60 protein-coding genes (2 of these 60 cut by a window edge) are annotated in these 55,815 nt (G+C 72.2%); 29 read left to right on the top strand and 31 right to left on the bottom strand.

Annotated features, from left to right (window positions below):
* From ABD091_RS01210 to ABD091_RS01185, 6 genes are all read left to right on the top strand, one after another.
* Positions 1-749: the 3' end of a hypothetical protein gene (locus ABD091_RS01210; RefSeq protein ID WP_343915289.1), read on the top strand. The gene continues 5,365 nt to the left of window position 1, outside the view; only the last 749 of its 6,114 coding nucleotides appear in the window; the start codon falls outside the window, past its left edge; its stop codon occupies positions 747-749.
* A 31-nt stretch (positions 750-780) separates the two neighbouring features.
* Positions 781-1,353 carry a DUF4352 domain-containing protein gene (locus ABD091_RS01205; protein ID WP_343915288.1) on the top strand — a complete coding sequence of 191 codons (573 nt, stop codon included), beginning with the start codon at positions 781-783 and terminating at the stop codon, positions 1,351-1,353.
* Between the two features lie 40 nt (positions 1,354-1,393).
* Positions 1,394-1,972, top strand: coding sequence for an HhH-GPD-type base excision DNA repair protein (locus ABD091_RS01200; RefSeq protein WP_343915287.1), 579 nt, complete (start codon positions 1,394-1,396; stop codon positions 1,970-1,972).
* A 123-nt stretch (positions 1,973-2,095) separates the two neighbouring features.
* Positions 2,096-3,604 carry an RNA polymerase sigma factor gene (locus ABD091_RS01195; protein ID WP_343915286.1) on the top strand — a complete coding sequence of 503 codons (1,509 nt, stop codon included), beginning with the start codon at positions 2,096-2,098 and terminating at the stop codon, positions 3,602-3,604.
* A gap of 135 nt (positions 3,605-3,739) precedes the next feature.
* Positions 3,740-3,901: a hypothetical protein gene (locus tag ABD091_RS01190; RefSeq protein WP_343915285.1), complete on the top strand. Its 162-nt coding sequence runs from the start codon at positions 3,740-3,742 to the stop codon at positions 3,899-3,901.
* A gap of 186 nt (positions 3,902-4,087) precedes the next feature.
* Complete coding sequence (locus tag ABD091_RS01185; RefSeq protein ID WP_343915284.1) at positions 4,088-5,065, top strand: M28 family metallopeptidase; 978 nt, start codon at positions 4,088-4,090, stop codon at positions 5,063-5,065.
* On the opposite strand, the gene ABD091_RS01180 is transcribed toward ABD091_RS01185, so the two are convergent.
* Positions 5,050-6,156 carry a CapA family protein gene (locus tag ABD091_RS01180; protein WP_343915283.1) on the bottom strand — a complete coding sequence of 369 codons (1,107 nt, stop codon included), beginning with the start codon at positions 6,154-6,156 and terminating at the stop codon, positions 5,050-5,052. The genes ABD091_RS01185 and ABD091_RS01180 overlap by 16 nt on opposite strands.
* Before the next feature lie 87 nt (positions 6,157-6,243).
* Here ABD091_RS01180 and ABD091_RS01175 point away from each other — a divergent pair, with 87 nt between their 5' ends.
* Complete coding sequence (locus ABD091_RS01175) at positions 6,244-6,804, top strand: hypothetical protein (protein WP_343915282.1); 561 nt, start codon at positions 6,244-6,246, stop codon at positions 6,802-6,804.
* 12 nt (positions 6,805-6,816) lie between these two features.
* Here the strand turns inward: ABD091_RS01175 and ABD091_RS01170 are convergent, their stop codons facing one another.
* The 4 genes from ABD091_RS01170 to ABD091_RS01155 form a co-directional block, all read right to left on the bottom strand.
* Positions 6,817-7,176 (bottom strand): lipopolysaccharide assembly protein LapA domain-containing protein, encoded by a 360-nt coding sequence (locus ABD091_RS01170; RefSeq protein ID WP_343915281.1) that lies wholly within the window; start codon positions 7,174-7,176, stop codon positions 6,817-6,819.
* A 24-nt stretch (positions 7,177-7,200) separates the two neighbouring features.
* Entirely contained in the window at positions 7,201-8,046 is an 846-nt protein-coding gene (locus tag ABD091_RS01165; RefSeq protein WP_343915280.1) for an EamA family transporter, read from the bottom strand.
* Complete coding sequence (locus tag ABD091_RS01160) at positions 8,043-8,519, bottom strand: DUF456 domain-containing protein (protein ID WP_343915279.1); 477 nt, start codon at positions 8,517-8,519, stop codon at positions 8,043-8,045. Before ABD091_RS01160 ends, ABD091_RS01165 begins: the two co-directional genes overlap by 4 nt.
* Before the next feature lie 79 nt (positions 8,520-8,598).
* A complete protein-coding gene (locus tag ABD091_RS01155) occupies positions 8,599-8,835 on the bottom strand; it encodes a DUF7455 domain-containing protein (RefSeq protein WP_343915278.1) in 237 nt (78 codons plus the stop codon).
* Between the two features lie 337 nt (positions 8,836-9,172).
* On the opposite strand from ABD091_RS01155, the gene ABD091_RS01150 reads away from it, so the two are divergent.
* Both ABD091_RS01150 and ABD091_RS01145 read left to right on the top strand, forming a co-directional pair.
* A complete protein-coding gene (locus ABD091_RS01150) occupies positions 9,173-11,341 on the top strand; it encodes a DNA gyrase/topoisomerase IV subunit B (protein WP_379189131.1) in 2,169 nt (722 codons plus the stop codon).
* Positions 11,342-11,388: 47 nt separating this feature from the next.
* A complete protein-coding gene (locus ABD091_RS01145) occupies positions 11,389-11,757 on the top strand; it encodes a hypothetical protein (protein WP_343915277.1) in 369 nt (122 codons plus the stop codon).
* A 6-nt stretch (positions 11,758-11,763) separates the two neighbouring features.
* Here ABD091_RS01145 and ABD091_RS01140 read toward each other — a convergent pair whose 3' ends face one another.
* Positions 11,764-12,318: a GNAT family N-acetyltransferase gene (locus ABD091_RS01140; protein ID WP_343915276.1), complete on the bottom strand. Its 555-nt coding sequence runs from the start codon at positions 12,316-12,318 to the stop codon at positions 11,764-11,766.
* 82 nt (positions 12,319-12,400) lie between these two features.
* On the opposite strand from ABD091_RS01140, the gene ABD091_RS01135 reads away from it, so the two are divergent.
* Positions 12,401-12,766 (top strand): hypothetical protein, encoded by a 366-nt coding sequence (locus tag ABD091_RS01135; RefSeq protein WP_343915275.1) that lies wholly within the window; start codon positions 12,401-12,403, stop codon positions 12,764-12,766.
* 174 nt (positions 12,767-12,940) lie between these two features.
* Positions 12,941-13,477, top strand: a complete 537-nt coding sequence (locus ABD091_RS01130; protein ID WP_343915274.1) for an AMIN-like domain-containing (lipo)protein — start codon at positions 12,941-12,943, stop codon at positions 13,475-13,477.
* Here ABD091_RS01130 and ABD091_RS01125 read toward each other — a convergent pair.
* The 6 genes from ABD091_RS01125 to ABD091_RS01100 are packed head-to-tail and all read right to left on the bottom strand — an operon-like array spanning position 13,452 to position 20,627.
* Positions 13,452-14,303, bottom strand: a complete 852-nt coding sequence (locus ABD091_RS01125; protein WP_343915273.1) for a carbohydrate kinase family protein — start codon at positions 14,301-14,303, stop codon at positions 13,452-13,454. The two genes, ABD091_RS01130 and ABD091_RS01125, sit on opposite strands and share 26 nt — an antisense overlap.
* Positions 14,300-15,217, bottom strand: a complete 918-nt coding sequence (locus ABD091_RS01120) for a pseudouridine-5'-phosphate glycosidase (protein WP_343915272.1) — start codon at positions 15,215-15,217, stop codon at positions 14,300-14,302. Before ABD091_RS01120 ends, ABD091_RS01125 begins: the two co-directional genes overlap by 4 nt.
* Before the next feature lie 20 nt (positions 15,218-15,237).
* Complete coding sequence (locus ABD091_RS01115; protein ID WP_343915271.1) at positions 15,238-15,732, bottom strand: beta-class carbonic anhydrase; 495 nt, start codon at positions 15,730-15,732, stop codon at positions 15,238-15,240.
* Entirely contained in the window at positions 15,711-17,459 is a 1,749-nt protein-coding gene (locus ABD091_RS01110; RefSeq protein ID WP_343915270.1) for an MFS transporter, read from the bottom strand. The genes ABD091_RS01115 and ABD091_RS01110 overlap by 22 nt, the downstream gene beginning before the upstream one ends.
* Entirely contained in the window at positions 17,456-18,145 is a 690-nt protein-coding gene (locus tag ABD091_RS01105; protein WP_343915269.1) for an LppX_LprAFG lipoprotein, read from the bottom strand. Before ABD091_RS01105 ends, ABD091_RS01110 begins: the two co-directional genes overlap by 4 nt.
* A 4-nt stretch (positions 18,146-18,149) precedes the next feature.
* Complete coding sequence (locus tag ABD091_RS01100) at positions 18,150-20,627, bottom strand: DNA gyrase/topoisomerase IV subunit A (protein WP_343915268.1); 2,478 nt, start codon at positions 20,625-20,627, stop codon at positions 18,150-18,152.
* A 174-nt stretch (positions 20,628-20,801) separates the two neighbouring features.
* Between ABD091_RS01100 and ABD091_RS01095 the strand changes: the two genes are divergently transcribed.
* The 4 genes from ABD091_RS01095 to ABD091_RS01080 all read left to right on the top strand — a co-directional run bounded on the left by ABD091_RS01095 (position 20,802) and on the right by ABD091_RS01080 (position 25,674).
* Positions 20,802-21,092 carry a GIY-YIG nuclease family protein gene (locus ABD091_RS01095; protein WP_343915267.1) on the top strand — a complete coding sequence of 97 codons (291 nt, stop codon included), beginning with the start codon at positions 20,802-20,804 and terminating at the stop codon, positions 21,090-21,092.
* Between the two features lie 90 nt (positions 21,093-21,182).
* On the top strand, positions 21,183-23,885 hold the full coding sequence (locus ABD091_RS01090) for a bifunctional acetate--CoA ligase family protein/GNAT family N-acetyltransferase (RefSeq protein WP_343915266.1): 2,703 nt from the start codon (positions 21,183-21,185) through the stop codon (positions 23,883-23,885).
* A 42-nt stretch (positions 23,886-23,927) separates the two neighbouring features.
* Positions 23,928-24,527, top strand: coding sequence for a DUF5998 family protein (locus ABD091_RS01085; RefSeq protein WP_343915265.1), 600 nt, complete (start codon positions 23,928-23,930; stop codon positions 24,525-24,527).
* Positions 24,528-24,534: 7 nt separating this feature from the next.
* The gene (locus ABD091_RS01080) at positions 24,535-25,674 is read left to right on the top strand and encodes an alkaline phosphatase family protein (RefSeq protein WP_343915264.1); all 1,140 of its coding nucleotides are present in this window, start codon (positions 24,535-24,537) and stop codon (positions 25,672-25,674) included.
* 13 nt (positions 25,675-25,687) lie between these two features.
* Here ABD091_RS01080 and ABD091_RS01075 read toward each other — a convergent pair whose 3' ends face one another.
* The 4 genes from ABD091_RS01075 to ABD091_RS01060 all read right to left on the bottom strand — a co-directional run bounded on the left by ABD091_RS01075 (position 25,688) and on the right by ABD091_RS01060 (position 29,640).
* A complete protein-coding gene (locus tag ABD091_RS01075; RefSeq protein WP_343915263.1) occupies positions 25,688-26,899 on the bottom strand; it encodes an SGNH/GDSL hydrolase family protein in 1,212 nt (403 codons plus the stop codon).
* Positions 26,900-26,970: 71 nt separating this feature from the next.
* A complete protein-coding gene (locus ABD091_RS01070; protein WP_343915261.1) occupies positions 26,971-28,404 on the bottom strand; it encodes a multicopper oxidase family protein in 1,434 nt (477 codons plus the stop codon).
* Between the two features lie 4 nt (positions 28,405-28,408).
* Complete coding sequence (locus tag ABD091_RS01065) at positions 28,409-28,882, bottom strand: hypothetical protein (protein WP_343915260.1); 474 nt, start codon at positions 28,880-28,882, stop codon at positions 28,409-28,411.
* 104 nt (positions 28,883-28,986) lie between these two features.
* Positions 28,987-29,640 (bottom strand): thymidine kinase, encoded by a 654-nt coding sequence (locus tag ABD091_RS01060; RefSeq protein WP_343915259.1) that lies wholly within the window; start codon positions 29,638-29,640, stop codon positions 28,987-28,989.
* Positions 29,641-29,656: 16 nt separating this feature from the next.
* Here ABD091_RS01060 and ABD091_RS01055 point away from each other — a divergent pair, with 16 nt between their 5' ends.
* The gene (locus ABD091_RS01055; protein ID WP_343915258.1) at positions 29,657-30,955 is read left to right on the top strand and encodes a GNAT family N-acetyltransferase; all 1,299 of its coding nucleotides are present in this window, start codon (positions 29,657-29,659) and stop codon (positions 30,953-30,955) included.
* 79 nt (positions 30,956-31,034) lie between these two features.
* Here the strand turns inward: ABD091_RS01055 and ABD091_RS01050 are convergent, their stop codons facing one another.
* Genes ABD091_RS01050 through sepH form a run of 4 tightly spaced genes read right to left on the bottom strand, consistent with a single transcriptional unit; the run spans position 31,035 to position 34,978 of the window.
* Positions 31,035-31,379: a DUF2200 domain-containing protein gene (locus ABD091_RS01050; RefSeq protein ID WP_343915257.1), complete on the bottom strand. Its 345-nt coding sequence runs from the start codon at positions 31,377-31,379 to the stop codon at positions 31,035-31,037.
* A gap of 10 nt (positions 31,380-31,389) precedes the next feature.
* Positions 31,390-32,010: a LysE family translocator gene (locus ABD091_RS01045; RefSeq protein WP_343915256.1), complete on the bottom strand. Its 621-nt coding sequence runs from the start codon at positions 32,008-32,010 to the stop codon at positions 31,390-31,392.
* A complete protein-coding gene (locus ABD091_RS01040; RefSeq protein WP_343915255.1) occupies positions 32,007-34,016 on the bottom strand; it encodes an SDR family oxidoreductase in 2,010 nt (669 codons plus the stop codon). The genes ABD091_RS01045 and ABD091_RS01040 overlap by 4 nt, the downstream gene beginning before the upstream one ends.
* Positions 34,017-34,072: 56 nt before the next feature.
* Positions 34,073-34,978, bottom strand: coding sequence for a septation protein SepH (sepH, locus tag ABD091_RS01035; protein WP_343915254.1), 906 nt, complete (start codon positions 34,976-34,978; stop codon positions 34,073-34,075).
* A gap of 129 nt (positions 34,979-35,107) precedes the next feature.
* On the opposite strand from sepH, the gene ABD091_RS01030 reads away from it, so the two are divergent.
* A complete protein-coding gene (locus tag ABD091_RS01030; RefSeq protein ID WP_343915253.1) occupies positions 35,108-35,728 on the top strand; it encodes a trimeric intracellular cation channel family protein in 621 nt (206 codons plus the stop codon).
* Position 35,729: 1 nt separating this feature from the next.
* Here the strand turns inward: ABD091_RS01030 and ABD091_RS01025 are convergent, their stop codons facing one another.
* From ABD091_RS01025 to ABD091_RS01010, 4 genes are read right to left on the bottom strand one after another with little or no spacing between them, the layout of a single operon-like run.
* Positions 35,730-36,797, bottom strand: a complete 1,068-nt coding sequence (locus ABD091_RS01025; RefSeq protein ID WP_343915252.1) for a hypothetical protein — start codon at positions 36,795-36,797, stop codon at positions 35,730-35,732.
* Positions 36,794-37,333 (bottom strand): SigE family RNA polymerase sigma factor, encoded by a 540-nt coding sequence (locus tag ABD091_RS01020; RefSeq protein ID WP_343915251.1) that lies wholly within the window; start codon positions 37,331-37,333, stop codon positions 36,794-36,796. The genes ABD091_RS01025 and ABD091_RS01020 overlap by 4 nt, the downstream gene beginning before the upstream one ends.
* Before the next feature lie 37 nt (positions 37,334-37,370).
* The gene (locus ABD091_RS01015; protein WP_343915249.1) at positions 37,371-38,669 is read right to left on the bottom strand and encodes a D-arabinono-1,4-lactone oxidase; all 1,299 of its coding nucleotides are present in this window, start codon (positions 38,667-38,669) and stop codon (positions 37,371-37,373) included.
* A 21-nt stretch (positions 38,670-38,690) separates the two neighbouring features.
* Positions 38,691-39,872, bottom strand: a complete 1,182-nt coding sequence (locus ABD091_RS01010; RefSeq protein WP_343915248.1) for an MFS transporter — start codon at positions 39,870-39,872, stop codon at positions 38,691-38,693.
* Positions 39,873-39,995: 123 nt separating this feature from the next.
* Here ABD091_RS01010 and ABD091_RS01005 point away from each other — a divergent pair, with 123 nt between their 5' ends.
* From ABD091_RS01005 to ABD091_RS00995, 3 genes are all read left to right on the top strand, one after another.
* Positions 39,996-41,084: a ferrochelatase gene (locus ABD091_RS01005; RefSeq protein WP_343915247.1), complete on the top strand. Its 1,089-nt coding sequence runs from the start codon at positions 39,996-39,998 to the stop codon at positions 41,082-41,084.
* A complete protein-coding gene (locus tag ABD091_RS01000) occupies positions 41,081-41,920 on the top strand; it encodes an inositol monophosphatase family protein (protein ID WP_343915246.1) in 840 nt (279 codons plus the stop codon). Before ABD091_RS01005 ends, ABD091_RS01000 begins: the two co-directional genes overlap by 4 nt.
* A 137-nt stretch (positions 41,921-42,057) precedes the next feature.
* Positions 42,058-42,348 carry a DUF4193 domain-containing protein gene (locus ABD091_RS00995; RefSeq protein ID WP_343915245.1) on the top strand — a complete coding sequence of 97 codons (291 nt, stop codon included), beginning with the start codon at positions 42,058-42,060 and terminating at the stop codon, positions 42,346-42,348.
* Between the two features lie 76 nt (positions 42,349-42,424).
* Here ABD091_RS00995 and ABD091_RS00990 read toward each other — a convergent pair whose 3' ends face one another.
* Positions 42,425-42,751, bottom strand: coding sequence for a DUF4235 domain-containing protein (locus ABD091_RS00990; RefSeq protein WP_343915244.1), 327 nt, complete (start codon positions 42,749-42,751; stop codon positions 42,425-42,427).
* A gap of 19 nt (positions 42,752-42,770) precedes the next feature.
* Positions 42,771-43,253: a DUF3093 domain-containing protein gene (locus ABD091_RS00985; RefSeq protein WP_343915243.1), complete on the bottom strand. Its 483-nt coding sequence runs from the start codon at positions 43,251-43,253 to the stop codon at positions 42,771-42,773.
* A gap of 44 nt (positions 43,254-43,297) precedes the next feature.
* Between ABD091_RS00985 and dut the strand changes: the two genes are divergently transcribed.
* The 4 genes from dut to ABD091_RS00965 are packed head-to-tail and all read left to right on the top strand — an operon-like array spanning position 43,298 to position 45,547.
* Positions 43,298-43,747 carry a dUTP diphosphatase gene (gene dut, locus ABD091_RS00980; protein ID WP_343915242.1) on the top strand — a complete coding sequence of 150 codons (450 nt, stop codon included), beginning with the start codon at positions 43,298-43,300 and terminating at the stop codon, positions 43,745-43,747.
* A gap of 19 nt (positions 43,748-43,766) precedes the next feature.
* Entirely contained in the window at positions 43,767-44,432 is a 666-nt protein-coding gene (locus ABD091_RS00975; RefSeq protein ID WP_343915241.1) for a DUF3710 domain-containing protein, read from the top strand.
* Between the two features lie 9 nt (positions 44,433-44,441).
* Positions 44,442-44,804, top strand: coding sequence for an OB-fold nucleic acid binding domain-containing protein (locus ABD091_RS00970; RefSeq protein ID WP_343915240.1), 363 nt, complete (start codon positions 44,442-44,444; stop codon positions 44,802-44,804).
* Between the two features lie 23 nt (positions 44,805-44,827).
* Positions 44,828-45,547, top strand: coding sequence for a DUF3159 domain-containing protein (locus ABD091_RS00965; protein ID WP_343915238.1), 720 nt, complete (start codon positions 44,828-44,830; stop codon positions 45,545-45,547).
* On the opposite strand, the gene ABD091_RS00960 is transcribed toward ABD091_RS00965, so the two are convergent.
* On the bottom strand, positions 45,530-46,201 hold the full coding sequence (locus ABD091_RS00960) for a potassium channel family protein (protein WP_343915237.1): 672 nt from the start codon (positions 46,199-46,201) through the stop codon (positions 45,530-45,532). The two genes, ABD091_RS00965 and ABD091_RS00960, sit on opposite strands and share 18 nt — an antisense overlap.
* 4 nt (positions 46,202-46,205) lie before the next feature.
* On the bottom strand, positions 46,206-46,853 hold the full coding sequence (locus ABD091_RS00955; protein ID WP_379189209.1) for a potassium channel family protein: 648 nt from the start codon (positions 46,851-46,853) through the stop codon (positions 46,206-46,208).
* 77 nt (positions 46,854-46,930) lie between these two features.
* Here ABD091_RS00955 and ABD091_RS00950 point away from each other — a divergent pair, with 77 nt between their 5' ends.
* Genes ABD091_RS00950 through ABD091_RS00935 form a run of 4 tightly spaced genes read left to right on the top strand, consistent with a single transcriptional unit; the run spans position 46,931 to position 52,016 of the window.
* A complete protein-coding gene (locus tag ABD091_RS00950; protein WP_343915235.1) occupies positions 46,931-48,979 on the top strand; it encodes an APC family permease in 2,049 nt (682 codons plus the stop codon).
* Complete coding sequence (locus ABD091_RS00945) at positions 48,976-50,106, top strand: class I SAM-dependent RNA methyltransferase (protein WP_343915234.1); 1,131 nt, start codon at positions 48,976-48,978, stop codon at positions 50,104-50,106. The genes ABD091_RS00950 and ABD091_RS00945 overlap by 4 nt, the downstream gene beginning before the upstream one ends.
* Positions 50,107-50,127: 21 nt before the next feature.
* Positions 50,128-51,627, top strand: coding sequence for an AAA family ATPase (locus tag ABD091_RS00940; protein WP_343915233.1), 1,500 nt, complete (start codon positions 50,128-50,130; stop codon positions 51,625-51,627).
* Between the two features lie 38 nt (positions 51,628-51,665).
* Positions 51,666-52,016, top strand: coding sequence for a hypothetical protein (locus ABD091_RS00935; protein ID WP_343915231.1), 351 nt, complete (start codon positions 51,666-51,668; stop codon positions 52,014-52,016).
* 7 nt (positions 52,017-52,023) lie between these two features.
* Here the strand turns inward: ABD091_RS00935 and ABD091_RS00930 are convergent, their stop codons facing one another.
* From ABD091_RS00930 to ABD091_RS00920, 3 genes are read right to left on the bottom strand one after another with little or no spacing between them, the layout of a single operon-like run.
* Positions 52,024-52,689 (bottom strand): hemerythrin domain-containing protein, encoded by a 666-nt coding sequence (locus ABD091_RS00930; RefSeq protein ID WP_343915230.1) that lies wholly within the window; start codon positions 52,687-52,689, stop codon positions 52,024-52,026.
* Positions 52,690-52,703: 14 nt separating this feature from the next.
* The gene (locus ABD091_RS00925; protein WP_343915229.1) at positions 52,704-53,336 is read right to left on the bottom strand and encodes a transcriptional regulator; all 633 of its coding nucleotides are present in this window, start codon (positions 53,334-53,336) and stop codon (positions 52,704-52,706) included.
* 4 nt (positions 53,337-53,340) lie between these two features.
* Entirely contained in the window at positions 53,341-53,889 is a 549-nt protein-coding gene (locus ABD091_RS00920; RefSeq protein WP_343915228.1) for a GNAT family N-acetyltransferase, read from the bottom strand.
* A gap of 176 nt (positions 53,890-54,065) precedes the next feature.
* On the opposite strand from ABD091_RS00920, the gene acnA reads away from it, so the two are divergent.
* Positions 54,066-55,815: the 5' portion of an aconitate hydratase AcnA gene (gene acnA, locus ABD091_RS00915; protein ID WP_343915227.1), read on the top strand. It continues 920 nt past the right edge of the window; only the first 1,750 of its 2,670 coding nucleotides appear in the window; it begins with the start codon at positions 54,066-54,068; the stop codon falls past the right edge of the window.

Here is a 55,815-nt window from a genome sequence, read left to right as displayed (position 1 = left end):
CGCCGGACGCCGGCAGCCGGCTGGCGGCGACGGTCACGTCCCCGGGCGGCCTGACCTACCGCGAGCAGGTGCTCGTGCTCCAGGACGACATCGGCATGCGGTTCAGCGGAGACTGCCCGGGCGTGCCCGCCGACATGCAGTGCGCGGTGCCGGCCATGCCCTCGGAGGGCAAGGGAGTCCCGGAGGACGCGGAGGACTCCGGCCAGAAGGCGATCAACTACCGGAGCGACCCGCTCTGGTACCGCCTCGGCGTGTCCCCGGACGTGCCGTTCGAGGAGCCGATCCTGCGCGACAACCCTGACGCGAGCCGTCTGCTGTCCAACAGCATGACCGGAGGCGACCCGTGGGTGCCGATCCTCGAGGCGCGGGCGGGTCAGCAGGTGAGGATCCACGTGGTCCAACCGGGCGGTCACGCCCGCGGCCACGTGATCGCGATCGACGGGCACTCCTGGCAGCGCTACCCGCGCGCACCCGCGACCACGGCGTCCTCGGACGACTCCGACCGGATCAGCTGGGCCTTCCACGACGACCCGATCGCCCAGGACCACGCCGCGCCGGGCCACCTTCCGCTCACGGACTGGATCGGGGCGCAGGAGGGCATGGGGCCTGCGATCAACCACTCCATGGTGCTCCCGCAGGCCGGTGGTCCGTTCGGGGTCGACGGCGACTACCTGATCTCCGACAGCGCCTCCTTCGGCCGCTACCAGGGTCTCTGGGCCCTGCTGAGGGTGTCGGGGGGAACCGGATGAGTCCGGCCGCGAGAGTCGGGAGACGGACGTGGTGACCGCACTGGGGATGCCGGCCGCCGAGCCGGGGCAGGCGTCGACCCGGGCGCGACGCGCGGCCGTGGGCGCGGTGGTGGCCGCCCTGCTGCTCGTCGTCGGGCTCGGCGTGTGGGGGCTGCTCGCTCCCCGCGGCCACGACGACCACCCGCAGGTGGGCGAGCTGGTGGCCTTCGGGTCCGGCACCTTCGAGGTGGATGCCGCCTACGACGTCGACCTGTCCGCACCGATGAGCGGACCGGCTATGACGATGGGGGCGAGCTCCGGGGTGCCGGACATCCCCGACGGCTACCGCTGGGTCACGGTCGACCTGACGATCGCGACCACCAGCGACGACGGCTACGTGCTCGACCCGTCCCGGTTCCGGGTCGACGAGGCCGGCGGAGGAGGCGCCGACCCACCGATCGACGTGGACGACGGTGCGGACACGTTGCCACCGGGGACGGAGATCTCGCGGTCCTTCACCTACCAGGTGCCCGAGGACGCGACCCTGCTCGAGCTGTGGGCCCCCGGCGCCGAGGAGCCGGTCATGCTGCCGCTGGGTGATGCGCCCGCACCGCACGGGCACTGAGATCGGTCATGAGTCCGGGCGCTGCGGCATGCTGGTGCCCATGGCCATCCACATCACCGGCGACGACCGCGCCGACGAGGTCCTGACCGAGAGCCCCTTCGCGCTGCTCGTGGGCATGATGCTCGACCAGCAGTACCCCATGGAGCACGCGTTCCGAGGTCCGGCCAAGGTGCTCGACCGCTTCGGGAGCATCGCGCCCGGCGACGTGGCGTCGGCCGAGCCCGAGTCGTTCGCAGCGCTCTGCGCGACCCCGCCGGCGATCCACCGGTTCCCGGGCTCGATGGCGTCGCGGCTCCAGGAGCTGGCGAGGATCGTCGTGGACGACTACGACGGCGACGCCTCGCGGATCTGGACCGAGGCCGCCGACGCGCGAGACCTGATGCGGCGGATGCAGGCGCTGCCCGGGTTCGGGAAGCAGAAGGCGCAGATCTTCGTCGCGCTGCTCGCCAAGCAGCTCGGCATACGGCCCGAGGGGTGGGAGAAGGCCGTCGGTGCCTATGCCGAGGACGGCTTCCGCTCCGTGGCTGACGTCGTCGACCCGGCGTCGCTCCAGAAGGTGCGCGACCACAAGAAGCAGATGAAGGCGGCGGCGAAGCAGAAGGCGGCCGATGCCGGCTGATTCGGTGGTCGCGGCGGCTCACACACGCGCCCCGGTTCGAGACGGCTTCGGTCGCGTGGCAGAATGACATCGCGGCTCTTGACATCACCGGGCCTCGCCGCGCCCTCCCACCCCTGACGAGAGGTGTTCGTGTCCTCGAACGCGCGCAAGCAGCTTCCCGCCGCGGTGCTGGCACACCCTGCCGTGCTGGCCCTGATCGAGCGGGGTCGGCCGACCGGCAGCATCACCCCCGACGAGGTGCGACAGGCCAGTGAGGACGCAGCGGTCGAGCCGCGCCACCTCAAGGGCCTGATGGCCCACCTGAGCAGCCTCGGCATCAGTGTCGCGATCCCCGTCGGCACCCGTGCCGTCGCGGCCTCGACGACGAAGGCCAAGAAGACGACGAGCGCGACGGCCAAGAAGGCACCCGCGAAGAAGGCGGCCGCCAAGAAGGCCGCCGACGCGGAGCCGGCTCCGGCCAAGAAGGCTGCCGCCAAGAAGGCTGCCCCGGCCAAGAAGGCAGCCGCCAAGAAGGCAGCCGCCGCGGCCGACGGCGCGGCGCCTGCCGTCGGCCCCGACGGCAAGAAGGTCCTCCCCGACATCCCGGACGACCAGTTCGAGAAGGACGTCGCCGCCGACCCGACCATCAAGGCCGACGAGGAGGAGGCCACCGCCACGTCGACCTTCGTCGTGTCGGCCGCCGACGAGACCGACGAGCCTGCCCAGCAGGTCATGGTCGCCGGCGCGACCGCCGACCCGGTCAAGGACTACCTCAAGCAGATCGGCAAGGTCCCGCTGCTCAACGCCGAGATGGAGGTCGAGCTCGCCAAGCGGATCGAGGCCGGCCTGTTCTCGGAGGAGAAGCTCGGCAAGGGCGGCAAGATCTCGGCCAAGCTCCTCGAGGAGCTCGAGTGGATCGCCGAGGACGGTCGCCGCGCCAAGAACCACCTGCTCGAGGCGAACCTGCGCCTCGTGGTCTCGCTGGCCAAGCGCTACACCGGCCGCGGCATGCTCTTCCTCGACCTGATCCAGGAGGGCAACCTCGGCCTGATCCGCGCGGTCGAGAAGTTCGACTACACCAAGGGCTACAAGTTCTCGACCTACGCGACCTGGTGGATCCGTCAGGCGATCACCCGCGCCATGGCCGACCAGGCCCGCACCATCCGGATCCCGGTCCACATGGTCGAGGTCATCAACAAGCTGGCCCGCGTCCAGCGCCAGATGCTGCAGGACCTCGGTCGCGAGCCCACGCCCGAGGAGCTCGCGCTCGAGCTCGACATGACTCCCGAGAAGGTCATCGAGGTGCAGAAGTACGGCCGCGAGCCGATCTCGCTGCACACGCCCCTCGGTGAGGACGGCGACTCCGAGTTCGGCGACCTGATCGAGGACTCCGAGGCGATCGTCCCGGCCGACGCCGTGTCGTTCACGCTCCTGCAGGAGCAGCTCCACGCCGTCCTCGACACGCTCTCCGAGCGTGAGGCGGGCGTGGTGTCGATGAGGTTTGGGCTCACCGACGGCCAGCCGAAGACCCTCGACGAGATCGGCAAGGTCTACGGCGTGACGCGCGAGCGCATCCGTCAGATCGAGTCGAAGACGATGTCGAAGCTGCGTCACCCGAGCCGTTCGCAGGTGCTGCGCGACTACCTCGACTGAGGTCGGCCCGAGCCTGGTGAGCGCCCTCGGCGGGGTGCTGCCGGCGGCCCACCAGCGGGTCTAGACCTGCTGGCGCGCGGCGCGGTTCCGGGCGCACCGTGGAGGGGTCCGCCTGCTCCGCCGGAGGTGATCCCCGTGACGTGGCTCCTGATCGCCGTCGCCCTCGTCGTGGTCGGGCTGGTGGCCGTCGTCTGGAGGCTCCAGAACCGTCATCCCGTCCCGCCCGGCAAGCCGCGCGACGAGGTCGAGAAGCACTTCAGGGGTTGGGGAAACACCCACAGCGGCGGGCTTCTCTGAGGTTCGCGCAGCGTCCCGGTTACCCAGCTCCGAACATGGCGAACGCCGCCGGCCTGGAAACGGGGGAGTTGGGGGCCGGCGGCGTCGCAGAAGCTCTCCGCCCGGGGGGATGGGGCAGCGAGCCGGGTCCACCTTCTCACGCGGAGGGCGGTTCGCGGGAGAAATCGCCGACGTACCCTCGCAAAGATGAGGACCGCCCGGATCGCGACGGCGCTGCTGGTGTGCCTCACGGCCGCCTGCTCGGAGCCGGCGGCTCCTGACCCGTCGGACCCCACGCCGACGAGCCCGACGGTCCCGTGGCCGTCGGCCACCGCCACGTCCGCCCCCGCACCGGACCGCGTGCCGCCGCTCCGCGCGCTGGACTTCGACGTACGCCGCGCCGAGGCCGTGGTCGCTCGTCTCGCCGGGGAGGTCGGGCCGCGCCACGGCACCAGTGCGGCCTTCTCACGAGCAGCGCGATGGACCGCGCGACGGTTCACGTCGATGGGCTACGAGGTGACGCGGCAGCGGTTCGGCGTCCCCGCCGGGGTGTCGTGGGGCGTTCCGGTCGCCGCGGGACGTTCGGAGAACGTGGTCGCCCGGCCCTGGGGCCTCGACCGCCACGAGCCGCACCTCGTCGTCGGCGCCCACCTCGACACCGTGCCGCAGGCGCCGGGGGCGGAGGACAACGGCTCCGGAGTGGCGGTGCTGCTCGCCGCGGCGGCGGTCGCCGACCGCCGGACCCGGCTGCCGGTCGTGTGGGTCGCCTTCGGCGCCGAGGAGCCGCGGGGTCCGACCGACGACGACCACCACTACGGCTCCCGTGCCTACGTCGCCTCGCTGCCGCCCGCGGCGCGGAGCGCCGTGCGCGGCATGGTGTCGCTCGACCGCGTCGGGGTGGGCGGCGTGGTCCCGGTCGGGTCCGCGGGAGCGTCCGACCCGGTGCAGCGCTCGCTCCTGGCTGCGGGCCGGCGCTCCGGCGTGCCGACGGTGGCCGATCCCGGCCAGCGCAGCAGCGACCACTGGTCGTTCGTGCGCGAGGGCCTCCCGGGCGCGCGGCTCGGCAGCACGCCCTACGCCGCCTACCACTCCGCCGACGACCGGGTGGACGTCGTCGACCCGAACCAGCTGCGGCGTACCGGCCGGCTGCTGCTGGCCTGGCTGGCGCCTCAGGGTGCCCGGTAGCGGCCCACGTGGTGGGCACGGACGTCGGCGAGGACGGCAGCCCCGGCGGCTCCGCGGAGTGGCCGGGGCGCGAAGTCGGCATCCATCCGGTAGGGATCGAGCGCGACGTCGACGAGCCGGTCGTCGCGGAACGTCGCGGTCAGCGTCACGCCCTCCATGGTCTGCTCCATGAAGTCCATGTCGAAGACGGCGTTGCCGAGCGAGTGGGCGATGACGGCGGCGCCGACCGACTCCAGGCCCTGCACCCAGTGGGGATGCCCGCCCACCACGAGGTCCGCCCCGGCGCCGACGAGCGCGCGGCCGACGGTGGACTGCACGGGCAGGGCCTCGTGGGTGTACTGGTCGCCCCAGTGGGGGAGCACCACGACGACGTCGACCCGCCGGTCGAGGCGGCGTACGACGCCCAGGACGTGGTCGAGGTCGGCGCGTACGATCTCCGGCGCCGTCCGGATCGGCATCCGCACCGAGAGCGCACCGGGCGACCGCGCTCCGGCCATGGGGGTCTCGCCGATCGCGTTGAACCCGAGGAACCCGAACCGGATCCCGTCGTGCTCGACGACTGCCGGTCTGCTGGCGGCAGCGCGGTCGGGCCCGGCACCGAATCCGGCGATGCGGCTGTCCCGGAGCTCCTCGACGGTGTCGAGGAGCATCGCCGGCCCGTAGTCGCCCGTGTGGTTGTTCGCCAAGGACATCGCGTCGAAGCCGACGCTTTCGAGGCCGCGCAGCGTGCCCGGGGGAGCGGCGAAGGAGTCGTCGCCCTGCTGCGGCGGACCGTCGTCGTCGAGGGTGCTCTCGAGGTTGCCGACCGCGATGTCGGCGCGCCGGATGCTCGGAGCCAGGTGGCGCAGCGGGCGGACGGGGCGACCCGGGTTGGCGGCGGCGACCCGACGTCCCAGCATCAGGTCACCCACCACCAGCAGCCGCGTGACGACGGGTGGGTCGGCGGTCGGCTCCGAGGGGCGTGGGGCGGAGGACTCGCTGGTGGTGGCCGCCGGCGTCCCTGGTCCGGGGGCGCGCGGGTCCGTGGTCCCGGTGCAGGCGGCGAGCAGGACCAGGGCGACTGGTATCAGGGTCGTGCCCGCCCGCCTCATCCAGCCAACCTAGATCCGGCCGCAACCTCCGACGCCCCGTGGGCGTCTGAGGGACGACAGACCACCGACTCGGGAGGGACCGAGACCATGAAGCTGACCCGCCGTACCCGCACCGCCGTCGCCCTGGCAGCCGCCGCGACCGCCGTCCTCACCAGCGTCGCGCCAGCCTCGGCGGAGACCTACAGCACCGACGACGGTGCCGACGCGACCGCGTCGCTCACCGACATGCGCAAGGTACGCATCACCCACGGGACCGAGAAGGTCAGCGTGCGCATCACCTACCCCAACCTGAAGAAGCGGGGCCAGGCCATCCAGACGGTCTACCTCGACAAGAACCCCGACCGCCGTGGTCCCGAGTTCGCGCTCACCACCCCGCTGTTCAGCGGCAGCGACTATGCGCTGGTGCGGATGAGGAAGTGGAAGATCAGCTCCGACGGCCCGATCGACTGCGCCTACTCCGTCGACCTCCGGTGGCGCCGTGACGTCGCGGTCGTGGAGATCGACCGCGACTGCCTCGGCAGCCCGGACGAGCTGCGGGTCGCGCTGCGGATGAAGGACCTCCACGACGGGTCGCACCCGATCACCGACTGGCTCGGCGACCGCCGCGAGTTCACCGGCTGGTTGGCCTCCGGCAGCCCGGCTGCCTGAGACCGGGGCGGGTCAGCGCTGGTCGCGCTTGACCCGCCTCCGCAGCTGGAGGATCCGGAGGCTGCCGGCCGTCACGGCCAGCAGCAGCCCTGCCACGGTCGCGGCCAGCAGCGCGACCGCCAGCGGCGCCTCGCCCTCCCAGCCGAGGAAGGCGATGTCGACCGGGTCGGTGTTCTGGGCGATGAAGATGATCAGCAGGATCAGCAGCACCGAGATCAGCACCAGCCCGGTCCACAGGCCGCTGGTGCGCGACCCGCGCAACGGGTCCCTCGCGGCCCCGGCGGGCTGGTCGGCGCGCTCGGGCGTGGGGTCCGCCGCCGGCGTCTCGGGCGTGGCGGCCGCGGTCTCCGGGGTGGTCTGGTCCTCGCTCATGGAAACAACCTAGCCCGCGAGGTATCAGCCGCCGGCGACCAGGGCCACGGCCGCGCCGCAGAGCACCAGCCCGACGGCCTGGGTCCGGTGGACGTGCTCCCGCAGGACCGTGGCGGCGAGCACGACGGTGATCGCCGGGTAGAGCGAGGCGAGGATCGAGGTGACGGTGAGGTAGCCGGCCTGGGTGGCGAGCAGGAAGCACCCGGTCGCCGTGGCACCGAGCACCCCGCTGATGCCACCGAGGGCGGCTGCGGGCTCCCGCGGGAGCCACCGGGCGCGGAGCGCGGTGGCCATGGCGACCACCACGAGCCCGGCCACGAGCTGGTTGAGCGCCAGCGGCAGGAAGCCTGCCTCCTCCTGGATCTGGGCCAGCGCGGCGAAGAGCGCACCGAAGCCGAGCCCGGCGAGGACGCCGTCGAGGGCGCCCGAGGAGCTCGGGGCGGCTCCGGTCACGTCCTCGGCGACCGGCTCGCGCGCGACCAGCCAGATGCCGGGGAGTGCCACCAGGATGCCGACCCAGACAAGGGCCGAGGGGCGCTCGCCGGTGAGCACGCCCACGGCGACCGGGACCACGGCGGCACCCACACCGCTCACCGGCGCCACGACGCCCATCCGGCCCGAGGAGAGACCGCGGTAGAGGAAGCCGGTCCCGACGCCGTTCGCGACGCCGGCGACCAGGGCCCAGCCGAGGTCAGGTCGCGTGGGGTCACCGCCGACGAGGGCGGACAGGCCCAGCAGCGCGAGCCCGCCGACCCAGGCCGCCACCAGGGCGACGCTCCACGGGCTCGCCCGCTTGGAGGTGACGCCGCCGACGAAGTCGGAGAGGCCGTACGCCGCCGCGCTGGCCAGCGCCAGCAGGACCGCCGTCACGTGACGACCACGCCCGCCGCCCACGTGGCGGCGGCCGCGGTGCCCGAGACCAGCTCGATGAGGATGCTGACGCCCGCGGCCTTGAGCGCGGCCCTCGTCGAGGCGCCGGCCGACTCCGCACCCAGCCGCGCCCGCTCCGCGGCGTACACGCCGACGACGAAGCCGACGAAGAGACCGATGACGGGGATGACGAAGAAGCCGACGATGCCCAGCGCCGCGCCCGCCCACAGCGTGCGGCTGGGGACGCCCGCCTCGGAGAGCCGGCGGCCGGGCACGACGTACTTCAGGACCGCACCGGCCAGGAGCCAGGCGAGGGAGACGGCGAGGACGACCCACCCGGTCCGGGTGTCGACGTGGAAGGCCCAGGCCAGGATCGCGGCGCCGATGAGGACCGCGCCGGGGAGGATCGGGACGATGATGCCGGCGAGGCCCACCAGGATCGCGATCGCGACCAGCACCTCGACCCCGCTCACGGCGTCAGCCTCCCACAGCGCGGGAACGGCGACGGCCCCGGACCGCGAGGGTCCGGGGCCGTCACCGACGACTGGTCGGTCAGCGCTCCTCGTCGGGCGCGGCCGCGGGGGTGGAGTCGGAGAGCTTGTGGGTCTCGTCGTGCACGTTGGCGGCGATCTCCTTGAGCTTCTCACCGTGCTCGCGGGCGTGGTGGGCGCAGAAGAGCAGCTCGCCACCGGCCTGGAGCTCGACGCGGAGGTAGGCCTGTGCTCCGCAACGGTCGCAGCGGTCTGCGGCGCTCAGTGCGGGGGCACCAGGGGCAACGGCAGTGTTCACATCGGCCTCATTTCTTCGTTCGGGATGTCAGTGGAACGTAGCGACCGGGCCCAAGATTCCCGTGCCCTGCTGACCACCACGTGTCCCTCGACACCTCAATCCAACCACGGGGACCAAGTTGCCCGGAGGAGAATCCCAGGTCTCGAGCCTCGTACACGAACTGTGACGCGGTGAGGACCGGTTGCGTTGCCGAACCCGGGCAGGAGGTTCGCTGTGACGTCCGCATCGTGATCAACGCTTCCCTCCACGTCGGGCCTGAGGAGCTTCGTGGGGCGGTGGTGCTGGTGCGGCCACCGTAGTCCCGGGCCCGGCAGGCGTGCCTGCGTCGGGCCCCGGCGTGTCGCGGGTAGATTCGTCACCGCCAGACAGAGCCACTCAGGGCCCTTCAGAGCACTCAGGACCCGTCACAGCCCGCAGTCCGTACGCACGCAGGAGCAGCACCATCGCCGACCAGACCTACAACGCCGCCCACCTCCTCGTCCTCGAGGGTCTCGAGGCGGTGCGCAAGCGCCCCGGCATGTACATCGGGTCGACCGACACCCGCGGGCTGATGCACTGCCTCTGGGAGATCATCGACAACGGCGTCGACGAGGCGCTGGCCGGCTCGGCCCACCGCGTGGAGGTCACGCTCCACCCCGACGACTCCGTCGAGGTCCACGACGACGGCCGCGGCATCCCCACTGACAAGGAGCCCAAGACCGGGCTCCCCGGCGTCGAGGTCGTCGCCACCAAGCTCCACGCCGGCGGCAAGTTCGGTGGCGGCTCCTACGTCGCCACGGGTGGTCTCCACGGCGTCGGCCTGTCGGTCGTCAACGCGCTGTCGGCACGCATGGACATCGACGTCGACCGCTCGCCCTCCCAGCAAGGGCTGAGCTTCCAGCGCGGCGTCCCCGGAGTGTTCGACAGCGACGGTCCCAAGGCCGGGTTCGAGGCGAGGTCGGGGCTGACGCGCAAGGGCAAGCGGGTCGCCAAGGCAACCACCGGCACCCGGATCCGGTTCTGGCCCGACCGCCAGATCTTCACCAAGGACGCGCGCTTCGAGTTCGAGGGCCTCCTCGGCCGGGCGCGCCAGACCTCCTTCATCGTTCCCGGCCTGGAGCTGGTGATCCGCGACCTGCGGGGTGACACGCCCGTCGAGGAGAAGTTCCGCCACGACGGCGGGATCGGGGAGTTCGTCGAGTTCCTCGCCCACGACGAGCCCGTCACGGACGTGCTCCGGCTGGAGGGCAAGGACACCTTCACCGAGACCGTCCCGCTGCTCGACGAGCAGGGCCACATGACGCCCCAGGAGGTCGAGCGCGAGCTCACCGTCGACGTCGCCGTGCGGTGGGGGATGGGCTACGACACCGAGGTGAAGTCCTTCGTCAACGTGATCGCCACGCCCAAGGGCGGCACTCACGTCAGCGGCTACGAGGCCGCCCTGACCCGGACGTTCAACGACGCCATGCGGGCCTCGAAGGTGCTCAAGGTCAACGACGACGACGTCATCAAGGACGACGTCCTCGAGGGCATGACGGCCGTCGTGACCGTCAGGCTCGCGGAGCCGCAGTTCGAGGGCCAGACCAAGGAGATCCTCGGGACGCCGGCGGCGCGCACCGTCGTGCGCAAGGTCGTCGCCGCCGAGCTCAAGCAGTTCCTGACGTCGACCAAGCGAGCCGAGAAGGCCCAGGCCAAGCGGCTCATGGAGAAGGTCGCGGGGGCGGCCAAGACCCGACAGACGCTGCGGCAGCACAAGGAGACCCAGCGGCGCAAGAACGCGCTGGAATCCTCCGCGCTGCCCTCCAAGCTCGCCGACTGCCGGGCCACCGACAACGAGAAGACCGAGCTCTTCATCGTCGAGGGTGACTCGGCGCTCGGCACCGCGAAGCTCGCCCGCAACTCCGAGTTCCAGGCGCTGCTGCCGATCCGCGGCAAGATCCTCAACGTCCAGAAGGCCTCGGTGGCCGACATGCTCAAGAACACCGAGTGTGCCTCGATCCTCCAGGTCGTGGGCGCCGGGTCGGGGCGCGACTTCGACGTCGAGGCCCGTCGCTACGGACGGATCATCTTCATGGCCGACGCCGACTCCGACGGTGCCCACATCCGCACCCTGCTGGCGACGCTGTTCTTCAAGTACATGCGCGACCTCGTCGAGGCCGGCCGCGTCTACTCCGCCGTCCCGCCGCTCCACCGGATCGAGCTGTCCAACCCGAAGAAGGGCATGGACAAGTACGTCTACACCTACTCCGACGCCGAGCTCCAGCGGAAGCTGGCGGAGCTGTCGAAGAAGAACGTCCGCTGGAAGGACCCGGTCCAGCGCTACAAGGGCCTCGGCGAGATGGATGCCGACCAGCTGGCGGAGACCACGATGGACCCGCGCCGGCGGACGCTGCGCCGGCTCACGCTCGACGACGCCGACCAGGCCTCGAACGTCTTCGAGCTCCTCATGGGCTCGGAGGTGGCGCCGCGCAAGGAGTTCATCGTGCAGGGCGCCTACGAGGTCGACGTGGAGGCGCTCGACGCCTGACGGCGCGCCTCCGCGGTGGTCTCCGGCGGCGGGTGGATCCTGCTGGCATGCCACCGGTGCAGGGGCCGTCCTCACCACGTAGCCGACCCGATCCGGGCGGGCTCGTCATCGCCGCCGTGCTCATGACCGGCGTCGCCGCCTTCGTCCTGGTTCCGATGGTGGCGCCTCGTCTGGACTGCTCGCGTACGCCGGTCGAGGTCGCTGCCGACACCCAGGGCCTGTCCCTGCGTGAGGTGCGCCGGGTCGTCGCCGAGGACCATGCCACCTCACCGGGCAGCGTGACGGTGACCGGCGGCGGGGATGCCCGACAGCTCGTGATCACCGCCGACGATGGCAGGCAGCGGATCGGCAGCGTCCGGGTCGTCCGCGCGGCCGGCGACGGCTGGGTGGTCGCGACCACCAACACCTGCGACTGACCCTCGTCATCGGACGGTCGGGGCCCAGTCGCTGCGCAGCAGTCCGTAGAGCCAGGAGTCCGAGACCACCCCGTCGACGATGCAGTCCTGTCGCAGCGTCCCCTCGTGGACGAAGCCGAGCTTCTCCAGCACCCGCGCCGACGCCGGGTTGCGCGTGTCGGCCTGGGACTGCACGCGGTTGAGCGGCAGGGTGTCGTACGCCCAGGTCAGGACGGCGCGTGCGGCCTCCGTGGCGTAGCCATGCCCCCACGCCTCCCGGGCGAACACGTAGCCCAGCTCGGCACTGCGGAAGTCCGGGACCCAGTCGGTGAAGGTGACCCACCCGAGGAAGGTGCCGTCGGCGAGCTCGACCGCGGGTCGGACGCCACTCTCGTCCTCGGCCATCGCGCGGCAGCGGTCGATGAACGTCTGGGCCCGCGCCGGCTCCGACCAGGGCGGTGAGTCCCAGTAGCGCAGGACGTGGGCGTCACTCATCAGGGCGTAGAGGTCGGCGGCGTCGTCGTCCTCGAAGGGGCGGAGCCGGAGCCGGTCGGTCTGGAGGGTCGGGCACGGCAACGTCATGCCCGCACGCTGGTGGAGGGCAGCCGCTCGGGCAACCGGATTTTCCGTCGCGGGACCGCCCCGGGCTGCTTAGGCTCCGTCCATGGACGAGCACGACTGGGGGAGCGCGCGGATGGTCGAGCTCGTCCGGGAGCACCTCGCGCTCCCCTTCTTCGACGCCCGCGACCTGGTGCAGGAGGTCGCCCTCGTCGATGGGGACGTTCGCGTGGTCCTGCGCCGGTTGCGCGACGACGACCGACCGCACGCCGTCCGCTACTCCCTCCAGCGGCTCCCGGCGGGCCCGTGGACGGGGGAGGTCTGCGAGACGCCCGAGCAGTGGGCGGTCGAGGTGTCCGGCGACCTGACCGAGGTGATCGCCACGCGGGAGATCGAGCAGGGGGAGCGACGGGTCGAGGCTGACGGCGTGCTGCTGGTGCGGTGGTGGAGCGGTGACAACTGGTCGCACTAGCGGTGGTTCCGGGCCTGCCGTTGCCTGAGCAGTCGCGCAACGTCATACGACCTGGTCGTCATAGGACTCGATGCGTATGACGTCCGCTGGCCCGGACGCCACCAGCGGCCGGGTCGTCGGTCGGCCTTCACACGGCGAGGACAACCTCGACGGCCGCTCGTGCGTGTCACGGGCATGACACCTCTCGCCGTCATCGGGGGCGCCCTCGTCGGCGTCCTCGCCGCCACCGGCTCCACGCCACGCGTGCCGCAACCACCCACGCCGACACCGGAGGCGGACACGTCGGAGCAGTCGGGGCCGTGGGACCTCCTCCTCACCGACGTCCGGGTCGGCCACCACGAGGGCTTCGACCGGGTCGTCCTCGAGTTCGACGGGGACGGCGTCCCCGGCTGGTACGTCGAGTACGTCGACCGCGCGGTCTCGGACGGCAGCGGCTACCGCATCAGATTGCCCGGTGAGTCGATCCTGCAGGTCGGGGTGTCCGGGACCTTCTGGCCGGGGCCCGGCGACCCGACCTACTACGACGGTCCCGACCGGTTGCCGGCCGACCCGGCGGGGGCGCTCACCGAGGTGTACGTGGGTGGCACGTTCGAGGGCTACACCCAGGTCTTCGTGGGTCTCGACGGCGATCCGGCCCCGTTCGAGGTCTTCACGCTCGACGACCCGGCCCGGCTCGTGGTCGACGTCAGGGGCGAGCGCCCAGCTTCGTGACGGCCCGGGCACCGGCCGCGGCACCCGCCGTGAGGGCCTCGTCGGTGCTGCCGCCCTCGATCCTCGTCCTCAGGAACCCGGCCGCGAAGGCGTCACCGGCCCCGGTCGTGTCGACCACGGGCGCGGGCAGCGCGGCCACGCGGGACCCGGCGGAGCTCAGCGCGCCGTCGGCTCCGAGCTTGACCACGACCTCGGGGAAGGGGAGTGACGCCGTCGCCTCGGCGGGGGAGAGACCGGTGAGCTGCCGCGCCTCGTCCGCGTTCGGAAGCAGCAGGTCCGCGTCGGCGACCCAGGTCAGGAAGTCGGGGCACGCGGCCAGGAAGCTCACCGAGCTCGGGTCGACCGACCAGCCGCAACCGCGCTCGCGCGCGCGGGCCACGAGGTCGAGCACGACCGGCCGGACGCCGTCGTCGAAGAACGAGTAGCCCGTCAGGTGCACCCAGCCCACGCCGTCCAGGACGTCGTCGCCCAGGTCCGTCGCCGACAGGGTCGCGTTCGCCGCGCGGTCGACGTACATCGTCCGCTCGGCCGTCGGGTCGAGCAGCGCCACCAGCGTCGCGGTCGGGAGGTCGGGGTCGGCGGAGACCCGCGCGTCCACGCCGTACGCCGCCAGCGACGCGGCGTGCCGCCGCGCCCCGTCGATGCCGGCCCGACCGACGAACCTCACGTCGGCACCGAGGTGACCGAGCCACGCCGCGACGTTGGCGGCGGAGCCGCCGTCGGTCCGCCGGATCTCCGCGGTGGTGTCGCTCGCCCGGGTCACGTCGGACAGCGGCCGGACGACGACGTCGTCGACCACGTCGCCGACGACCAGGAGGCGGGTCACCGGTGCGCCGCCCAGGCGGTCGCGATCTCGGCCGCCACCCGGATGTTGTTGGCGGCGATCTCGAGGTTGACCTCGAGGCTGGTGCCGCCGGTGATCTCGACGATCCGCTGGAGCAGGAACGGCGTGACCTCCTTGCCGCTCAGGCCCTCCGACTCCGCCAGCGCCTGGGCCAGCGCCGCGTCGTGGACCGCCGGGTCGAGCTGGTCCTCCCGCGGCAGCGGGTTGGCCACGAGGATGCCCGTACGCCGCCCGAGTGCGTCGTTCGCCGCCATCACCGCGGCGACCGCCGCGCCGTCCGGCACCGACCAGTCGAGCCGCTCGCCCGAGCTGGTCAGCCAGAAGCTCGGGAACTCCTCGGTGCCCCAGCCGACGACGGTCACGCTCAGGGTCTCCAGGCGCTCCAGCGTGGCGGGGATGTCGAGGATCGACTTCACGCCCGCGGACACGACGGTCACGGGCACGTCGGCGAGCACGGTCAGGTCCGCGGACTCGTCGAAGCTCTCGTTGGCCCCGCGGTGGACGCCGCCGAGGCCCCCGGTCGCGAAGACCCGCACGCCGCCGAGGGCCGCGATGAACGAGGTGGCGGCCACCGTCGTCGCCCCGGAACCTCCGCGGGCGACGACGACGGGCAGGTCGCGGACCGACAGCTTGACGATGTCCTCCTCGGCGATCCGCACCAGCTCGGCGTCGGTGAGCCCGACCTTCAGCACGCCGTCGAGGACGGCGATCGTCGCCGGCGTGACGCCCCTGTCCCGCAGGATCGCCTCGAAGTCGCGCGCCGCCTCGAGGTTGCGCGGACGCGGCAGGCCGTGGCTGATGATCGTCGACTCGAGGGCGACGACCGGCCGCCCCGCGTCGAGCGCCTCGGTGACGTCGGGGGAGAGGGACAGCGGGAGGGCGGAGGCACCGGTCATGGCGCCAACCTAGGACCGGCTCAGTACTTCTGCTCGAGCAGCCCCGTGTCGACGTCGTAGAGGAAGCCGCCGACCGGCACGGAATCGGGGATGAGCGGATGGCTGCGCACCTTGGCGACGTCCTGCTCGAGCGCGGCCATCTGGTCGGGCACCACACCAAGCGGCTGCCACGACGCGTCGATCCCGGCGGACTCGCTGATCCGGGCGCGCAGCTCGTCCTCGGTGTTGGAGGCCATCGCGCAGCGCGTGTGGGGGGCGATGAGGATCCGCTTCACGTTGAGCAGGTGGACGCCGAGCACCAGCGCCTCCAGCGCCTGCGGCGTCACCCGCCCGCCGGGGTTGCGGAAGATCTTGGCGTCGCCCGCCTGGAGCCCCAGCATCCGCAGCGGGTCGATCCGGGAGTCCATGCACGTCACGAGCGCGACGCCCGCGTGGGCGACGCCGTCGAAGCCGCCGAGGTCGAAGCTCTCGGCGAAGGTGCGGTTGGCAGCGATCAGGTCGTCGAAGTCGGCCACGGTCCGACGTTAGCGGAGCGGGTGGGTGCTCCGCGCAGCAGTACGACGGCCAGGACAGCGGCGACGACCGCGCAGCCGGCGGCTCCGAGGAAGACGACCTGCTCCTGGGCGATGCCCGCCTCGCGCAGCAGCAGCGTGAAGCGGTCGCACCGGCTGGCGCCGTCGCACACGTCCTGCACCCGCGGCAGGTCGGCCTGCTCGGCGTAGTACTGCCGTAGCCCGAGCGTCGTCAGCGCGGAGATCCCGACCAGCATCCCGACCATGCGCGCCACCACCACGAACGCCGAGGCGAGGCCGTGGACGGCCGCGTCCGTGGTGGCGAGGACGGCGGCGTTGACGGGCGCGAGGGCGAGCCCGAAACCGAGCCCGCCGATCACGAGGGGCAGGGTCGCGGTCCAGCTCTCCAGCGCGGCCAGCCCCCAGGTGCTCATCCACACGAACCCGGCCGCCGCCAGGACCATGCCCGCGGCGGTGACCACCCCTGCCGGGAGCGAGCGGGTCAGCCAACCACCCACGACCGCGCCGACCGGCAGCGCGACCAGGAACCGCACCAGCACGAGCGCGGCCAGCAGCTGGCTGTCCGGATAGGTCGTGGTGCGCGCGAAGACCGGGATGTCGACGAGGGCCGCGATGAGCGCGGCTCCGACGAAGAAGCTGACGAGGACGGACCCCCAGGCCGGCGTACGGCGGAGCGCGCCGCGCGGCACGAGGGGATCGCTGGCGCGACGGAGGTGGACCAGCAGGGCAGCGGTCGCGACGGCGGCGCCGAGGAGGTACCAGAGCCCCTGGTCGGAGAAGACCTGCACCCGCGGGTCGGCGGTGGCGAAGGCGAGCACGATGCCGGCGAGGGCCAGGCCGAGCAGCAGCGAGCCCGCCAGGTCGGCCTCCCGCGCGGCACCGACCCAGCCGCGGAGGTCGACCAGCGGCCGGGCGGTCGTCAGGCACCGGGCGAGGAACGCCACGACGGCGGCGAGCGTGACCAGGCCGGTCGCCGTGGTCCAGCGGCCGTCGCCCACCAGCGGGATGAACAGCTGGCCCCACGTGAGGTCGCGCATGAGGGGCGGGGGTTGCAGGAAGGTGAGGCCGCCGGCGGCGAGGACGACCAGGAGCAAGGCGACACCGACCAGGTCCGGAGGTCTCGACACGCTCGCTTCGCTCGCTGCTCGACCACCTACCCGGATGGCGGCTACTCGGATGGCGGCGGCGAGGACCAGCCCGACGGCGAGGTTGAGGGCGAAGATCGCCCGCCAGTCGGCGACCGACAGCACCACGGCGCCGAGCAGGGGACCGAGCACGCTGCCGATCTCCTGCACCGCCGACACGACCCCGAGGGGAACGCCGCGCCGCTCCGCGGGATAGAGGTCGGCGACGAGCGCGAGCGTGGCGGGGACGAGTGCGCCGCCTCCGACCCCCTGCAGGAACCGGCCGCCGACCATCGAGGGCAGGTCGTAGGCCACGGTCGTCACCAGGGAGCCCAGGGCGAAGAGCACGAGGGCAGCGACCAGCACCGGCACCCGGCCGCGCAGGTCCGCGATCCGGCCGATCATCGGCAGCATCGCGACGTAGCCGAGCAGGAAGCCGGACACGATCGGTGCGGCACGCTGGAGCTGGTCGATCGGGATGCCGACCGAGGCCATCATGTCCGGCAGTGCGAGCACCACCACGTAGGTGTCGGCGGCGGCGAACGCCACCGCGACGGCTGCCAGCGACAGCAGCAGCCGGTTCACGGGGCGGTGATCGTCGGCTCGGATCCGTAGTCGGACAGGCCGATGGTGTAGGTCATCGGCTCGGTGCCGGGGTAGAAGACGCCGGTCAGCACCGCCTCGCGGAGCTCGTCGTCGTCGGTGACGGTGAAGGTCGCGTCGAAGTCGCCCTCGGCGCTCGGGATCACGTTGCCGACGACGTCACCGGGGACCGTGGCGGTGTACTCCGTCAGCACCTCCGAGTTGTCGTCGCCGCCGCGGACGCTCTCGCCCTCGGCGACGTCCTCACCGGCGGTGACGATCGAGGAGAAGCCGGCGTCGGTCGACATCAGCTGGGCGGGGTCGGGGGCGCCGTACTCGTCGGGGTCGACCTCCTGCCAGCCCGGCACCAGCGGGACCTGGGCGTGGACGACGCCGTCGAGGGCGACGACGGGGACGTCGAAGGACGCGCCGCCCAGCACCACGGTGAGCGTGCCGTCGAAGGCCGGGGCATGGGTGCCGACGCCTTCGGCACGGGTCACCCCGGTCACGCCGGAGGGCAGCTCGTCGGCGGTCAGGGTGAGGCGGACGCCGCTGGTCTCGTCGAGCGTCTGCTTCGCCGCGGCGAGCACGTCGTCGGGCGTGCGGCCGTCGTCGTCGGGGGAGTCGGCGGTGCAGCCGGTCACCGCGAGCAGGACCGACGACGTGAGGACCCCGAGCGCGCGCATCATGCGCTCAGCCTTCCATAGCGCCCGTCGCGAGCCGGGCCGCGACCGGGCCCGCACAGGCGGCGATCGGCTGGCTGCCGGGCACGCCGGAACCGTCGCGGCGCCCGGTCGGCTCCGGGAGGTCGACGGGGGCACCGCTGCTGGCGGCCGCGCGGGCCGGTGCCCGACCTGCCCACGCGAAGACGAGGACGTCCTCGCCCTTGAGGAAGCGGTGGCAGCGGACGCCGCCGGTGGCACGGCCCTTGGCGGGGTATTCCGAGAACGGAGTCACCTTGACCGCGCCGGGCTCGGTGCCGGGCAGCGCCGTGGAGGACCCCGACGACGTGACGAGCACGGCGTCGTCGGCCTCGAAGGCGCCGAAGAACACCACGTGGTCGCCCGCACCGAGCTTGACGCCGGCCATGCCGCCGCCCGAGCGGCCCTGCGGACGCACCAGGGAGGCGCTGAACTGCAGCAGCTGGGCCTGGCCCGTGACGAAGCAGAGCGTCTCCTGGCCGGTCGTGAGCTCGACGACGCCGACGACCTCGTCGCCGTCCTTGAGCCCGATGACCTCCCACTCGTCGCGGCCGAGGACCTCGGGGTTCACGCGCTTCACGACACCCTGCTTCGTGCCGATCGCGAGGCCCGGACCCTCGGTGCCGAGCGACGTCAGTGCCAGCACGCGCTCGCCCTGCTCGAGCGAGACGAACTCGCTGACGGGGTTGGAGCCGGACAGGTGGGGGTCGTTGGCGCTCGCGGGGAGCGTCGGCAGCTCGAGGGCGTCGAGCTTGACCACACGGCCGCGGTTGGTCAGCAGCCCGATCGTCCCGCGCGCGGTCGTCCGCACGGCGGAGACGACCACGTCGTGCTTGCTGCGCCCGCCGCCGGACCCGGGGAGCTCGTCGGTCGTGGTCCGCGCGAGCAGCCCGCTGGAGGAGAGGTAGGCGAAGCACGGGTCGTCGGCCACCTCGAGCGGCGACGCGGCCGCCGTGACCGCGGCGTTGCCCGCCGACTCGAGCAGGACCGTACGACGCGGCGTGCCGAAGGTCGCGGCGACCTCGCCGAGCTCGGTGGAGACGACCTCACGCAGCAGGCCCTCGTCGGCGAGGATCGCGTCGAGCTCCTCGATCTCCCGGCGCAGCGTCTCCTGCTCCTTCTCGAGCTCGATCCGGCTGAACCGCGTCAACCGGCGCAGCTGCATCTCGAGGATGTAGTCCGCCTGCGGCTGGCTGAGGTCGAAGACCGACATCAGCCGCTCCTTCGCGGCCGCGCTGTCGTCGCTGGTGCGGATGACCTGGATGACCTCGTCGATGTCGAGGAGCGCGATCAGCAGGCCGTCGACGAGGTGGAGCCGGTCGGCCTTCTTGTCGCGGCGGAACTGCGAGCGGCGGCGGACGACGTCGTAGCGGTGGTCGAGGAACACCTCGAGCAGCTGCTTGAGCCCCAGGGTGCGCGGCTGGCCGTCGACGAGCGCGACGGTGTTGATGCCGAAGGAGTCCTCCATCGGCGTCTGCTTGTAGAGCTGCTCCAGGAGCGTCTCGGGCACGAAGCCGTTCTTGACCTCGATCACGAGGCGCAGCCCCTTCTCACGGTCGGTGAGATCCTTGATGTCGGCGATGCCCTGGAGCTTCTTGCCCTGGACGAGGGTCTTGATCCGCTCGACGACCTTCTCCGTGCCGACGCCGTAGGGGAGCTCGGTCACGACGATGCCCTTGCGGCGTCCCACGGACTCGACCCGCGCCGTCGCGCGCATCTTGAACGAGCCGCGGCCGGCCTCGTAGGCGTCGCGGATGCCGTCGAGGCCGACGATCTTGCCGCCCGTCGGCAGGTCGGGGCCGGGGATGAACCGCATCAGGTCGTCGAGGGTCGCGTCGGGGTGCTTGACCAGGTGGCGCAGCGCCTGGACGACCTCGACGAGGTTGTGGGGCGGGATGTTGGTGGCCATGCCGACGGCGATGCCGGTGGTGCCGTTGACGACCAGGTTGGGGATCGCCGAGGGCAGCACGACAGGCTCGAGCTCACGGCTGTCGTAGTTGGCCTTGAAGTCGACGGTCTCCTCGTCGATCGAGGCCGTCATCGCCACCGCGGGCGGTGCCATCCGGCACTCGGTGTAGCGCATCGCCGCGGGCGAGTCGTCGGGCGACCCGAAGTTGCCGTGGCCGTCGATCATCGGCAGCCGCAGCGACCAGGGCTGGGCCTGCCGCACCAGCGCGTCGTAGATCGCGCCGTCGCCGTGGGGGTGGAGCCGACCCATGACCTCACCGACGACGCGTGCCGACTTCACGTGTCCCCGGTCGGGCCGGAGGTTCATGTCGTTCATCGTGTAGAGGATCCGCCGCTGCACGGGCTTGAGCCCGTCGCGGGCGTCGGGGAGCGCCCGGGAGTAGATGACCGAGTAGGCGTACTCGAGGAAGGACGTCTCCATCTCGTCCTTGATGTTGGTGTCGAGGATGTGCTCCTCGAAGTCGTCGTCCGGGGGAGGGTTCTTCGTCGTACGCCGTGCCATGCGCGCCATTCTTCACCGAACACCCGTTCGCCCCGACCGGGGCACGCCGGGCGGCGGGTACTGGTAGGCCTCCCGGAGGTTGAGGTGCGAGCGGAGCGAGCCACGAAACCGCGCTCGTCCACAGGCGACCCTTCGTCCGCGCCACTCCCTCGCGGCGTCCAGCAGACTCGAGGGATGGCTCGGACCTATTTGCTCGAGTGCGCCGCCGGGTCGTTCTATGCCGGCAGCACGATCGACCTCGAACGCCGTCTGACCGAGCACGACCTCGGCCTCGGCTCGCGCCACACGCGGCCGCTCAGGCGTCGACCGGTCCGTCTCGCGTGGTGCCACAGGTTCGAGCGGATCGACGAGGCGTTCGCGTTCGAGAAGCAGATCCAGGGCTGGAGCCGCGCCAAGCGCCTGGCGCTCATCGAGGGGCGGTTCGACGACCTGCCCCAGCTGGCCTCGAGGCCGCAGCGGTCCTGACGGGGGTTTCGTGGCTCGGGCGCTGGGCGCCCTCACGCCTCAACCTCCGGCACAGCCCGCACCTCGACCTCCGGGCGATAGATTCAGGGCATGGCCGAGGCCCCCCACCAGCAGACGACGGCTCCCAGGCACTGGGAGGCCGACGTGCTGCTGCGCGACGGGCGGACGGCCCACCTGCGGCCGATCCGGCCGGAGGACGCCCAGCTCCTCATCGAGTTCTACGCACGCGTCTCCGACGAGTCGAAGTACTTCCGGTTCTTCAGCCCGATGCCGACGCTGTCGGACCGCGACGTCGTCCGGTTCACCCAGGTCGACCACGTCGACCGGGTGGCGATGATCGTGGAGCTCGGCGGCCAGATGATCGCCGTCGGCCGCTACGACGTGGTGAAGCCGGGCGAGGCCGAGGTCGCCTTCCTCGTGGAGGACCGCCACCAGGGGCGCGGGATCGCCCAGCTGCTGCTCGAGCACCTCGCGCAGGCCGGCCGGGAGCGCGGGATCGAGCGGTTCATGGCGGAGGTGCTGCCGGACAACCAGAAGATGATCCACACCTTCCGCGATGCCGGCTACCACGTGGCCAGTGGCTACGAGGACGGCGTGATGGTGCTGGAGTTCCCCATCGACCCGACCGACACCTCCGTCGGTGTGATGGTCTCCCGCGAGCACCGCGCCGAGTCGGCCTCGATCGAGCGCTTCTTCCACCCGCGCTCGATCGCGGTGGTCGGGGCGAGCCGGCGCCAGGACACCATCGGCCAGGCGCTGGTGAGGAACCTCGTCACCGGCAACTACACCGGTCGCGTCCACGCCGTGAACCCGACGTCGGACGCGGTGTCGGGACTGCCGGCCTACAAGACCGTCAACGACATCCCCGACGAGGTCGACGTGGCGATCGTCGCCGTCCCCGCCGACGCGGTCCAGGACGTCGTCCTCGACTGCGCCGCCAAGGGCGTCCACGGCCTCGTCGTGATCTCGTCGGGGTTCGCCGAGACGGGGGAGGAGGGGCGCCAGCGGCAGCGCCGCCTGGTCGGGCTCGCCCGCTCCTACGGGCTCCGCCTGATCGGGCCCAACTGCCTCGGCGTGATCAACACCGACAAGGACACCTCGCTCAACGCGTCCCTCTCGCCGCTGATGCCGCCGGCGGGCCGGGCGGGCTTCTTCTGCCAGTCGGGCGCGCTCGGCTCGGCGATCCTCGAGAAGGTCAACAACCGGGGCCTCGGCCTCTCGACCTTCGTCAGCGCCGGCAACCGCGCCGACGTGTCCGGCAACGACCTCCTGCAGTACTGGGAGGAGGACGACTCCACCGAGGTCGTGATGATGTACCTCGAGTCGATCGGCAACCCGCGCAAGTTCTCCCGCGTCGCCCGCCGGGTCTCGTTGCGCAAGCCGATCGTCGCCGTCCGCTCCGGTCGGACGACGCAGGGCGTGCCGATGGGCCACGCGGTCCGCAAGATCGCCGCGCCCCAGCAGGCGGTCGACGCGATGTTCGCCCAGGCGGGCGTGATCCAGGTCGACAACCTCGACGAGATGTTCGACGTCGCCCAGCTGCTCGCCCACCAGCCGCTGCCGCGCGGGCGCCGGGTCGCCGTGGTCGGCAACTCCGACGCGCTCGGCCTGCTGGCCTCCGACGCCGCGGCCGCCGTGGGGCTGGTCGTCAACAAGTCCGTCGCCCTCGGCGCCGACGCGACCGCCGACCACTTCGAGGACGCGCTCGACGCCGCCATCGACGACCCCGACGTCGACGCGGTGGTGGCGGTCTACATCCCGCCGCTCAACGTCTCCGGCGAGGACGTCGCCAACGTCCTCGCGGCGGTCGGCGAGCAGTCCGACAAGCCGCTCGTCTCCTCCTTCCTCGGCGCGGAGGGTGTGCCCGAGCTGCTGCGGGTCCCGGACGTCGCCGGCCAGGTCGCGGGACGCGGCTCGGTGCCGTCCTACCCGGCGGTCGAGGCCGCCGTGCGTGCGCTCGCGCGCGTGGTCGGGTACGCCGTGTGGTTGCGCACGCCGGACGGCGCGACGCTGGATGCCACCGACCTCGACTCGGTCGGGGCGAAGCGGATCGTGCTCGACGCCCTGCGCGACAACCCCGACGGGGTGGACCTCGACGCCGACCAGGTGCGCGAGCTGCTGGCGGCCTACGGCATCGAGACGTGGGCCGAGCAACGCGTCGACACCCTCAAGGAGGCCCAGAAGGTCGGTCGCGAGCTCGGCTGGGACGTCGTCCTCAAGGCGACGGCCGGCCACCTGCGCGAGCGTCCCGACCTGGCCCACGTCTGGCGCAACATCGACTCCGCCGCCGAGATGAAGGACGCCTGGGAGTCCCTCAACCAGCTCATCACCAGCACCGACAGCGCCGGCTGGGTGGTCCAGAAGAACGCACCGCCCGGCGTGCCGGTCGCGATCAGCAGCATGGAGGACCCCCTCTTCGGCCCGGTCGTGTCCTTCGGCATCGCCGGACCGCTGACCGAGCTGCTCGCCGACCGCTCCTACCGGATCCCGCCGATCGGGGAGCACGACGCGGCGGCGATGGTCCGTGAGATCAAGAGCTCGCCGATGCTGTTCGGCTATCGCGGCTCGGAGGTCGTCGACGTCGCCGAGGTGGAGCGGCTGGTCCTGCGGGTCGCCCAGCTCCAGCACGACCTGCCCCAGATCACCTCGCTCGACCTGCCGCTGGTGCTCGCCGGGGGCGACCGGGCGTCGGTGCTGCGCGCGAGCGTGCGGGTCGACCCGGTGTCGCAGTCGCGCACCGACTGGTTCGCCCGGCGGCTGCCGTCGCAGGCCGGCGACACCTCACCCGGCTGAGGTGCGGTGGCGGGTTCGTGAGCGCGTGACAGACTGCGCCCCATGCGCACCCGCACGACCGACCACGCGACCGGGGACCGCGACCAGGCGGCCCAGCTCCGCGAGGCCATCGACCGCACCGGCTACTACCCCGAGGTCGTCCGCGACGGCGTCGCGAGCGCGGTCGCGGGGGAGACGGTCGTGTCGTTCTTCCTCCACCACGAGCCGACCTTCGACCGCGACGAGGTACGCCGCCACCTGACCGTCGTGGTGCTGACCCCGAGCCGGCTGGTGCTCGCCCACACCGACGAGCACGCCGGTGACGACCTGCTGCCCGAGCCCTACACCTCGACGTCCACCGAGGCGATCGCGCTGTCGTCGGTGAAGTCGGTCGTGGTCACCCGCATGATCACCAACCCCGCGGCCGGGGCCAGTCGGGCGGCCGAGGGCGTGCTCACCATCGGGTGGGGCGGCGTCGGGCGGCTCGACCTCGAGCCGGCGGGCTGCCAGGACCCCGAGTGCGACGCCGACCACGGCTACACCGGGTCGATGACCGCCGACGACTTCTCCCTGCGTGTCTCCGCCGCGGCCGAGGGTCCGGGTGCGGTGGAGCGCCTGCTGGCCTTCGCCGAGTCGCTCAGCGCGCTGACCCGCCCCGCGTGAGGCGCGCATGACCGACGGGGGAGCGGCCGGCTTCGTCGAGCCTGCCTACGCGTCCCACTCGCTGGCCGACGTCGTGCCCGCGGTGGCGGCGGCGCTGGGCCACCCGATCCAGCCCCCGCTCGAGGAGGCGCGGCTGCGGCTGCCCGACGCAGCGTCCTACGTCGTGTTCCTGGTCGACGGGCTCGGGGCCCAGCTGCTGCGGCGCCACGCCCACGCGGCCCCGTTCCTCTCCGAGCTGATGGACGACAGCCGGCTCGGCACGGCCGGAGTGCCGTCGACCACGGCCACCAGCCTGACCTCGCTCGGCACCGGCCTGCCGCCCGGCAGCCACGGCCTGGTCGGGTTCACCTCCCGCGTGCCCGGCACCGACCGGCTGCTCAACGCGCTCCAGTGGGACAAGCGGGTCGACCCGCTCGAGTGGCAACCCCACCCGACCGCCTTCACCCGGCTTGCCCGGGAGGGCGTCACGGTCACCTCGGTCAACAAGCGCGAGTTCCGCGACACCGGGCTCACGGTCGCCTCCCAGCGCGGTGCTGACTACGTCGGCGCGGACCGGGTCGGGGAGCGGATCGCCGGCGTCGTCGCGGCTGCGCGGCAGCGGCCGTCGCTGACCTACGTCTACGACGGTGACCTCGACTGGACGGGACACCGCTTCGGCGTCGCCTCGTCGGCCTGGCTCCAGCAGCTCTCGATGGTCGACGCCGAGGCCGAGCAGCTGCGCGACGCCCTGCCGCCCGCGACCCGGCTCGTCGTGGTCGCCGACCACGGGATGGTCGACTCGCCCGCCGAGTCGCGGATCGACGTGGACGACCACCCCGAGCTGACCGACGGGGTCGCCCTGCTCGGCGGCGAGGCCCGCTTCCGCCACCTCTACGTCGCCCGCGGTGCGGTCGACGACGTGGTGGCCGCGTGGCGCTCCACGTTGGCCGGTCGCGCGGAGGTGCTGACCCGAGACGAGGCGATCGGCCGCGGCTGGTTCGGGCCGGTCGACCCCGGCGTACGACCCCGGCTCGGCGACGTCGTCGTCGCCTGCACCGGCGACACGGCCGTGCTCTCCACCTCGGTCTTCCCCTACGAGGCGACCCTCGTCGGTCTCCACGGCTCCCTCACGCCCGCCGAGATGCTGATCCCGGTCGTCGTGGCGTGAGGGAGCACGCGCGTCAGTAGAGCGTCATGCGGGGTTCGCCGCCGACGAAGCCGGTGCCGGAGATGGCGCAGGTGCCGCCGCGGGTCGCGCCGCCGTTCCAGGCCTGCCGCACGCAGGAGCGGGTCGCGAGCTGGGCCCAGTAGTTCGGGTGGAGCGACTCCTGGATGTAGTAGGGGCTGCTCGCGCAGCACGTCGAGACGGTGCGGATCTGGTTGACCCACTCGGTCTGGTCGACAGCTCCGGGGGAGGTCCAGCTCGCGATCCCCTTCTCCTCGTAGAGCCCGACACCGGTCTCACACAGCCGGCGGCCGTTGAACGCCGAGGCGAGGTCGAGCACCTTGCTGTTCGCGACGCCCGCGTCGGCGACGGCGCCCTTCACGGCGTTGTTGATGGTCGGCAGTGCGGTGGCGTTGGCCCAGTTCGCGTCGGCGTTCCAGAAGCCGCAGCCGCCGGTGCTCTGGCGGGAGTAGCCGCTCTCGGAGTAGCGGAAGCCGCTGCCGTTCGGGATCGGCGAGGGGTAGGTCTGCACGAGCAGGGACCAGCTGCCGTCGGCGTAGCCGGCGTTGCGCATGGCGGTCCGGACGTTGCGGATGCCGGTGGCGATCCTCGCGCGGACAGCCGCGACGTTGGCGGAGGTGAAGTTGGACCTCACCGAGCTGTCGTCGTTGCAGTAGTTCTTGGCCCAGGTCGGGGAGGTCGCCCAGTTGGTCACGCAGGTCTGGACGATGTCGGCGAAGTTGAAGTCGTTGCCGCCGATGGAGACGACGACCATGCCGATGTGGTGGGTGGCGGCGAAGGTCTGCAGCATCGCCGCCTGGCCACGCTTGCCCGCCCCGTCGTCGAAGAAGTCGAGGCCGGGCTTGAAGTTCGAGCCGTCGGAGGTCGTGGTCCGGGCGCCCGAGCAGGCGAGGTTGAGGCCGCTGACGCCGCCGCCGATGTAGGCCTCGGCCGACGTCGAGCGGTGGCAGCGGTTGATGGTCTCGCCCGTGCCGGAGGCGTTGTCGAAGTACGCCGAGGCGCCGAGCGCGTCGGCACGCGAGGAGCTGGCGTTGCTGGAGCCGGCCCAGCGGCCGGCCTCGCCGCTGATGTAGCTGTCGCCGAGGGTGACGACCCACGGCGTACCGCTGCCGGGTCCGTCGGCGACGGCGGGGGTCGTGGGGGTGAGCACGGCCAGCAGGCCGGTGACGAGCGCGAGGAGCGCGAGGACGGGGGTGTGACGGCGCACGGATGTTCTCCCGAGAGTGAGATGTGATGTGGCTCTCGGAACCTAGTGACCCGGCGCCCGCCTGGGAAGACCTACTCCGGCCTGTTCACCCGCTCGCCGCCGACCTCGAAGGACGACGTGACCCCGTCGTACATCAGGTGGGCGACCAGTCCCTCCGCCGCGTGGGGCAGGTTGTGGCAGTGGTCCATCCAGAGGCCCGGGTTGTCGGCGAGGAGGGCGATCTCATAGCTCTCGCCGACACCGACCTCGAGCGAGTCGGTCCACCACGGGCTCCCGGTCGCGGCGACGCCGTCTCGGCTGAGCACCAGCGCGTGGTGGCCGTGCAGGTGCATCGGGTGGGAGTCCGGGCTGTCGTTGACGATCTCGAAGACGACGACGTCCCCCTCGGTGACCATGAACATCGGGACGTCGGGGTAGAGGCCGCCGTTCACCGTCCACCACAGCCCGGGGACGCCGTCGAGGAAGCCCGGCCGGCGGTCGATCACGTAGTCGAAGCGGCGGTCGGGCCGGGAGACGTCGAACGGCGGCGCCTCCGGCTCGCCGTAGTCGAGCAGGTCGAGCACCTCGCCGGGGCCCGGGGAGCGGACTCCGTCGGGATCCCCGGGACCGACGACGACCGACGCGCCGCCGGAGAGGTCGAGGCGGGCGCCGTCGGCGGGCACCGTGAAGCCCAGGTCGACGCGGCCTCCAGCAGGCACCTCGACACCGACGTCGGTGACGTCGGTCGGACCGTTCAGGTCGCGGCCGTCGACCGCCAGGACCCGGAAGTCGGTCCCGGGCAGCCAGGCCGTGGCGAGACCGTTGTCGGTGTTGACCAGCCGGAGCCGGACGGCGTCCCCGGGTTCGGCGACGACCGTCGTCGTCCCCGGCTGCCCGTTGACGGTCCCGCCCCCGCCGTACTGGTGCATCAGCACGACCTCGTCGACGTCGGACCCACCGCTGCCGCGGGGCTCGATGACGACCGCGCCGAAGAGGCCCTTCTGCACCTGCTCGTGGGACACCTGGTGGGAGTGATACCAGTAGCTGCCGGGATCCTCGGCCACGAAGCGGTAGACGTACTCCTCACCGGGCATCACCGCGTCCTGCGTGACGCCGGCGACGCCGTCGGCGGCGTTGGGGACGTCGATGCCGTGCCAGTGGAGGGTGGCTCCCTCGGCGACGTCGTCGTTGACCAGCGTCACCTCGACGAGGTCACCCTCGGTCGCGCGCAGGACCGGTCCCGGCGTGGTGCCGTTGACCGTGAACCGGTCGCCGTCGGTCGCGACGGTGAAGGTCTCCTCGACGTCGGCGGGGAGGCTCGGGTCGGCGACGAGGTCGGCGACCTCCGTGCCGTGGTGGTGGTCGTGGGCGCCCGCGGGCCCGCCGCCCCAGTCGGCGTAGCCCATCGCGGCCATGTCGTAGCGGTCGGGCAGCAGGCTGGCCTGCCACATCCAGCCGAGGGGCAGCACGAGGGCAGCCGTGGCGGCCCCGGCCAGCCAGAGGCGGGTGCCGGTGCGGACGGCCACGCCGTCAGGCGGTGACGGGTTGTCCGGTCGCAGCCGCCGGCTCGGCGGCGGCGCGCTTGCCGGCCATCATCGCCACGCCCATGAGGAGCAGGGCGTTGACGCCGTGGAGCGCGCCGAAGCCGGATCCCACCTCGCGCGAGAGCGCCGGCAGCACGACGACCTGCAGCACGACCAGCCCGAAGACCGCGCCAGCGAGGGCGACGCCGCCGCGGACCTTGGCGAAGAACGACACGATCAGCAGGAGCAGCGTCACGAGCGGGATCAGGATGATGCCGTTGAAGAACATGTGGATCGCGAAGCCCCACTCCGCGGTGAACTGCTGCTCGCAGTCGGTGCACTCGAGCAACGCCTTGTCGACGACTCCGTTGTCGTTCTGGATCCAGTTCGTGAGACCGAAGAAGGCCCAGGCGATGGCGCCGGCCTGCACGACGACGAGCACGGCGATGGCGTTGGCCAGGAACCGGTAGGTGGTGCGCATGAGTCCCCCCAGGAACGGGCACGGTGGGCACGTGCCTCGACCGGCCCGACGATCCTCCGAGAAACGGCTCGCGGAAAGCGATATCGGGATCGGTCTGGACCGGGTCAGCCGAAGGGGAGTGGTTCCGGGGCGAGCGAGACGGCCTTCGCACGGGCGGCCGTCAGCCGCCGGCGGTGGTGCTGGCGGCAGAGCACCTCGTAGGCGACGTCGGCGGGCGGCTCGTCGATCTTCTCGACGTCGCCGACGACGATCACCTCGCCCTCGGTGACCATGACGCCGTTCTCGGTGCGGGCGTTGTGGGTGGCGCGCTTGCCGCACCAGCACAGCGCCTCGACCTGGAGCGTGTGGACCCGGTCGGCGAGCTCGACGAGCCGGGCGCTGCCCTCGAACATCAGGCCGCGGAAGTCGGTGAGGATGCCGAAGGCGAAGCAGTCGATCTGGAGCTCGTCGACGATCTTCGCGAGCTGGTCGATCTGGCCGCGCGAGTAGAACTGGGCCTCGTCGCAGATCAGGTAGTCGATCCGCCCACCGGCGGTGAGGCTGGAGACGACGTAGGTCCAGAAGTCGAAGTCCTGCTCGACCTCGAGCGCGTCGTGGGTCAGCCCGAGCCGGCTGGACAGCTTGGCCTCGCCGGCGCGGTCGTGGGTCGTGAAGATCCGGCCGACCCGGCCGCGGGCGGCGTGGTTGTGGTTGGTCTGCAGGGCCAGGGTGCTCTTGCCCGAGTCCATGGTTCCGGTGAAGAAGTGCAGTTCCGCCACGGGGGAGGATCCTGCCATGCGCCACACTGGCGCCGTGGACCCCCGTGTGCGACAGGCGACCCCGTCCGACATCCCGGTGGTGGCGCAGATCTGGTACGACGGCTGGCGCGACGCGCACCTGGGGGAGGTGTCCGAGGAGCTGGTCGACGTGCGCACGCGGTCGTCGTTCGACGAGCGCGCTGCCGCCCGCGTCACCGACACCGACGTGGTGGAGGTCGACGGCGCCGTCGTGGGACTCGCGATGGTGGGCGGCGACGAGGTCGAGCAGGTCTTCGTGGCTCCGGCCTCGCGCGGCTCTGGGGCGGCCTCGCTGCTGCTCGACGCGGCCGAGCGCCGCGTACGCCGTCACGGCCACGGGTCGGCCTGGCTCGCCGTGGTGCCCGGCAACGCCCGTGCCCGAGCCTTCTACGCCCGCCGCGGGTGGCGCGACGAGGGCGACCTGGCCCGCGCCCTCACGGTCGGTGACCGCCGGATCGACGTCGACGTCCGGCGCTACACCAAGGTGGTCTCACCGTTGATCGACGTCGCCGAGCTCGCGTCACGCCTCGGCGAGGTGACCGTCCTCGACGTGCGCTACCGGATGGGCGGTCCCCCGGGACCCGAGCAGCACGCCGCCGGGCACGTCCCGGGAGCCGCCTACGTCGACATGGACGCCGACCTGGCGGCCGCCCCCGGCGCCCGTGGTCGTCACCCGCTCCCCGACACCGAGGTGTTCCTCGCCGCGATGCGCCGGTGCGGGGTCTCCTCCGACCGGCCGGTCGTGGTCCACGACGACTGGTCCGGGCACGCAGCGGCCCGCTGCTGGTGGCTGCTGCGCCACCACGGCCACCCCGACGTGCGGGTCCTCGACGGCGGCTGGGCGGCGTGGACGGCCGCCGGTGGGGAGGTCGCGACCGGCCCGGTGTCGCCGGAGCCGGGCAGCTTCGCCGGTCGTCCCGGCGCGATGCCGGTCGTCGAGGCCGACGGCGTGCTCGAGGTCGGCGTGCTGGTGGACGCGCGCGCAGCCGAGCGGTTCCGCGGCGAGACCGAGCCGATCGATCCCGTCGCCGGGCACGTCCCCGGCGCGGTCAACCTGCCGACGTCGACCAACCTGCGCGCCGATGGCAGGTTCCGGCCGGCCGACCAGCTCGCCGCGCTCTACGCGGCGGTCGGCGCCACCCCGGAGGCCGACGTGGCGGCATACTGCGGGAGCGGCGTGACCGCCTGCCACGACGTCCTCGCGATGGAGGCGGTCGGGATCCGCGCCGCGCTCTATCCCGGCTCCTGGAGCGAGTGGGTCGCCGACCCCTCCCGCCCGGTCGCCACCGGCCCTTGAGGCGTCGTCCCACCCGACACCAGCGTCGTCTCCTGCCGGATCCACGACCCTCAGGTCGGGTACGACGCGCCGCTCGGGGCTAGGAGCGCAGGACCTTCTCCATCGGCCGACCCTTCGCGAGCTCGTCGACGAGCTTGTCGAGGAAGCGGATCTGCTGCATCAGTGGGTCCTCCACCTCCTGCACCTTCACCCCGCAGACCGAGCCCGTGATCTGGGTCGTGCCGGGGTTGAGGGTCGCGGCGTCGAAGAACTCCGCGAACGACGTACGACGGGCGAGGTGCCCCTGCAGGGTCTCGTCGTCGAAGCCGGTGAGCCAGCGGATCACCTCGTCGACCTCGGCCTGCGATCGGCCCTTCCGCTCGGCCTTCGTGACGTAGTGGGGATAGACGTCGGCGACCGCGGTGGTGAAGATCCGGTGGCTCACGTCCGGGAGTCTAGGCGCGCGACTCGGCTGCGAGCCGGACGCCGAGGCCGGCGAACGTGAGCGCGAACGCCCGTCGCACCCGCACCAGGACCTGCGGCCGGGCGAGGACCGCGTCGCGCACCGCCGCCGCGAACAGGCCGTAGCCGAGGAAGACGACGAAGGTCATGGCCACGAAGACGGCGCTGAGCGCCAGCATCGTCGCCAGGGCACCGGCGCCGGCCGGCACGAACTGCGGGAGGAACGCGAAGAAGAAGATCGTGAGCTTGGGGTTGAGCAGGTTGAGCGTGACCCCGGCCAGCACGACCCGGGCCGCCGATGCGCGTTCCTGCTCCCGGGTCGCGGCCTCCAGCGAGAGGGCGCCGCGGTCGTGCCACGTCGCCCAGGCCATGTAGAGCAGGTAGGCGACGCCGGCGTACTTCACGACGGCGAAGGCGACGCCGCTCGCGTGGAGGAGCGCCGCCAGCCCGGTGATCGCGGCGAGCAGGTGGGGGAGGGTGCCGAAGACGCCGGCGAGGGCGGCCAGCACGGCCGTGCGCCGACCGTGGGCCAGGCCCGCCGTGATCGCGTAGAGCGCCCCGGTGCCAGGGGTGGCCACGATGACGAACGAGGTGAGCAGGAAGGTCACGCTCACCAGTGCACCCCCTTGAAGACCTTGGCCAGCATGATCTGCTCCGACTCGCGACCACCGGCCTGGGCGTCCGAGCCGCGCGCGGCCGCCGAGTCGGGGAAGACGTGGTAGGCCATGTTGAGGACCCGGAACGCCGTCTTCGGCGCGACGGTGTGGGCGACGGCGCCGGCGTTGCCGAGCAGCGTGTTGATCTCGTGCGGCCGGTCGACGATCGCCTTGACGACGAGGTCCGCCGCCTGCGCCGGGCTGATCGTGGGGAACTTGTCGTAGAGCTTGGTCGGCGCGATCATCGGCGTCCGCACCAGCGGCATGTGGATGCCGGTGAAGGTGACGCCGTCGCCGACGAGCTCCGAGGCCACGACGTTGCTCCACGAGTCGAGCGCCGCCTTCGACGCGACGTACGCCGAGAAGCGCGGCGGGTTCGTCTGGACGCCGATCGAGGAGATGTTGACGACGTGGCCGCGCCGCTGCTCACGCATCGTCGGCAGCAGGCCCATCACCAGCCGGATCGCGCCGAAGTAGTTGAGCTGCATGGTCCGCTCGAAGTCGTGGAAGCGGTCCTGCGACAGCTTCAGCGACCGCCGGATCGAGCGGCCGGCGTTGTTGACGACGACGTCGATCGACGGCAGGTCGGTGACGAGGTCCTTGCACAGCCGATCGATGGCGTCGAGGTCGGAGAGGTCGCAGGGATAGACGTAGGCCGTCCCGCCGTGGTCCTCGATCGCCGCCTGGGTGGCCTCGAGCTTCTCCCGGCCCCGGGCCACCAGCACCGGGACGCCGCCGGCCTGCGCGACCTTGAGCGCGGTGACCTGGCCGATGCCGGACGAGGCGCCGGTGATCACGACGTACTTGCCGGTCAGGGCCTCGCGCGCACCGCGGTCGCGGGCGGTGGAGGTGTCGAGGTGCTCCTCCCAGTAGGACCACAGCGTGCGGGCGTAGGACTCGAGGTCGGGGACGCCGATGCCGGAGCCGGCGAGCGCCTGCTCCGTGCGCCGGGAGTCGAACGTGGCGGCGAAGCGGACGTGGCCGAGCACCTCCGGCGGGATGCCGACCCGGCCGAGGGTCTGGGCGAGGACCGCCTGCGCCGGCGCCGACTTCACCAGTGACGTCGCCAGCTCGAGCGGCCGCAGCCGACGGGGGATCAGGCCGAGCGGCCCCGCGTGGGTGACGTCGCGGTCGATCGGGGTCGCGAACGTCGGGGCGCCGGCCGCGGCGCAGAACATGTTGATCATGTCGACGACCGGCTGCGGCTCGGGGTTCACGAGGTGGAAGGCCTCGCCGTCGCGGCCCTCGAGGTGGGCGAGGTGGTCCATCGCCTTGGCGACGTAGTCGACCGGCACGACGTTGGTGTCGCCCAGGTCGACCCCGACCAGCGGCAGCCACGCCGGCAGCCGGTCGCGCAGCAGCTTCATCAGCGGGAAGAAGTAGTAGGGGCCGTCGATCTTGTCCATGACGCCGGTCTGGCTGTCACCGACCACGATCGCGGGCCGGTAGACCCGCCACGTCACGGTCGCCTCCTCACGGACGATCCGCTCGGACTCGTACTTCGTGCGGTGGTAGGGGGAGGGCAGCGGCTGGCCCTCGGCGAACATCGACTCGTCGAACCGACCGTGGGCCTCGCCCGCCGCGGCCACCGACGAGACCTGGTGGAAGCAGCCGACACCGAGTGCCTCGGCCAGCGCGACGGCGTGACGGGTGCCGTCCACGTTGAGCGCCTCGTTGGTGGCGTCGTCGGCGGTCATGTCGTAGATCGCGGCGAGGTGGAAGAAGTGGTCGACCTCGCCGACGTGGGCGGCCACCCACTCCGGGTCGACGCCGAGCGCGTCGGAGCCGAGGTCGCCGACGACCGGGACGACCCGGTCGGTGTCCCAGCGCTCGATCATCCGCTGCATGCGGGGGAGGGAGCCCTCGCGGACGAGGACGAAGACCTCGCCCTCCCGGTGGTCGAGGAGCTCCTCGACCAGGAAGCGTCCGATGAACCCCGTGGCGCCGGTGACGAAGTACGACATGGGCGGAGGGTACCGACTGGTAACCGGGCCCGACAGCCCTCAGGCCGACGGGTCGATCACTCGGACTTGCCGCCCCCGAACATGATCTCGTCCCAGCTGGGGACCGACGCGCGACCGCGCTTGCGGGCCGGCTTGCGGGCCGGCGGCTCGGCGTCACGAGCGGCAGGCGTCTCGACCTCCTCGGAGGCAGGCTCCTCGGGGGCGGCGTCGGACTCGGCCGGGACCTCCTCGAGGTAGGCCTCCACGGACGTCTCGGGGCTCACCATCGAGATGGCGTCGTCACCGAGCGGCAGGAGCTCCTCGGCGTCGGGCTCGGTCGCCGCCGCGCGCCGGGCGCGGGCCCGGGCGATGTCGTCGGACACCGGCGGCGGAGCGGCGGCGGCCGCCGGGGCGTCGCCCACGAGCCAGGTCGCGTCGTCGTTGTCGGCGACGGCGTAGTTGCCCGGGGCGTCGAAGACGAAGCGGGCGATCCCGTGGCGTGCGCCGGCCGAGAAGGCCGCGGTCAGTGTCCACTTGCCGTCCTCGCGGCGGGCGGCGTCCCAGTCGACCGTGTCGGGGTTGACGCCGGCGGAGCGCAGGTGGGACCCGACCGCGTCGCCGAGGGTGCGGGCACCGCCGCCGGGCGCCCCGGTACGCCGGACCGAGGCGCGCTGGGCGCGGTCGGCGACGTGCTGGCGCTCGGCGATCACGGGCGCGGCGAACGGCATGATCGCCTCGACGGTCGTGTGGGCGGCCTGGGCGACGGCCTCGGGGGTCTCGCCGGCCCGGATCCGGGACTGGATGTCACGAGGGCGGAGTGCTGAGTCCATCTTGATCTCCAACTGGCCGAGCCGGGCGTGGTCGCCGCTGAGTGCGGCCTTGAGGCGGTCGTCGACGTCGAGGGTGAACTCGACGCCCCGGGCGCTGACGAGGAGCAGGCGCCTGCCGTCATCGCTCAGTCCGGCGAGCGTGAGGTGGGCCATCGGGGTCGGTCTTCTTCCTGCTCAGGTCGGGTGCGGTCCGGTTCCGGCCGAGCCTACGCCAGCCGAGGAGCCGGTCCGGGACGCCGCGCCCCGCCGTACGACGCGTCGTCGGGCGGGTAACCTCCCGGCGTGTCCCCGGTGCTCGTCGTGCTCGACCTCATGGGCATCTTCGTCTTCGCGATCTCGGGTGCGCTGGTGGCGGTCCGGAAGGAGCTCGACGTCTTCGGCGTCCTCGTCCTGGCGGGGACGACGGGCCTCGGTGGCGGCTTCCTCCGCGACGTCCTCATCGGTGCGACACCGCCGGCGGCGCTCGAGGACTGGCGCTACCTCCTGGTGCCGGTCGTGGCCGGCCTCGTGACCTTCTGGTACCACCCCACCGTCGGGCGGCTCGAGCGGCAGGTCGGGGTCCTCGACGCCTTCGGCCTCGCCCTGTTCTGCGTCGTCGGCGCCCTCAAGTCGGTCGAGTACGGGCTCGGACCGCTGCCGGCCGCCCTGATGGGGATGGTGAGCGCCATCGGGGGCGGCATGGTGCGCGACCTGCTCGCCGGCCGGGTCCCCGCGGTGTTCCGCAGCGAGCTCTACGCCACGCCGGCCCTCGCCGGCGCCGCGATCGCCGTCCTGCTCGACCGGCTCGACCAGCCCTACGCCGTGAGCGCGCTGCTCGGCGCGAGCGTCTGTCTCGCCTGGCGGCTGCTGGCGATGTGGCGCCACTGGCAGGCCCCGATGCCGTCGGGCCCCGCCAGCGTGTGAGTCAGCCGTCGATCGGGATCCCGACCGGCAGCACCAGTGAGTCGGTCAGCGAGTCGAACGGGCCGAGCTCGGCGACCTGGCGGCAGGAACCGGCCGGCACCTCGCAGACGAGCAGCTCGGCGACCGACGAGTCGTCGGCGTCCGCCGCCGCGAGGACGGCCAGTGTCCCCGTGCCGAGCCAGTCGAAGCCGGTCGCGAACCCGCGCCCGCCGACGTCGACGCTGACGCGTTCGCCGCTACGGACGTCGTAGACCTGGAGCTCGTCGGCGTCCCACGTGTAGTAGTGCGCGTCGGGCGAGAGGTAGCCGAGGTCGGCATAGCTGTTGGTCGGCTCGAGCACCGTCGTACCGTCGAGGGTCTCGATGACGACCCCCTGGTCGCCCGAGACCGCGACGAGGTCGTCCTCGAGGTCGCCCAGGTAGGTGCCGCGACCACCGTGGACCGGTGTCTCGGCGAGGCTCTCGAGGTCGACCACGACCGGACCGTTCTCACCGGACCAGTAGGCCCGGCCCGCGTCCAGCGCCGCGAAGTCCCCGGGTTGCGTGCCGGCCGGCGCGTCGTAGCCGGTGATGGTCCCCGCCAGCTGGTCCATCACGACGTACTCCGAACCGTCCCTCGACACCCAGCCGGCCAGACCGGACTCCTCGTCGGAGACCAGACGCAGGTCCCGGGCGTCGGTGCTCCCGACCAGCGTGCGATCACCGTCCTGCCACGACCACACGGCTCCCTTGCCGTCGGCGAGCACGTAGCCACCCGCGGTGCGGACGTAGGCGCGAGGACGGAACTCGAGATCGGTGGTCCGGGCACCCTCGTGGAGGGTCGTGCCGTCGACCCAGCTGATCGGGGCGGCACCGGTCGGCCCGGTCGGCTCGACGGCTCGCTGGTCGGACGTGAGGAACGGTGCCACGAGGACGACGCCGGCAGCGACGGCGGCGATGCCGCCCGCGGCGCCGAGCCGGCGGTGGCGGACCCGGCGGTCGCCCGCGGCGATCATCGTGTCGAGGTCGGGGGCGGCGAAGTCGACGGCGTCCGCCTGCTCGCGCATCAGGGTCTGGAGCTTCTCGGTCATGGGGTCACCACCAGGTCGTGGAGGGGGAGCAGGTCGGCGCTGGCGTCCTCGCCGAGCCGCTCGCGGAGCTTGGAGAGGGCGGCCGAGACCTGGCTCTTCACGGTGCCGACGGCGCACCCGAGCGCCTCGGCGGTCTGGGCCTCGCTGAGGTCCTCGTAGTAGCGGAGCACCACCGCGGCCCGTTGTCGCGCGGGGAGCTCGAGCAGGGCGGCCCACAGCCAGTCCCGCTCGGTCACGTGGTCCTCGTGGCCGAGGCGATGCCCGTCCTCGTGGCGGTCGGTCGGCCGTTCGCCCCACGACTTCCGCCGGAACCAGCTGATCGCGGTCGTGGTGATCGCCTTGCGGGCGTAGGCCTCGGCGTTGGCGGTGTCGCGCAGCCGTGGCCAGGCGACGTAGGTCTTGGTCAGCGCCTCCTGGACGAGGTCCTGGGCCATGCCGACCTCCCCCACCATCAGGTAGGCGCACCGGTGGAGCGCCGCCGAGCGTGCGGAGACGAACTCCGCGAACTCGGCCCTCTGTCTCTCCTTCGTCGTCACGTCAACCCAGACGCGGTGACCGCCCGGAAAGGTTCGGTCACCCGAGGACCCGGCGCAGATAGCCGTTCGCGAAGACCCGGTCGGGGTCGAGCCGGTCGCGCATCGCGAGGAACTCCCCGAAGCGCGGGTACGCCGCCGCGAGGTCCGCAGCCTCCAGGGTGTGCAGCTTCCCCCAGTGGGGTCGCCCGCCGTGGTCCCGCATCACCCGCTCGACGCCCGCGAAGTAGGCCTCGTGGGGGACACCGACGTAGGTGTGGAAGGCGAGGTAGACGCTGTCGTGCCCGTGACTCGTCGACAACGGGGTCGTCTCGGCCGGGGCGAGCCGGATCTCCACCGGGAACGAGATCCGCCAGTCGGAGGCGTCGATGACGCGTCTGGCCTCGGTCAGCGCCGCGACGCCCGCCTCGCGCGGCACGGCGTACTCCATCTCCTTGAAGACCACGCGCCGCTGCGCGGTGAAGACCCGGTGGGCCGGCGCGGTGTAGGTGCGCTCGCTGAGCAACCGGCCGCTGACGTCGTTGACCGCGGGGACGACCGACGGTGCACGGGTGAGGACCCGGTTGAGGCCGCCGAAGAGCGTGTTGGACAGCAGCTCGTCGTCGACCCAGGCGCGCCAGCGGGACAGCGGCTCGTCGTCGACCTGCGCGAGCGGGAGCCGGTCGTTGGTCTTGACCTGCATCCGGTCGGTGTGGGGGAACCAGTAGGCATCGACGTGGTCGTGGGCGTCGTCGAGGTCGAGCAACGAGGCCGTCCCCTCGCCCCACGTGATCGGTCGCTCGTGGGCGCGGAGGGCGAAGAGCGGCTCGACCCGGAAGGTGACGGTCGTCAGGACCCCCAGGGCCCCCAGCCCCACGCGGCCGACGTCGAGGACGTCGGCGTTCTCGGTCTCCGTCGCGCGCAGGACCTCACCGGTCCCGGTCACCAGCTCGAGGCCCGCGACCTGGCCGGACAGCGAGGCGATGCGGCCACCACTGCCGTGGGTGCCGGTCGAGATCGCCCCCGCGAGGGTCTGCTCGGCGATGTCGCCCATGTTGTGCAGCGACAGACCCAAGTGCTCCAGCTCGTGGTTGAGGACGTGGAGCGGCGTGCCCGCCGCGGCCGTCACCGTCATCGCGTCGCGGTCGACGCTGCGGATGCCGGTCAGGTGGGTCGGCAGCAGCATCGTGTGCTCCGGTGCGGCGACGGCGGTGAAGCTGTGGCCGGTGCCGACCATCTTGACCGTCGTCCCGCTGCGTCGGGCCTCGGTCACGGCCGCCACCACGTCGTCGGTGGTGCGCGGCGCGAACACCTGGGCGGGTGTCGCCTCCGCCAGTCCCGACCAGTTCCTCCAGCCCATGCCGCGGACCCTAGCCCGACCTCATGCCCGCGGACGGGGTATCAGCCACGCGACCAGCGCGGCGAGGGCACCGGCCGCGAACGAGACGAGGTAGGCCGCCGACGCGCCGGACCGGTCGACCACCAGACCGGCGAGGGCCGCGCCCGGCCCGACCCCGGCGACCACTCCGCTGTGGAGCACCGACATCCCCTCGGCCAGCCGCGACGGCGGCACGGCGCGCTCCACGAGCGAGGTGACGGCGATCATGGTGGGCGCGATCGCGAAGCCGCCGAGGAGGAGCAGGCCGCCCATGAGCGGCACCGACTCGACCAGCGCCAGCGGCGCCATGGCAACGCACATCCCCAGCGCCCCGACCCGCACCCGGTCGACGGGCGGACGCTTCCAGTGGATCGCGCCGGTCACGAGCCCGGCCAGCAGGCTGCCGAGCGCCCAGAGGGCGAGCAGCGGGCCGGCGTAGGCCTGGGAGCCCTGCTCCTCGGCGAAGGCGACGGTGACGACCTCGGCGCCGCCGAAGAGCGTGCCGAGCGAGAACATGACGACCGCGACCGGCAGCAGCGTCCGCCACGGCAGCGGCTCGGCGGCGCCCTCGCTGCGGCGGCGGGGGTGGGCCGGCGGCTCGGTGGAGCGCTGGACCGCGAGCAGGACGGTGCCGACCAGGCCGGCGACCACCGCGGTCACCACGCCGACCGCGGGACTGATGGTGGTCGCCAGCAGGGTCACCAGGATCGGGCCGAGCATGAAGACGGCCTCGTCGACGACTGCCTCCAGCGCGAACGCGGTCTGGACGTCGGCAGGGCGCTCGCGCAGCACGTGCGACCACCGGGCGCGGACACAGGTGCCGGCGGCCGGCAGCGACCCGCCGCCGAGGGCCGCGAGCACGTAGGTCCACGCGGCGGGCCATCCCGCGCCCACCGCCACGACCAGCATGCCCAGCGAGACGGTGAAGACCGCCACCATCGGCAGCAATACCCGCGACTGCCCGTGGCGGTCGAGCCAGCGCCCCTGGACGATGGCCATCACGGCACCCGCCGCGACGTAGATCGCGGAGACGGCGCCCGCCAGGCCGTAGGACCCGGTCGCGTCCTGGACCAGGAGCACGATCCCGATGCCGACCATCGAGATCGGCAGCCGCGCGACGAACGCCGCCCCGGAGAACCGGCGGCTCCCCGGCACGGTCAGGATCCGACGGTAGGTGTCGAGCATGGCCTCCGAAGCCTACGGCCGCGGGCCGCGAGTCGTCCCACCCGACGTGAGCGTCGTCATCGGCGCCGATCACGACGGTCAGGTCGGGTACGACGGTTGGCCGGCGCCAAATACGATGGGGGCATGACCTCCGACGTGCGCCCGTACGACGCCGTGCTGCTGGTGTCGTTCGGCGGCCCCGAGAAGCCCGACGACGTGATCCCCTTCCTCGAGAACGTGACCCGGGGCAAGAACATCCCCCGCGAGCGGCTGGCCGAGGTGGGGGAGCACTACTTCTCCTTCGGCGGGCGGTCCCCGATCAACGACCAGAACCGTGCCTTCCTCGCCGCGCTCAGGGAGGACCTCGCCGGCGCGGGCATCGACCTCCCGGTCTACTGGGGCAACCGCAACTGGGACCCCTATCTCGCCGACGCGCTGCGGCAGATGGCCGACGACGGCGTCCAGCACGCGGCCTGCTTCGTCACCAGCGCCTACTCCTCCTACTCCGGCTGCCGGCAGTACCGCGAGGACCTCGCGGCCGCCCTCGCCGACGTCCCGGGGGCCCCGGTGCTCGACCGGCTGCGCCACTACTTCAACCACCCGGGGTTCGTGGAGCCGGTCGTCGACGCGACGCTCGCCGCGCTGGCCGAGCTGCCCGCGGACAGCCGCAACGACGCCCACCTCGTCTTCGTCACCCACTCGATCCCGACGTCGATGAACGACGCCAGCGGGCCCGACGGCGGGTGGTACGTCCGCCAGCACGAGAGCGCGGTCGCCGAGGTCGTCGAGCGGGTGCGGCAGGAGACCGGTCACCGGTTCCACTCCGAGCTCGTCTACTGCTCCCGGTCCGGCCCGCCGCAGGTGCCGTGGCTCGAGCCCGACGTCAACGACCACCTCGAGGCGCTCTCGGAGCAGGAGGCGACCGGCGTCGTGATCGTGCCGATCGGCTTTGTCTCCGACCACATGGAGGTCATCTACGACCTCGACACCGAAGCCCTCGACACCGCCCGCAAGCTCGACCTCCCCGCCGTGCGCGCGGCGACGCCGGGGGTCGACCCGCGGTTCGTGGCCGTGGTCCGCGACCTGCTCGTCGAACGGGCCGCCGCTGAGCGGGGCGCGGAGCCCGAGCGACGCTCGGTCGGGGAGCTCGACGCCTCGTGGGACCGCTGCGCCGTCGGGTGCTGCCCCAACCCGCGGGCCGAGCGGCCCGCGGTCGCCGGGGCCGACGCGTGAGCGCCCCGAGCCCGGTCGCGCTCCGCGACCTCGCGCTCGACGTCGCCCAGCAGGCGGCGACCCTGGTCCGCGACCGTCGCGCCGAGGGCGTCAGCGTCGCCGACACGAAGACGAGCGCCACCGACGTCGTCACGGAGGTCGACCGGGCGAGCGAGGAGCTGATCCGCGGGCTCCTGCTCGAGGCGCGCCCCGACGACTCGATCCTCGGTGAGGAGGGCGACGACCACGTCGGCACCAGCGAGGTGCTCTGGATCGTCGACCCGATCGACGGCACCGTGAACTTCCTCTACGGCCTCCCGGAGTACGCCGTCTCGATCGCCGCCGAGGTCGACGGCGAGGTCGTGGCCGGGGTGGTCCTCAACGTGGTGACCGGAGTCGTCTTCGCCGCCGCGCTCGGCCACGGTGCCACCAAGGACGGTCGGCCGATCGGCGTCCGCAGCACGCCGCCGCTGTCCCACCGGCTGGTGCTGACCGGCTTCAGCTATCGCCCCGACCTCCGCGCCGAGCAGGCCGCCCAGGTCGCGCGGCTGCTGCCGCAGGTGCGCGACGTGCGCCGGATCGGGTCCAGCGCGCTCGACATCTGCCACGTCGCGGAGGGGGCCGGCGACGCCTACGTCGAGGAGGGCTCCCAGCGCTGGGACTGGAGTGCAGCAGCCCTCGTGGCCCGTGAGTCGGGCGCCCGGTTCGGACTGCTGCCCAGCGCCGTCGCGGCCCGCCTCGGGGGACCCGGGTCCGACGGCACCCCGACGGTCGTGGTCTGCACGCCGGCGGACGGGTGGGACGACTTCGTGAGCCTGCTCACGGACTGCGGATTCTGCGTGTCCGACGCGGAATAGCCAGCCCCCTCCTACTGTTCACGCGACGGCTCGACGGCCACCCGTCGAACCGGTGTGCACGGTTGATCGCTGATGGTGCACACTGTGGCGCCGAGCGGCGGCACACGACGAGTTTTCATGGGGAGTGGAGAGCAGAGATGGCGACCGACTACGACGCACCTCGCAAGAACGAGGAAGACCAGTCCGAGGAGAGCATCGAAGAGCTCAAGGCGCGTCGTCACGACAAGAACTCCGGCAAGGTCGACGAGGACGAGGCCGAGGCCGCCGAGTCGTTCGAGCTGCCCGGGGCGGACCTGTCCCACGAGGAGCTCGCGGTCGAGGTGAAGCCCAAGCAGGAGGACGAGTTCACCTGCATGAGCTGCTTCCTGGTCCACCACCGCAGCCAGCTCGCGGACGAGAAGAAGATGATCTGCAAGGACTGCGTCTGAGCGCGTCCTCACCGACGAACGGCACGACGCCGGCCACCCCGTGGGGTGGCCGGCGTCGTCGCGTCCGGGGTGGCCCTCAGCTGGTCGGTGCCGGGGCGTCGGGGTCGTCGCGGTCCTTGCGCAGCTCGAGCGGCAGCTGCCCGGTGGACTTCGCGTAGTAGCCGGCGGCGCGGCGTGCGGCCGCCATCCGGGCGAGGCCGATCAGGGCGCCGCTGATGGCCGCCCACGCCACGGCCTCCATCACGTCGACGTCGGGATCGGCCGGGTTGGCCGGCGGCGTCTTGCCGGTGGCGGCCTTCCACGAGGTGTTGAGGGCCTTCTTGGTCACCGCAGCAGCCCCGAGGACCGCGACCAGCGACATGGCCGACCACACCTTGGAACTGTCCGAGCTCTTCTTCGCCATGCCCCGACCCTAGCCCGCGTCAGTCGGCGGCCGGTCCACCCTGGGGTGCGACCGGACCGCGGGCGGTCGCGATCGCCTGCGCGAGCGCGTCGGGGTGCCGGGTCGACAGCAGCCAGTAGGGCGCGGGGTCGGCCGGGTCGTGCAGGTCGACCCGCACCGCGCGCTTGAGGTAGGGGCGGAGCAGCAGGTAGGCCCGGGCGTCGGCGTCGCGGCCCGCGAGCCGGCGGGCGGCGTCGGCGTCGAGCGCCGTCGCGTCGCCGAGGTGGCGCACCTCGATGCCGGCACGCCCGGCCCGCAACCGGCTCTCGCCGACCTCGATCCGGGCCGCGCCGTAGGAGAGCAGCACCGCCGCCATCAGGGCGAGACCGACCGCGGTCACGGTCCACGCGACGATCCCGGGGAGCGCGACGACGGTCGCCAGCCACAGGCTGACGACGAGCATCGTGCCCTGCACCCACCACCGCAGCGGCACGGTCAGCCGCTCGGCGTACTGCGTCTCCACGGGCCAGATCCTAGGAGCCGGGCCGGCGGGTAGTGTCACCGGCCGTGCCTCTCGAGATCCAGGTGGTCCGCCTCGACCCCGACCTGCCGCTGCCGGCCTACGCCCACCCGGGGGACGCCGGCGCCGACCTGCTGACGACCGTCGACGTCACGCTGCGGCCGGGGGAGCGGGCGATGGTCCCGACCGGCATCGCGATCGCGCTGCCCGACGGCTACGTCGCGCTGGTCCACCCCCGCTCGGGCCTGGCCGCCCGCCACGGGCTCTCCATCGTCAACACCCCGGGCACGGTGGACGCCGGCTACCGCGGCGAGATCAAGGTCATGCTGATCAACCACGATCCGGTCGAGCCGGTCGAGCTGCGTCGCGGCGACCGGATCGCCCAGCTCGTCGTCCAGCGGTTCGAGCGCGCCGCGTTCACCGAGGTCGAGGCACTCGCCGAGTCCGCGCGGGGTGAGGGGGGTTACGGTTCTACTGGAGGATTCGGTCGTTCCTGACCGGTCCGGAGGAGATGACGTGAAGTTCGGTCGCAAGGCGCGCGAGGCAGCCGAGACCCCCCAGGCGGAGACCAGGCCCACGGACGGGGCCGACGAGCCGACCGCTCCCGCCGAGCCCGGACCCTACGACGCCGAGGACCTCGGCGACGACGGCGTCCAGCGGGTCGACCTCGGATCGATGCTGGTGCCGCCGGTCCCCGGCAGCGAGCTGCGGATCCAGGTGGACGAGAAGACCCAGCAGGTCCAGTCCGTGCTGCTCGCCGGCGCCGACGGTGCGCTCGAGCTGCGCGCCTTCTCCGCGCCGCGCAACGGCGACCTGTGGAGCGAGGTCCGTCCCCAGCTGGCGGCCGACATGGCCCGCCGCGGCGGCACCGCGACCGAGCGCGAGGGGCGGTTCGGCACCGAGTTGGTCTGCCAGCTCACCGTGAAGACCGCCGACGGCCGCACCGGCCAGCAGCCTTCGCGGATCGTCGGCATCAACGGCTCGCGCTGGATGGTCCGCGCGACCTTCCTCGGCAAGCCGGCCGTCGAACCGGAGGCCGCTGGTGTGTGGGAGGACGCGCTGGCGCGCCTGGCCGTACGTCGTGGCGACCACGCGATGCCGGTCGGCGACCCGCTCCCGGTCGTGCTCCCTGAGCAGGCTCGCCGGGTCGGCGCGCCCGGCCAGGGCACCCTCGACGGCTGAGACCCGGACGTGGGCGAGAAGAGCCGGCTGCGACGCAGCCTGAGCCGGTGGGCGAACGTGTCCGAGGCCCACGCGCGCGACCTGCGCCGCGACCTCGGGCAGAAGGCGGCGGTGACGATCGAGGAGGCGCCTGACCGGGTGCCGGTGACCGTCCAGGGGTCGCTGCGCACGATCACGCTGCGCCCTCGCGGCGGCGTACCCGCCCTGGAGGCGGAGCTCGAGGACGGCTCGGGCGTGCTGACCGTGATCTGGCTCGGCCGGCGCCGGATCTCCGGGATCTCGCCGGGCCGCTCGATGCGGGTCACCGGCCGGATCGGACGCCTCGAGGGCGTCCGGACCATGTACAACCCGCGCTACGAGCTGCTGCCGTGAGCGCCGACGACCAGGAATCCCCCGTGGACGAGCCGGTGGAGCGACCGCACGCCGACGCCGAGACGGTCGAGCAGGTCGTCCGGGCCCAGCTGTCCAAGGCGCTCGGCGGCCGCCGCGGCATGGCGGAGGCCGCTGTCCCGACGATCCTCTTCACCGCCGTCTGGCTGATCGTCCACGAGCTCCAGGTGGCGCTCGTCGTCAGCATCGCGGCCGCTCTCGTCCTGCTCGTGGTGCGGCTCGTCCAGCGCTCCACCGTCCAGTTCGTCGTCAACGCGCTGGTCGGCATCGGCATCGGCTGGCTGTTCGTCACGATGGCGGCGCGCGGCGGCGCCTCGGGCGAGGAGCAGGCGCTCGCCTACTTCCTGCCGGGGATCCTCTACAACGCCGGCTACGCCGTGGTCATGGGCCTCACCTGCATCATCGGGTGGCCGCTGGTCGGGTTCATGGTCGGCAGCGTCACCGGTGACCCGACGGCGTGGCACGAGGACCGCCAGGTCGTCCGACTGTGCACCCGCCTCACCTGGCTGCTGGTGCTGCCCTGCGTCGTGCGCGCGGCGCTCCAGGCGCCGGTCTACCTCGGCGGTCGCTCCGGCTCGATCGACGCCGACACCGCCATCGCGCTGCTGGGCGTCATGAAGATCGGCCTGGGCTGGCCGCTCCAGCTCGCCGCGCTGGCCGCGATGGTGTGGCTGCTGGCCCGCAACCACACGCCCATCAAGGGATCCTCAGCCGCCGTGGAGTGAGGGCGCGAGCAGCCGCTCGAGATCGTTCTCGACGTCCGCGCTGACGACGAACAGCAGCTCGTCACCGGACTCGACCGGCTCCTCGGCGTCGGGCGTGTAGACCTGCCCGTCGCGCAGGATCGTGACCAGCGCGCAGTTCTCCGGGAAGGGGATCAGCCCGGCCGGCTTCCCGACGTAGGGCGAGTCCTCCGGCAGCGTGAGCTCGACCAGGTTGGCGTTGCCCTGGCGGAAGGTGAAGAGCCGGACGAGGTCGCCGACTGTGACCGCCTCCTCCACCAGCGCCGACATGATGCGCGGGGTCGAGACGTTGACGTCGACGCCCCACGCCTCGGAGAAGAGCCACTCGTTGTTCGGGTGGTTGACCCGGCCGACCGTGCGGGGGACGCCGAACTCGGTCTTCGCGAGCAGCGAGGTCACGAGGTTGACCTTGTCGTCGCCGGTCGCGGCGATGACGACGTCGCACTGGTCGAGCCGTGCCTCCTCGAGCGAGGACATCTCGCAGGAGTCGGCGAGGAGCCACTCGGCGTCGGGCACCCGCTCGGGCTTGATGGCTCCGGGGTCCTTGTCGACGAGCAGGACCTGGTGACCGTTGCCGATCAGCTCGCGGGCGATGGAGCGGCCGACGGCCCCGGCTCCTGCGATGGCGACCTTCATGGCGTCAGTTCTCCTCGGGTCCGCGCTCGAAGACGGCGTAGGCGCCGGCGGCGTTCTCCTCGCGCATGACGAGGTGGAGCAGGTCGCCCTCCTGGATCACGGTCTCGCGGGTGGGCAGCATGCCCTCGCCGAGCCGGTCGATCCAGGCGATGCGCACCTTCGACTGCTCCTGCAGGTGGATGGTGCGGTGGCCGATCCACTTCTCGGGCACCGGCACCTGGTCGACCCGGATCGTCCCCGAGGGGTCGCGGAAGTCGGGCTCGGCCCCGACCGGCAGCAGCCGACGGAGCACTTGGTCGGCGGTCCACTTCACCGTCGCGACGGTGGTGATGCCGAGGCGCTGGTAGACCTCCGCCCGGCCGGGGTCGTAGATCCGGGCGACGACCTGCTCGATGCCGAAGGTCTCCCGCGCGACCCGCGCAGCGATGATGTTGGAGTTGTCACCGCTCGAGACCGCCGCGAACGCGTCGGCGCGCCGGATGCCGGCCTTCTCCAGGACCTCCTGGTCGAAACCGATCCCGGTGACCTTGTCGCCGTTGAACGACGGGCCGAGGCGCCGGAAGGCGTCGGGCTCGCTGTCGATGACGGAGACGGTGTGGTTGCGCTCCTCGAGGCTCCGGGCAAGGGTCGAGCCGACGCGGCCGCAGCCCATGATCACGACGTGCACGACACGAACGTTATCCCAGACGATGCGCGCGCACGGGTGGTCAGGGTCTAGCCTTTCCCGACGTGGGTGTCGGCGACGTCTCCAAGCGGATCCTTCTGGGTCGCAAGCTGCGAAGCTCGCAGCTCGGTGAGACGTTGCTCCCCAAGAAGATCGCGCTCCCTGTGTTCGCCAGCGACGCCCTCTCGTCGGTGGCCTACGCGCCTGACGAGGTCTTCATCATGCTCGCCGCGGCGGGCGCGTCGACCTACGTCTGGTCGTGGAAGATCGGGATCGCCGTCGCGCTCGTCATGCTCACCGTCGTGGCGTCCTACCGCCAGACCGTCCACGCCTACCCGTCCGGCGGTGGTGACTACGAGGTGGCCACGGTCAACCTCGGCCGCAACGCGGGCGTCACCGTCGCCAGCGCGCTGCTGGTCGACTACGTCCTGACGGTCGCGGTGTCGATCTCCTCGGCCGCGCAGTACGCCGCGGGCGCGATCCCCGCGCTGATCGGCCACGAGGCGTTCGCGGCGCTGATCGCGGTCGTCGTCCTGACCGCCCTCAACCTGCGCGGCGTACGCGAGTCGGGCACCTTCTTCGCGGTCCCGACCTACCTCTTCATGGCCGCGATCCTCGGCATGTGCCTCTTCGGGCTGCTCCAGCTCCTCGGCGGGACGCTGCCGCCGGCGGAGAGCGCCGGGCTGGAGATCGAGCCCGCCGAGGGCTGGGAGGGCCCGCTGACCCAGGTCGCGCTGGTCTTCCTGCTGGCGCGCGCGTTCTCGTCGGGCTGTGCGGCACTCACCGGCGTGGAGGCGATCTCCAACGGGGTGCCGGCGTTCCGGCGCCCCAAGAGCCGCAACGCCGCGACCACGCTGCTGCTCCTCGCCCTGATCGCGATCTCGATGATGATGAGCGTCATCGTGCTCGCCCAGCAGATGGGGGTGCGCTACGTCGATCCCCACGAGCTCGACCGGCTGCGGGCCGCCGGCGGGGGAGCGCTGCCCGCGGGCTACGAGCAGCATCCGCTCATCTCCCAGATCGCGAACGGGGTCTTCGCCGACTTCCCGCCGGGGTTCTACTTCGTCACCACCGTCACCGGCGTGATCCTGGTGCTCGCCGCCAACACGGCCTTCAACGGCTTCCCGGTGCTCGGCTCGATCCTCGCCCAGGACGGGCTCGCGCCGCGGGCCCTCGGCTCGCGCGGCGACCGGCTGGCCTACAGCAACGGCATCATCTTTCTCGCGGTCATGGCGGGGCTGCTGATCTGGATCTTCGACGCCGAGACGACCAAGCTGATCCAGCTCTACATCGTCGGCGTCTTCGTCTCCTTCAACCTCAGCCAGCTCGGCATGATCCGCCACTGGACGCGCCACCTCCAGCACGAGCACGACGCCGCAGAGCGGCGCCGGATGATGCGGTCGCGGGCGATCAACACCTTCGGCCTCGGCATGACCGCGGTCGTGCTCGTGATCGTGCTGATCACGAAGTTCCTCGCCGGCGCGTGGATCACGATCCTCGCGATGGTCGCCTTCTTCGCGGTGATGCAGGGCATCAGCCGCCACTACGCCAACGTCGCCGAGGAGCTCGCGGCCGACGAGGAGGACAAGGTCCTGCCGACCCGCGTCCACGCGATCGTGCTGGTCGGCAAGCTCCACAAGCCGACGCTGCGGGCGTTGGCCTTCGCGAAGGCGTCGCGTCCCAACATCCTCGAAGCGGTCTACGTCGGTACTGACACGGCGGCGACCAACCGGCTGCTCTCCGACTGGGACCAGCGCAACCTCGGCGTCCCGCTCAAGATCCTCCACTCGCCCTATCGCGAGATCGTGCGGCCGATCTCCGAGTACGCCGCCGAGATCCGCAAGGCCAACCCGCGGGGCGTGGTCGCGGTCTACATCCCGGAGTACGTCGTCGGCCGCTGGTGGGAGCAGCTGCTCCACAACCAGACGGCGCTGCGCCTCAAGGGACGGCTGCTGTTCTCGCCCGGCGTCATGGTCATCTCGGTGCCCTACCAGCTGCGCTCCTCCCAGATCGCGAGGGAGCGCGCCCTGCGGGAGGACACCGCCATCCGGTCGGGCGACGTCCGTCGCGGCCGCGTGGGCGACCGATCACGCAACGGACAGATCGGCCGATGAGCCGCGCCCCGCGGCAGCGCCGGCAGCGGGGCCGTTCCCGGGTGGGGGAGACGTTCCGCGCCGAGATCGGTCCCGTGGCCCACGGCGGGCACTGTGTCGCCCGGGTGGTGACCGACCCGTCGGTCGAGCCCGTCGAGACCAGGGTCGTCTTCGTCCGCCACGCGCTCCCCGGCGAGGTGGTCGACCTGGTGGTGACCGAGGGGTCCGACGGCGACCGGTTCTGGCGTGCGGACGCCGTCGAGGTCCACGAGCCGTCGGCCGACCGGGTCGAGCCGCCCTGTCCCTACACCGGACCGGACGCGTGCGGGGGCTGCGACTTCCAGCACGTCGGCCTCCTCGCCCAGCGCGCGCTCAAGGCGGCGGTCGTGCGCGAGCAGCTGACCCGGCTCGCGGGGCTCGACCTGCCGGTCACCGTCGAGGCCGTCCCCGGTGACCAGGACGGGCTGCGGTGGCGCACCCGCCAGCGCTACGTCGAGCTTCCCGACGGCCGCCTCGGCATGCGCAAGCACCGCTCCCACGACGTCGTCGCGGTGGACGAGTGCCTGCTGGAGGCCCCGGCCGACGCCGACCACGTGGTGCTCGGCAGGTCGTTCTCGGTCGCGCCGGGCGGGTTCTGGCAGGTCCACCCCGGCGCCCCGGAGGCGCTGGTGTCGACGGTTCTCGAGCTGCTGGCGCCGCAACCCGGCGAGTCGGTGCTCGATCTCTATGCGGGCGTCGGCCTGTTCGCGACGTTCGTCGCCGAGCGGACCGGCGGGCGGGTCGCGGCCGTCGAGGCCGACCGCGAGGCGTGCCGCCACGCGCGCCTCAACGTGGGGGAGCGCGCCGACGTGACTGCGGGCCCGGTCGACCGCGTCCTCGCGACGGCCTACGACGAGCCCTTCGACCTCGTCGTCCTCGACCCGCCACGGGAGGGAGCGAAGCGGAAGGTCGTCGAGCAGGTCGTCGACCGCGCGCCACGCGCCGTCGCCTACGTCGCCTGCGACCCGGCCGCGCTGGCCCGCGACGTCGCCATCTTCGCCGAGCACGGCTATGCCGTCAGTGGACTGCGCGCCTTCGACCTCTTCCCCATGACCCACCACGTCGAGTGCGTGGCACTGCTGACGCGAGTCGGCCCCGGAGCGCGCTGAGGCCCCACTAGAGTCGCGCGGGTGCGTCTGGTCTCGGCAGTCCTCGGCTTCCTCCTGAGGAAGCTGGGCCTGGTCGCAGCGGTCGTGCTCTCCCTGTTCCTCGGCCTCGTGCTGGTCTCGGTGGTGGTCCCGCCGCTGCAGCAAGCCGAGGCCAAACGCGACCGGTTGGCCGAGGTGGCGCAGGAGCGCGCGGGGCTCGAGGCCGACCTTGCCGAGCTCGAGCGGACCTACGCCGAGGCCCAGGGTCGTGCCACGGAGTCCCTGCAGGCTGAGGTCATCGCCGAGGTGGAGGCGGGACGCCGAAGGGTCACGGACCAGGCGGCCGTGGTCGGCGAGCGGCGCGAGAAGATCTGTACCCGACTGGAGCGCGTGCCCGAGCAGGTGTCGCCGATCGGCCCCAATCCGTGCGAGGACGCACAGAGAGCACTGGACTCGGCCGAGGAGGCACTCGCCACCTTCGAGAGGACCCTCGGCGAGGCCGAGGACACCGCAGCCGTCCTCGCAGACCCGCAGCTCACCAGCGAGCAGAAGCTCGAACGGCTGGGGGAGGACGGCGGCCTCGCCGCGGACCAGCGGGAGATCGACAACACCGAGTCCGAGCTCGCCCAGGCGATGGCGGAGGAGGACCGCCTGCGGGAGGCGCAGGGTTCGTGGTCGGGCCGGGTCGTCAGCCTGTGGGCCCAGTCGTGGAGGTGGCTGCTCTGGACGGCCCTGCTCATCGTGCTCGCGCCCGGCCTGCTGCGGACCTTCAGCTACTTCGTCCTGATGCCGCTGGTCGCTCGGGCGCACCGACCGATCCACCTTGCGGAGGGCTCGGGGGGCGAGACCGCCCTCCTGCGCACCACCACTGCCGAGCGCACCCTGACCGTCCGGCTACGCGCCGGTGAGGTGCTGTCGGCGCGGTCGGAGCACGTCCGCCCCGTGCAGGGACCCATCCGCAGCCGGCTCCTGTACGACTGGTCGGCGCCCTTCATCAGCTTCGCGGCCGGGCTCTTCGGGCTCAGCCGGGTCACTGGTGACGGGAGCATCACCAAGGCGACGCTCGCGACGCCGAGCGACCCCGACGCCTACCTGATGCGCATCGACTTCGAGGACCACCCAGGGGTGGTGATGCGTCCCCGGCACGTCGTTGGCGTTGTCGGTGCGCCGACGCTCGAGACGCGGTGGCGCTGGGGCATCCACTGCTTGGCCACGTGGCAGGTGCGCTACATCATGTTCGCCGGCACTGGCAGCCTGATCGTGCAGGGCACGGGCGACGTCGTCGCGACGAACCCGGAAGGCGGGTCGACCAGGATGGAGCAGCACCTGGTGATGGGGTTCGACTCGCGCCTGGTCGTCGGCGTCAACCGGACCGAGGTGTTCTGGCCCTACCTCTGGGGAAGGACACCACTGATCGACGAGGAGTTCGACGGATCCGTCCCCCTGTTCTGGCAGAAGTCCAGCACGGACGGTCCGAGCAACCCGATTGCCAAGGTCTTCGACGCCTTCTTCTCCGCGATCGGCAAGGTGTTGGGCTTCTGAGTGGCGCGTGCACGGCCCGCGCGTGACAGGGTGTCACCATGGCCACCTACTCGGTGAACCCCGCGGCGATCGAGCACGCGCGGACGCTGATCGAGGGACGCCAGTACGTCCTCGACAGCGACTGGGGCGAGGTGCAGCCCGACGCCGAGGCGCAGAACGCCTACCTCGAGCGTCACTCCTGGGAGGACTACGCCGCCTGGCACCTCGGCCTGACCGAGGGCGCCAACGACGAGACCAAGGCGCGCCACGCGTTCGTCTTCGGCGACTTCAGGCGGGTCCACCGCACCGCTCTGATCGCCTGCGTCTACCGCGCCTCGGAGTGGCGCCACAAGGACGTCGAGCTCGCCGCCCACGACCTGCTCCAGCTGCTGGACCGGACGTCGGGCTGAGCGGGTCTCAGACCAGCGGCTCGGACTTGAGCTGGGCCGCGGGGGTCCCGCCCCAGCACGCCTCGGAGCGCTTGCGGTAGGGACCGCCCAGGAAGCGGAGCATGATGAACCGCGGCACCGCGGGCACCTTGCTCCTGACGACGGTGGTGCCGGCGACGTCGAGGTTGTCCAGCATCCAGTGGCCGACGAAGGCGAGCTCGGGTGGACGGGAGCCGGAGGTGTTGGACTTCTCGAACGCCGCCCACTCCTCCTCGGTGACCGATCCCGGGACGGCCGGGCTGAGGTCACGCTCCTCGTGCTCGAGGTGGGGGTCGAGGACGACCCGGAGCGCGGCCACGGCCTCGGCGAGGTCGGCCGCGACAGGTTCGCCGCGGGCGGCACGCCCGCCGGTGTCGCGGAGGACGGTGACGGCGCCGGCGATCGCGGCGTGCTCCGACTCCATGTCGTCGAGGAGGTCGCCGAGCGCAGGGTTGTTGCGACGCAGCATCGGGAACAGGTGCTCGTCCTCGCCGGTGTGGTGGGTGTGCAGGAAGTCCATCAGCCACACCACGTGCTCACCGACCGCGCGCAGGCGGTCGGGACCGGGCCCGTCGGCCAGGACGACCGCCGCGCGGTCGAGGTCGCGGCGGAGGGCGGCGTGGATGATGCCGTTCATCCGGGTGTCGACGGGCATGGGCCGACGGTAGTTCAGGCCGGCTCGTTGCCGCGAGCGATTCCCAGCGTCGCGATCAGGTCCTCGTGCAGCTGGAACCACACCGTGTGGCAGGAGTCGATGCCGATGCCGTCGACCCAGTGCGGCTGGCCGGCCTCGGCGCGCGACAGCGCCGCGGCGTAGCGCTCGTCGTAGCCCGCGAAGCGCGGCAGTGCCACCGCCAGGGGCGTCATGACCGGTCGCAGGAGGGAGCCGAGCTCGCCGAGGGTCGCCAGGACGCGACGGTCCCAGCGCAGGTCGTGGTGGTCGTTGGCGGCGAACGGGTCGCCGACCACGGGCCTGGTCTGCCAGTCGGTGACCGCCCGGAGCAGCCGCGCGTTGAGGTCGAGGAAGTCGAGGTAGGTCCGTCGCGCCAGGTCGCGGCGGCCGGTCGCGTCGAGCTCCGCCGCGAGTCGACGTTCGCCAGCGGCACGACCGCGCTCGGTGAGCGACCAGCCCTCGGTGTCGCCGAAGGCCGACCACGCGACCAGTCCGACCGCGCGGTGGTCCTCGAGCAGCTCGCCGACGAGATCGGGGTCGAGGTCGAAGCGCGCGGCGACCCGCGCCGCCGGGCCGAAGCCCAGGAGCCGGACCGCGTGGAGCACGAGCAGGTCCGGGGGAGTGGTCACCCGGTCAGTGTCCTCCCTGCTCCCACTCCTCGGCGAGGATCGCGTAGGTGTAGCCGTCGACCCAGCCGTGCTCGGCGTGGAAGGAGTCCCTCACGCCGTGCTGCTCTCGGCGCATGCCGAGCTTCTCCATCACCTTCCAGGAGGCGGTGTTGGCCGCGAAGCAGCCGGCCTGCACGCGACGGAGCCCGAGCCGGCCGAACGCGTTCGCCAGCGCGTCGCGGGCCAGGGCCGTGCCCACGCCGCGTCCGGCGTACGCCGGGTCGACGGTGTAGCCGATCCAGCCCTCGCGCCGCACGAACTCCGGCTCGTGCCCCTGCTGACCCATCCCGTCGGCGACCCGGACGCTGGCCGTGCCGACCGCCCTCCCGTCCAGCGTCGCCACGACGAGGTGCCCGTCGGTCCCGTCGTAGGACGTGAACCAGTCGCGCACCTCGTCGGCATCGACCTCCTGCATCAGGAACCACCGCAGGACCTCCGGGTGGCTGCGCCAGCCGAGCACCTGCTCGGCGAGGGCAGGGGTCGGGGGAGTGAGCTCGGGTCCCGGGATCGTCACGACAGGGAGGGTAGGCAGCGGGTCGGGCTCGCGCCACGGGATTCGGTGATGTATCTTGACGTCAAGAGACTTTGTGCGTCGGTAAGGCTCGCCTCACTTCCACGGGGCTGGGCCGCGGCGGCAAGATGGACGGCAGACGTCCGCAGACGACCACCAGCCCCGATCGAGGAGACGAGATGGCGAGCCAGGACAGCTTCGGAGCGAAGAGCACGCTCAGCGTCGGAGACCAGAACTACGAGATCTTCCGGCTCGACGCGGTGACCGGGGAGGGGCTCGACGTCGACTCGCTGCCCTACAGCCTCAAGGTCCTGCTCGAGAACCTGCTCCGCACCGAGGACGGCGCGGACATCACGGCCGACGACATCAAGGCGCTGGCCGGCTGGGACGCCGATGCCCAGCCCGACAAGGAGATCCAGTTCACGCCCGCCCGCGTGATCATGCAGGACTTCACCGGCGTCCCGTGTGTCGTCGACCTCGCGACGATGCGCGAGGCGATGGCCGAGCTCGGTGGCGACGCGACGAAGATCAACCCGCTGGCGCCGGCCGAGATGGTGATCGACCACTCCGTGATCGCCGACGTCTTCGGCTCCGCCGACGCCTTCGAGCGCAACGTCGAGATCGAGTACGAGCGCAACAAGGAGCGCTACCAGTTCCTGCGCTGGGGCCAGGGCGCCTTCGACGACTTCAAGGTCGTCCCGCCGGGCACCGGCATCGTCCACCAGGTCAACATCGAGCACCTCGCGCGCACGATCTTCACCCGCGAGGTCGACGGTGAGCTGCAGGCCTACCCCGACACCTGCGTCGGCACCGACTCCCACACGACCATGGTCAACGGCATCGGCGTCGTGGGCTGGGGCGTCGGCGGCATCGAGGCCGAGGCCGCGATGCTCGGACAACCGGTCAGCATGCTGATCCCGCGCGTGGTCGGCTTCAAGCTCTCCGGCGACCTGCCCGAGGGCTCGACCGCCACCGACCTGGTGCTGACCATCACCGAGATGCTGCGCAAGCACGGCGTGGTCGGGAAGTTCGTCGAGTTCTACGGCCCCGGCGTCTCCGCGCTGCCGCTGGCCAACCGCGCCACCATCGGCAACATGAGCCCGGAGTTCGGCTCGACCATCGCGGTCTTCCCGATCGACGAGGAGACCACGAAGTACCTCGAGCTCACCGGCCGTACGCCGGAGCAGATCGCGCTCGTCGAGGCATACGCCAAGGAGCAGGGCCTCTGGCACGACCCGAGTGCCGAGCCGCGTTTCTCGGAGAGGCTCGAGCTGGACCTCGCCACCGTCGTCCCGTCGCTCGCCGGCCCCAAGCGGCCGCAGGACCGGGTCGAGGTCACCAAGGCGGGCACCGAGTTCGACAAGGCGCTCGGCGACTACACCGACGACAAGTCGGCGACCGCGACCTTCTCGCTCGACGGCCAGGAGGTCACGATCGGCCACGGCGCCGTGACCATCGCGGCGATCACCTCCTGCACCAACACCTCCAACCCGAGCGTGATGATCGGTGCGGCGCTGCTCGCCAAGAACGCCGTCGACAAGGGCCTGGCCCGCAAGCCGTGGGTGAAGACCACGCTCGCCCCCGGCTCCAAGGTCGTCTCCGACTACTACGAGAAGTCCGGCCTGACGCCCTACCTCGACAAGCTCGGCTTCAACCTCGTCGGCTACGGCTGCACCACCTGCATCGGCAACTCGGGCCCGCTCATCCCCGAGGTGAGCCAGGCCGTCAACGACGCCGACCTCGCCGTGACCTCGGTGCTCTCGGGCAACCGCAACTTCGAGGGTCGGATCAACCCCGACGTGAAGATGAACTACCTCGCGTCGCCGCCGCTGGTCGTCGCCTACGCGCTGGCCGGCTCGATGACCGTCGACCTGTTCAACGACCCGCTGGGCCGGGACACCGACGGCAACGACGTCTTCCTCAAGGACA

The organism is Nocardioides aestuarii (assembly GCF_039527245.1).
Classification (GTDB): domain Bacteria; phylum Actinomycetota; class Actinomycetes; order Propionibacteriales; family Nocardioidaceae; genus Nocardioides; species Nocardioides aestuarii.
The sequence above is the reverse complement of the archived record's forward strand: the minus strand, read 5'-3'. Positions and strand labels throughout refer to the sequence as shown.

Bases quoted from the DNA above. Each gene is read 5' to 3' on its own strand.
- ABD091_RS01200 (WP_343915287.1), top strand. From the start codon at position 1,394: ATGGCCATCCACATCACCGGCGACGACCGCGCCGACGAGGTCCTGACC.
- ABD091_RS01185 (WP_343915284.1), top strand. From the start codon at position 4,088: ATGAGGACCGCCCGGATCGCGACGGCGCTGCTGGTGTGCCTCACGGCC.
- ABD091_RS01180 (WP_343915283.1), bottom strand. From the start codon at position 6,156: ATGAGGCGGGCGGGCACGACCCTGATACCAGTCGCCCTGGTCCTGCTC.
- ABD091_RS01175 (WP_343915282.1), top strand. From the start codon at position 6,244: ATGAAGCTGACCCGCCGTACCCGCACCGCCGTCGCCCTGGCAGCCGCC.
- ABD091_RS01170 (WP_343915281.1), bottom strand. From the start codon at position 7,176: ATGAGCGAGGACCAGACCACCCCGGAGACCGCGGCCGCCACGCCCGAG.
- ABD091_RS01145 (WP_343915277.1), top strand. From the start codon at position 11,389: ATGCCACCGGTGCAGGGGCCGTCCTCACCACGTAGCCGACCCGATCCG.
- ABD091_RS01140 (WP_343915276.1), bottom strand. From the start codon at position 12,318: ATGACGTTGCCGTGCCCGACCCTCCAGACCGACCGGCTCCGGCTCCGC.
- ABD091_RS01135 (WP_343915275.1), top strand. From the start codon at position 12,401: ATGGACGAGCACGACTGGGGGAGCGCGCGGATGGTCGAGCTCGTCCGG.
- ABD091_RS01130 (WP_343915274.1), top strand. From the start codon at position 12,941: ATGACACCTCTCGCCGTCATCGGGGGCGCCCTCGTCGGCGTCCTCGCC.
- ABD091_RS01120 (WP_343915272.1), bottom strand. From the start codon at position 15,217: ATGACCGGTGCCTCCGCCCTCCCGCTGTCCCTCTCCCCCGACGTCACC.
- ABD091_RS01105 (WP_343915269.1), bottom strand. From the start codon at position 18,145: ATGATGCGCGCGCTCGGGGTCCTCACGTCGTCGGTCCTGCTCGCGGTG.
- ABD091_RS01100 (WP_343915268.1), bottom strand. From the start codon at position 20,627: ATGGCACGGCGTACGACGAAGAACCCTCCCCCGGACGACGACTTCGAG.
- ABD091_RS01095 (WP_343915267.1), top strand. From the start codon at position 20,802: ATGGCTCGGACCTATTTGCTCGAGTGCGCCGCCGGGTCGTTCTATGCC.
- ABD091_RS01090 (WP_343915266.1), top strand. From the start codon at position 21,183: ATGGCCGAGGCCCCCCACCAGCAGACGACGGCTCCCAGGCACTGGGAG.
- ABD091_RS01085 (WP_343915265.1), top strand. From the start codon at position 23,928: ATGCGCACCCGCACGACCGACCACGCGACCGGGGACCGCGACCAGGCG.
- ABD091_RS01080 (WP_343915264.1), top strand. From the start codon at position 24,535: ATGACCGACGGGGGAGCGGCCGGCTTCGTCGAGCCTGCCTACGCGTCC.
- ABD091_RS01065 (WP_343915260.1), bottom strand. From the start codon at position 28,882: ATGCGCACCACCTACCGGTTCCTGGCCAACGCCATCGCCGTGCTCGTC.
- ABD091_RS01055 (WP_343915258.1), top strand. From the start codon at position 29,657: ATGCGCCACACTGGCGCCGTGGACCCCCGTGTGCGACAGGCGACCCCG.
- ABD091_RS01040 (WP_343915255.1), bottom strand. From the start codon at position 34,016: ATGTCGTACTTCGTCACCGGCGCCACGGGGTTCATCGGACGCTTCCTG.
- sepH (WP_343915254.1), bottom strand. From the start codon at position 34,978: ATGGCCCACCTCACGCTCGCCGGACTGAGCGATGACGGCAGGCGCCTG.
- ABD091_RS01025 (WP_343915252.1), bottom strand. From the start codon at position 36,797: ATGACCGAGAAGCTCCAGACCCTGATGCGCGAGCAGGCGGACGCCGTC.
- ABD091_RS01015 (WP_343915249.1), bottom strand. From the start codon at position 38,669: ATGGGCTGGAGGAACTGGTCGGGACTGGCGGAGGCGACACCCGCCCAG.
- ABD091_RS01010 (WP_343915248.1), bottom strand. From the start codon at position 39,872: ATGCTCGACACCTACCGTCGGATCCTGACCGTGCCGGGGAGCCGCCGG.
- ABD091_RS01005 (WP_343915247.1), top strand. From the start codon at position 39,996: ATGACCTCCGACGTGCGCCCGTACGACGCCGTGCTGCTGGTGTCGTTC.
- ABD091_RS00995 (WP_343915245.1), top strand. From the start codon at position 42,058: ATGGCGACCGACTACGACGCACCTCGCAAGAACGAGGAAGACCAGTCC.
- ABD091_RS00990 (WP_343915244.1), bottom strand. From the start codon at position 42,751: ATGGCGAAGAAGAGCTCGGACAGTTCCAAGGTGTGGTCGGCCATGTCG.
- ABD091_RS00960 (WP_343915237.1), bottom strand. From the start codon at position 46,201: ATGAAGGTCGCCATCGCAGGAGCCGGGGCCGTCGGCCGCTCCATCGCC.
- ABD091_RS00955 (WP_379189209.1), bottom strand. From the start codon at position 46,853: ATGGGCTGCGGCCGCGTCGGCTCGACCCTTGCCCGGAGCCTCGAGGAG.
- ABD091_RS00945 (WP_343915234.1), top strand. From the start codon at position 48,976: ATGAGCCGCGCCCCGCGGCAGCGCCGGCAGCGGGGCCGTTCCCGGGTG.
- ABD091_RS00935 (WP_343915231.1), top strand. From the start codon at position 51,666: ATGGCCACCTACTCGGTGAACCCCGCGGCGATCGAGCACGCGCGGACG.
- ABD091_RS00930 (WP_343915230.1), bottom strand. From the start codon at position 52,689: ATGCCCGTCGACACCCGGATGAACGGCATCATCCACGCCGCCCTCCGC.